Annotated in this window: 47 protein-coding genes and 2 pseudogenes (2 of these 49 cut by a window edge); 26 read left to right on the top strand and 23 right to left on the bottom strand. The window is 64.6% G+C overall.

The features are described 5' to 3' along the window. Positions 1-932, bottom strand: partial view of a caspase family protein gene (locus tag IVA87_RS20585; RefSeq protein ID WP_247334742.1) — the 5' portion only. The gene continues 583 nt to the left of window position 1, outside the view; the window shows 932 of its 1,515 coding nt (coding positions 1-932); it begins with the start codon at positions 930-932; its stop codon lies off the left edge, out of view. A 214-nt stretch (positions 933-1,146) separates the two neighbouring features. Between IVA87_RS20585 and IVA87_RS20580 the strand changes: the two are divergent. The 3 genes and pseudogenes from IVA87_RS20580 to IVA87_RS20570 all read left to right on the top strand — a co-directional run bounded on the left by IVA87_RS20580 (position 1,147) and on the right by IVA87_RS20570 (position 5,184). After that, a pseudogene (locus IVA87_RS20580) lies at positions 1,147-2,123 on the top strand (helix-turn-helix domain-containing protein). 297 nt (positions 2,124-2,420) lie between these two features. Beyond that, positions 2,421-3,950 (top strand): DEAD/DEAH box helicase, encoded by a 1,530-nt coding sequence (locus IVA87_RS20575; RefSeq protein ID WP_247334741.1) that lies wholly within the window; start codon positions 2,421-2,423, stop codon positions 3,948-3,950. A 167-nt stretch (positions 3,951-4,117) separates the two neighbouring features. Beyond that, a pseudogene (locus tag IVA87_RS20570) lies at positions 4,118-5,184 on the top strand (GGDEF domain-containing protein). A 54-nt stretch (positions 5,185-5,238) separates the two neighbouring features. On the opposite strand, the gene IVA87_RS20565 reads toward IVA87_RS20570, so the two are convergent. The 8 genes from IVA87_RS20565 to IVA87_RS20530 form a co-directional block, all read right to left on the bottom strand. After that, entirely contained in the window at positions 5,239-5,688 is a 450-nt protein-coding gene (locus IVA87_RS20565; protein WP_247334740.1) for a TfoX/Sxy family protein, read from the bottom strand. Between the two features lie 137 nt (positions 5,689-5,825). Beyond that, positions 5,826-6,236 carry an iron-sulfur cluster assembly accessory protein gene (locus IVA87_RS20560; protein WP_247334737.1) on the bottom strand — a complete coding sequence of 137 codons (411 nt, stop codon included), beginning with the start codon at positions 6,234-6,236 and terminating at the stop codon, positions 5,826-5,828. A 49-nt stretch (positions 6,237-6,285) separates the two neighbouring features. Beyond that, positions 6,286-6,657, bottom strand: a complete 372-nt coding sequence (locus IVA87_RS20555; RefSeq protein WP_247334735.1) for an SUF system Fe-S cluster assembly protein — start codon at positions 6,655-6,657, stop codon at positions 6,286-6,288. Further along, positions 6,654-7,901 carry a cysteine desulfurase gene (locus IVA87_RS20550; protein ID WP_247334734.1) on the bottom strand — a complete coding sequence of 416 codons (1,248 nt, stop codon included), beginning with the start codon at positions 7,899-7,901 and terminating at the stop codon, positions 6,654-6,656. Before IVA87_RS20550 ends, IVA87_RS20555 begins: the two co-directional genes overlap by 4 nt. After that, positions 7,898-9,202, bottom strand: coding sequence for a Fe-S cluster assembly protein SufD (sufD, locus tag IVA87_RS20545; protein ID WP_247297039.1), 1,305 nt, complete (start codon positions 9,200-9,202; stop codon positions 7,898-7,900). The genes IVA87_RS20550 and sufD overlap by 4 nt, the downstream gene beginning before the upstream one ends. 11 nt (positions 9,203-9,213) lie before the next feature. Further along, a complete protein-coding gene (gene sufC, locus IVA87_RS20540) occupies positions 9,214-9,966 on the bottom strand; it encodes a Fe-S cluster assembly ATPase SufC (RefSeq protein ID WP_247297040.1) in 753 nt (250 codons plus the stop codon). 62 nt (positions 9,967-10,028) lie between these two features. Beyond that, a complete protein-coding gene (gene sufB, locus IVA87_RS20535) occupies positions 10,029-11,525 on the bottom strand; it encodes a Fe-S cluster assembly protein SufB (RefSeq protein WP_247297042.1) in 1,497 nt (498 codons plus the stop codon). Positions 11,526-11,647: 122 nt separating this feature from the next. Next, positions 11,648-12,784 (bottom strand): cysteine desulfurase family protein, encoded by a 1,137-nt coding sequence (locus tag IVA87_RS20530; RefSeq protein WP_247297044.1) that lies wholly within the window; start codon positions 12,782-12,784, stop codon positions 11,648-11,650. Positions 12,785-13,123: 339 nt separating this feature from the next. Between IVA87_RS20530 and IVA87_RS20525 the strand changes: the two genes are divergently transcribed. Beyond that, complete coding sequence (locus tag IVA87_RS20525; protein WP_014495555.1) at positions 13,124-13,771, top strand: alpha/beta hydrolase; 648 nt, start codon at positions 13,124-13,126, stop codon at positions 13,769-13,771. A 64-nt stretch (positions 13,772-13,835) separates the two neighbouring features. Then, positions 13,836-14,126, top strand: coding sequence for a DUF1330 domain-containing protein (locus IVA87_RS20520; RefSeq protein WP_247297046.1), 291 nt, complete (start codon positions 13,836-13,838; stop codon positions 14,124-14,126). Between the two features lie 14 nt (positions 14,127-14,140). Here IVA87_RS20520 and IVA87_RS20515 read toward each other — a convergent pair whose 3' ends face one another. The 3 genes from IVA87_RS20515 to IVA87_RS20505 form a co-directional block, all read right to left on the bottom strand. Next, positions 14,141-14,464, bottom strand: coding sequence for a multidrug efflux SMR transporter (locus IVA87_RS20515; protein WP_247334733.1), 324 nt, complete (start codon positions 14,462-14,464; stop codon positions 14,141-14,143). A 10-nt stretch (positions 14,465-14,474) separates the two neighbouring features. After that, positions 14,475-15,152, bottom strand: a complete 678-nt coding sequence (locus tag IVA87_RS20510) for a glutathione S-transferase family protein (protein ID WP_247297050.1) — start codon at positions 15,150-15,152, stop codon at positions 14,475-14,477. A 97-nt stretch (positions 15,153-15,249) separates the two neighbouring features. Then, entirely contained in the window at positions 15,250-16,353 is a 1,104-nt protein-coding gene (locus IVA87_RS20505; protein ID WP_247297057.1) for an anhydro-N-acetylmuramic acid kinase, read from the bottom strand. A 164-nt stretch (positions 16,354-16,517) separates the two neighbouring features. Here IVA87_RS20505 and tyrS point away from each other — a divergent pair, with 164 nt between their 5' ends. The 4 genes from tyrS (at position 16,518) to IVA87_RS20485 (ending at position 21,783) form a co-directional block, all read left to right on the top strand. Further along, positions 16,518-17,771, top strand: a complete 1,254-nt coding sequence (gene tyrS, locus IVA87_RS20500) for a tyrosine--tRNA ligase (RefSeq protein WP_247297059.1) — start codon at positions 16,518-16,520, stop codon at positions 17,769-17,771. Positions 17,772-17,828: 57 nt separating this feature from the next. Next, a complete protein-coding gene (locus IVA87_RS20495) occupies positions 17,829-19,085 on the top strand; it encodes an MFS transporter (protein ID WP_247334732.1) in 1,257 nt (418 codons plus the stop codon). 218 nt (positions 19,086-19,303) lie between these two features. Further along, the gene (locus tag IVA87_RS20490) at positions 19,304-19,741 is read left to right on the top strand and encodes a DoxX family protein (RefSeq protein WP_247297072.1); all 438 of its coding nucleotides are present in this window, start codon (positions 19,304-19,306) and stop codon (positions 19,739-19,741) included. 347 nt (positions 19,742-20,088) lie between these two features. Continuing rightward, positions 20,089-21,783, top strand: a complete 1,695-nt coding sequence (locus tag IVA87_RS20485; protein WP_247297074.1) for a methyl-accepting chemotaxis protein — start codon at positions 20,089-20,091, stop codon at positions 21,781-21,783. A 67-nt stretch (positions 21,784-21,850) separates the two neighbouring features. Here IVA87_RS20485 and IVA87_RS20480 read toward each other — a convergent pair whose 3' ends face one another. Next, positions 21,851-25,651, bottom strand: a complete 3,801-nt coding sequence (locus tag IVA87_RS20480; RefSeq protein WP_247297076.1) for a DUF3971 domain-containing protein — start codon at positions 25,649-25,651, stop codon at positions 21,851-21,853. Between the two features lie 204 nt (positions 25,652-25,855). Here IVA87_RS20480 and IVA87_RS20475 point away from each other — a divergent pair, with 204 nt between their 5' ends. Continuing rightward, a complete protein-coding gene (locus IVA87_RS20475; RefSeq protein WP_247297078.1) occupies positions 25,856-26,536 on the top strand; it encodes a peroxiredoxin in 681 nt (226 codons plus the stop codon). A gap of 111 nt (positions 26,537-26,647) precedes the next feature. After that, positions 26,648-28,015 (top strand): M23 family metallopeptidase, encoded by a 1,368-nt coding sequence (locus IVA87_RS20470; RefSeq protein ID WP_247297080.1) that lies wholly within the window; start codon positions 26,648-26,650, stop codon positions 28,013-28,015. Between the two features lie 17 nt (positions 28,016-28,032). On the opposite strand, the gene IVA87_RS20465 is transcribed toward IVA87_RS20470, so the two are convergent. The 6 genes from IVA87_RS20465 to IVA87_RS20440 form a co-directional block, all read right to left on the bottom strand. After that, complete coding sequence (locus tag IVA87_RS20465; protein WP_247334731.1) at positions 28,033-29,268, bottom strand: ABC transporter substrate-binding protein; 1,236 nt, start codon at positions 29,266-29,268, stop codon at positions 28,033-28,035. A gap of 110 nt (positions 29,269-29,378) precedes the next feature. Beyond that, the gene (locus IVA87_RS20460; protein ID WP_247297084.1) at positions 29,379-30,290 is read right to left on the bottom strand and encodes a DMT family transporter; all 912 of its coding nucleotides are present in this window, start codon (positions 30,288-30,290) and stop codon (positions 29,379-29,381) included. Between the two features lie 143 nt (positions 30,291-30,433). Then, positions 30,434-31,315 carry an NAD(P)-dependent oxidoreductase gene (locus IVA87_RS20455; protein ID WP_247297086.1) on the bottom strand — a complete coding sequence of 294 codons (882 nt, stop codon included), beginning with the start codon at positions 31,313-31,315 and terminating at the stop codon, positions 30,434-30,436. Positions 31,316-31,317: 2 nt separating this feature from the next. Next, a protein-coding gene (gene prfB, locus IVA87_RS20450) for a peptide chain release factor 2 (protein WP_247334728.1) occupies positions 31,318-32,449 on the bottom strand; the annotation gives its coding sequence in 2 pieces (ribosomal slippage) (positions 31,318-32,379 and positions 32,381-32,449; 1,131 coding nt in all). A 107-nt stretch (positions 32,450-32,556) separates the two neighbouring features. Beyond that, a complete protein-coding gene (locus tag IVA87_RS20445) occupies positions 32,557-35,058 on the bottom strand; it encodes a penicillin-binding protein 1A (RefSeq protein WP_247297098.1) in 2,502 nt (833 codons plus the stop codon). 232 nt (positions 35,059-35,290) lie between these two features. Further along, positions 35,291-36,583, bottom strand: coding sequence for an N-acetylmuramoyl-L-alanine amidase (locus IVA87_RS20440; protein ID WP_247334726.1), 1,293 nt, complete (start codon positions 36,581-36,583; stop codon positions 35,291-35,293). 706 nt (positions 36,584-37,289) lie between these two features. Here IVA87_RS20440 and IVA87_RS20435 point away from each other — a divergent pair. The 3 genes from IVA87_RS20435 (at position 37,290) to IVA87_RS20430 (ending at position 41,928) form a co-directional block, all read left to right on the top strand. Then, on the top strand, positions 37,290-40,397 hold the full coding sequence (locus IVA87_RS20435) for a ribonuclease E/G (RefSeq protein ID WP_247297103.1): 3,108 nt from the start codon (positions 37,290-37,292) through the stop codon (positions 40,395-40,397). 128 nt (positions 40,398-40,525) lie between these two features. Further along, positions 40,526-40,657: a hypothetical protein gene (locus IVA87_RS35165; protein WP_256466493.1), complete on the top strand. Its 132-nt coding sequence runs from the start codon at positions 40,526-40,528 to the stop codon at positions 40,655-40,657. A gap of 38 nt (positions 40,658-40,695) precedes the next feature. Next, positions 40,696-41,928, top strand: a complete 1,233-nt coding sequence (locus tag IVA87_RS20430) for an FAD-binding oxidoreductase (protein WP_247297105.1) — start codon at positions 40,696-40,698, stop codon at positions 41,926-41,928. A gap of 100 nt (positions 41,929-42,028) precedes the next feature. Here IVA87_RS20430 and IVA87_RS20425 read toward each other — a convergent pair whose 3' ends face one another. From IVA87_RS20425 to IVA87_RS20415, 3 genes are all read right to left on the bottom strand, one after another. Continuing rightward, positions 42,029-43,363: a dicarboxylate/amino acid:cation symporter gene (locus tag IVA87_RS20425; RefSeq protein ID WP_247297111.1), complete on the bottom strand. Its 1,335-nt coding sequence runs from the start codon at positions 43,361-43,363 to the stop codon at positions 42,029-42,031. Positions 43,364-43,447: 84 nt separating this feature from the next. Continuing rightward, positions 43,448-44,005 carry a biotin transporter BioY gene (locus IVA87_RS20420; protein WP_247297295.1) on the bottom strand — a complete coding sequence of 186 codons (558 nt, stop codon included), beginning with the start codon at positions 44,003-44,005 and terminating at the stop codon, positions 43,448-43,450. Positions 44,006-44,093: 88 nt separating this feature from the next. Continuing rightward, on the bottom strand, positions 44,094-45,281 hold the full coding sequence (locus tag IVA87_RS20415) for an aminotransferase class I/II-fold pyridoxal phosphate-dependent enzyme (RefSeq protein WP_247334724.1): 1,188 nt from the start codon (positions 45,279-45,281) through the stop codon (positions 44,094-44,096). Between the two features lie 193 nt (positions 45,282-45,474). Between IVA87_RS20415 and IVA87_RS20410 the strand changes: the two genes are divergently transcribed. From IVA87_RS20410 to aat, 10 genes are all read left to right on the top strand, one after another. Further along, complete coding sequence (locus IVA87_RS20410) at positions 45,475-46,875, top strand: M48 family metalloprotease (protein WP_247297121.1); 1,401 nt, start codon at positions 45,475-45,477, stop codon at positions 46,873-46,875. A gap of 99 nt (positions 46,876-46,974) precedes the next feature. Further along, positions 46,975-47,742 carry a DsbA family protein gene (locus IVA87_RS20405; protein WP_247297123.1) on the top strand — a complete coding sequence of 256 codons (768 nt, stop codon included), beginning with the start codon at positions 46,975-46,977 and terminating at the stop codon, positions 47,740-47,742. Between the two features lie 224 nt (positions 47,743-47,966). Beyond that, complete coding sequence (locus tag IVA87_RS20400) at positions 47,967-48,872, top strand: DUF1236 domain-containing protein (RefSeq protein ID WP_247297124.1); 906 nt, start codon at positions 47,967-47,969, stop codon at positions 48,870-48,872. A gap of 225 nt (positions 48,873-49,097) precedes the next feature. Beyond that, a complete protein-coding gene (aroQ, locus tag IVA87_RS20395; RefSeq protein WP_232956704.1) occupies positions 49,098-49,565 on the top strand; it encodes a type II 3-dehydroquinate dehydratase in 468 nt (155 codons plus the stop codon). 36 nt (positions 49,566-49,601) lie between these two features. Continuing rightward, a complete protein-coding gene (accB, locus tag IVA87_RS20390) occupies positions 49,602-50,090 on the top strand; it encodes an acetyl-CoA carboxylase biotin carboxyl carrier protein (protein WP_247297126.1) in 489 nt (162 codons plus the stop codon). Between the two features lie 82 nt (positions 50,091-50,172). Further along, entirely contained in the window at positions 50,173-51,531 is a 1,359-nt protein-coding gene (gene accC, locus IVA87_RS20385) for an acetyl-CoA carboxylase biotin carboxylase subunit (protein ID WP_247277244.1), read from the top strand. Positions 51,532-51,629: 98 nt separating this feature from the next. After that, positions 51,630-53,147 carry an ATP-binding protein gene (locus IVA87_RS20380; protein ID WP_247334872.1) on the top strand — a complete coding sequence of 506 codons (1,518 nt, stop codon included), beginning with the start codon at positions 51,630-51,632 and terminating at the stop codon, positions 53,145-53,147. Next, entirely contained in the window at positions 53,144-53,584 is a 441-nt protein-coding gene (locus IVA87_RS20375; RefSeq protein ID WP_247297127.1) for a response regulator, read from the top strand. The genes IVA87_RS20380 and IVA87_RS20375 overlap by 4 nt, the downstream gene beginning before the upstream one ends. Next, a complete protein-coding gene (locus IVA87_RS20370) occupies positions 53,581-54,684 on the top strand; it encodes a histidine kinase dimerization/phosphoacceptor domain -containing protein (protein WP_247297130.1) in 1,104 nt (367 codons plus the stop codon). Before IVA87_RS20375 ends, IVA87_RS20370 begins: the two co-directional genes overlap by 4 nt. Positions 54,685-54,745: 61 nt before the next feature. After that, positions 54,746-55,426 (top strand): leucyl/phenylalanyl-tRNA--protein transferase, encoded by a 681-nt coding sequence (gene aat, locus IVA87_RS20365; RefSeq protein ID WP_247277247.1) that lies wholly within the window; start codon positions 54,746-54,748, stop codon positions 55,424-55,426. A 9-nt stretch (positions 55,427-55,435) separates the two neighbouring features. Here the strand turns inward: aat and IVA87_RS20360 are convergent, their stop codons facing one another. Further along, positions 55,436-56,455: a DUF2155 domain-containing protein gene (locus tag IVA87_RS20360; RefSeq protein WP_247334721.1), complete on the bottom strand. Its 1,020-nt coding sequence runs from the start codon at positions 56,453-56,455 to the stop codon at positions 55,436-55,438. A gap of 208 nt (positions 56,456-56,663) precedes the next feature. Here IVA87_RS20360 and IVA87_RS20355 point away from each other — a divergent pair, with 208 nt between their 5' ends. After that, positions 56,664-57,611, top strand: a complete 948-nt coding sequence (locus tag IVA87_RS20355; RefSeq protein ID WP_247297134.1) for an alpha/beta hydrolase — start codon at positions 56,664-56,666, stop codon at positions 57,609-57,611. Positions 57,612-57,622: 11 nt separating this feature from the next. Next, on the top strand, positions 57,623-57,671 hold the beginning of the coding sequence (locus tag IVA87_RS20350) for a Na+-dependent transporter (protein WP_247297136.1). Its footprint extends 959 nt past the window's final position; the window shows 49 of its 1,008 coding nt (coding positions 1-49); its start codon is at positions 57,623-57,625; the stop codon falls past the right edge of the window.

The raw sequence follows: 57,671 nt of genomic DNA, 5'->3' as shown, positions 1-57,671 counted from the left end.
TTGTGCCGCGAGAAGCTCGCGATCGGCGCGTTGGTGGTCTCCTCCTTCGGCAGGTGCGGCGCCGATACCGGCGGCAGCGCGGCGAGCTTCTGCGGCGGCGGATCGTCCGCGCGCGCGGCGGCATCCTTGGCGAGGCCGCTAAGGAAGACGTCGTCGACCATCTGATCGAAATAGACCGGCACCTGCTTGTGCTTCACGGTATCGGCCATCTCACTGACGGCACGGCGGGTGCGCTGCGCCACCTGCACGAGGTTCTCGCCGGGCTTGAGCAGCTCCCTGGCGAAGGTGCGCGTGAACACTGAATTGGGGTTGGCGTCGTCGTTGGAGAGGCGATCGAGCGCGGTCTGGCGGGGACCTGCCGAAAACACCGAAAACACGCCTTCCGGCAGTTGCATCATCGGCGCGAGCCCGCCGCCACCGGCGACGGCGCGGGTTCCTTTGCGCTCGAACGGATTGTTGCGGCAGGCGTCGAACACCAAGATGGAGGTCCGCGCCCTCTTGTTCTGAAGGCGCTCGACGATGCGGTCGGCCAGGATGGAGGCGTCGCGCACGAGTTCTTCCTGCCCTTGCGTTGCCGCCGGAACGTCGGTCGGCAGCAAATAGTTCTGGCCCGCGATCTCGAAACCGTGGCCGGCATAGAAGAAGAACGCGGTATCGCCGGGCTCGATCGCCTTGTCAAAGGCGAGCAACGTCTCGGAGAATTGCTGCCGGTTCTGATTCTCGGCGACCATCACCGAGAAGCCGAGTTGCTTCAGCGTATCGCCCATGGTGCGTGCGTCGTTGACGGCCTTGAGCAGCTTCGGCACGTTCCTGTAGTCGTTGTTGCCAATGACGAGCGCGACGCGCTTCTCGGCATGCGCGGGAAGCGCGAATCCGCTGAGGCCCGCCGCGAGGCCGAGTGCCGCCAGAATTCTGAAGAGCCGACGCGTCATTGAAATATTCCCGTTGCAGGACGGCCCTCCGCCGGCCTTCCTCGAAAGATCGTCCATGGGAAGCCAAGCCGTTGATGGGATAGTCGGTCCAGCCATCTCGAGGGTTCAAGGGCCTCGGCCCCAATTCCATCATCGGTCCTATGGCAGATCCCGCTGGAATCTGCTCTTCCTTTGCAGTGTTCCTGGGTAATCCCATTGGAAGCGAGGGGCTATCGTGTATCGCTGGTGCACTGACGAGGTCGAGCCGCATGACCGCTTCGACTATTGGCGCGAGGTGCGCGCCAAGGGTCTGTTCGGCGTCACCGCCGAGCTCGAGCGCGAACGCCGCGCCGATTTCTTAGGCGAATTCTCGCTGCGCCAGCTTGGCGGCGCCAGCCTCGTCGAGCTGAAGGCGTCCGCCTACACGGTCGAGCGTAGCGCATCCGACATCGCCTCCGCACCGGGCGACGCCATCTGCGTCTACCAGCAGCTCGGCAGCGGCGGCTGGTTCGGCGGCATGCGCGGCAGCGACTTTGCGTCGCAAACGGCAGCTTTGCCACCAGCCATACCGACCTGCCTTATCGTACCGCGCCGCTCGGCGCAGGCGGCTTCCATTTGCGGATCCTGAAGATCCCGGTGAGCAACATTCCGGCGCAGGACAAACGCATGCGCGAGCTTGCACCGCGAACGTTTGACGATCCCACCCTGGCGCTCCTGCTCGGCACCTGCTTTGCCGATCTCGACGATGTCGCCGGCAATGACGGCTGCTTCGACGCCGCCCCCCTGATGCAGGCCTCCCTTGTTCAGGCTCTGGCCCACTTGGCGCTGATCGAGCGCGGCATCGTGCGGCCCGGCAGCCGCCGCGGGCAGGCCGCGCTGCGGACCGCCCGTCTGTCGCAGGCCCGGCGCCTGATCGCGCGTCACCTGCAAGACCCCAATCTCGCGCCGACGATGGTGGCCGACTGGCTCGGCATTTCCGTGCGACACCTGCACATGCTGTTCGCGACGGCGGAGAAGAGCTTCTCGCAGACGATGACCGAAGAGCGGCTGAAAGAGAGCCGCCGCCTGATCCGCGAGGCTCCGGAGCGGCTGATTGCCGACATCGCGGCCGCCTGCGGCTTCGAGAGCTTGGCGACCTACTACCGAGTCTTTAACGCTGCCTATGGCATGGCCCCAGGCGACTTCCGGACCCAGGTTCGGGCGCGGCATTAGCCGCCGTTTGCCGGCTCTGGTCGGTCCGCCGCTTGGCCGGAAAACCGCAGCCGCGCCCGCTATTTGGGCAAAAACCTCAGGTTTTTTAGGGTCTTCCCGCGCCCGCTCCATTGACTTTGGCGGATTCCTGCCTATGTTCCGGGGCGACGCGGCTCAAATCGAAGATCGATTCTCGAGCCTGGCGCTTTGTTCGCGTGAGTCAGCACCCCCAGCTTCTTTGAGAGCGCGCCGTTTCGGGGTGGAACGCGACAGCCTTTTTACCCTCGATTCCGAACGGCGGTTTCGACCAGAGGCTCAATGTCCTTCACCAATCTCGGACTATCCGAAAAAGTCCTCGCCGCAGTGGCGGCCACCGGTTACACCACCCCCACTCCCATCCAGGAACAGGCGATCCCCCACGTCCTCGCACGCAAGGACGTGCTCGGCATCGCCCAGACCGGCACCGGCAAGACCGCGGCCTTCGTGCTGCCGATGCTCACCATCCTCGAAAAGGGTCGAGCCCGGGCGCGCATGCCGCGCACGCTGATCCTCGAGCCGACCCGCGAACTGGCGGCGCAAGTGAAGGAAAACTTCGACCGTTACGGCGCGGGCCAGAAACTCAACGTCGCGCTTCTGATCGGCGGCGTCTCGTTCGGCGACCAGGATGCCAAGCTGACGCGCGGCGTCGACGTGCTGATCGCAACGCCGGGCCGCCTGCTCGACCATACCGAGCGCGGTGGCCTCCTGCTCACCGGCGTCGAGCTGCTCGTCATCGACGAGGCCGACCGCATGCTGGACATGGGCTTCATCCCCGACATCGAGCGCATCTGCAAGCTCGTCCCGTTTACGCGGCAGACCCTGTTCTTCACCGCGACCATGCCGCCGGAGATCCGGCGCATCACCGAGGCCTTCCTGCATAATCCGCAGAAGGTCGAGGTCTCCAAACCCGCCACGACGGCCGTGACGGTCACGCAGGCCCAGGTGCCCGCCGGGCGCGAGGCGCACGAGAAGCGCGAGCTGCTCCGCCGCCTGCTGCGCGAGGCCAAGGATCTCAAGAACGCGATCATCTTCTGCAATCGCAAGCGCGAGGTCGCCGTCGTTCACAAATCGCTTCAGAAGCACGGCTTCAGCGTCGGCGCCCTGCACGGCGACATGGACCAATCGGCCCGCACGGCCGCGCTCGAACAGTTCCGCAAGGGTGAGTTGCCGCTCTTGGTCGCCTCCGACGTCGCCGCTCGCGGCCTTGACATTCCCGAGGTCAGCCATGTCTTCAATTTCGACGTCCCCCACCACGCTGACGACTACGTCCATCGCATCGGCCGTACCGGCCGCGCCGGCCGCACCGGCACGGCGATTTCGATCGTGACACCGCTCGACCAGAAGTCGATGGCGGCGATCGAGAAGCTGATCGGCCAGAGCATTCCGCGCGCCGAGGGCGACTTCGAGGTGCACGGGAGCACGACCGAACACAGCGAGCGCCCGCGCGAGTCTCGTGGACGGGACCGCGAGCGCTCCCGTGGCGGGCGGGGCAAGCCGCGTCGCGGCCACGAGCCGCGTGGCGACGCGCCGCAGCCCTCCGAGGGAAGGCCTTCGGTCGATGCAAGCCCCGCGGCCGAAGCCCGGCCCGCTCGCGAGCCAAGGCCTGCACGCCAAGCGCGGCCTCCCCGCGAAGCACGGCCGTCATCTGAGCCGCGTCACGGCGCGCGCCAGCAGGCCAATCCGTCGCATGTGCCCTCGATCGGCCGTCCCGAACCGCGCCGGCAGCGGGAGGCCGACGCCGAGCCGGGCGATCACTCGCATCTGCCGGCATTTCTGCTGCGGCCGGTTCGCTCCCCCGCCGGAGCCTGAAGCACGACGCGCGCTTTTGGTTTCGGTTGAGGAAAAACGCCCACACCTTTTTCGGATGCATTGGCGAACGTATATTTACGGGGCGTTCACGATCGTCCGTTAGCCTACGAACATAATTTAAGCATTGCTGCGGTCGAGAGCGCACCGACCGCTGCGGGGTATGTTCCGTGGTCAAGGTTCTCGACGAACACGAACGCACGATGGCGTTCGCCGAAGTGGCGCTCGGCCAGATTCGATCGCTTCGGCAGACGGCAATTCCGCGCAATTACGAGATCTGGTACGTCTACGCCACCGGCTACAACGCACCGCTCAATAAGATCATCAACGAGACGCTGGCGCGCAACGGCAAGCTGACCGAAGCCGATCTCGAGCAGATCTACGAGACCTATCTATCCCATATCAAGACCACCGACCGCATCGACAAGGTGGGCGCGCGCGTCATCGGCGAGATTGACGACGTGATGAAGGTTCTCGGCGATGCGCTCGGAATGAGCGGCGCCTACGACGCCAGCCTGTCGGGTGCGACCGAGAAACTGTCGTCGGCCAAGGGCCGCGACCAGATCAAGGCGATCGTCGAGACGCTGCTGCGTTCGACCAGCGAGATGCGCGAGGCCAACAAGGCGCTGGAAGGCCGCTGACGCTGTCGAGGAACGAGATCAGCAATCTCCAGCAGAGCTTGGAGGCGATCCGCGCCGAGAGCCTCACCGATCCGCTCACCGGCCTCGGCAACCGCAAATATTTCGATCGCATGATCGGCATGGCGGTGCAGAGCGCGCTCGCCTCCGGGGAGCCGCTGTCGCTGCTGCTGTTCGATATCGATCATTTCAAGTCGTTCAACGATTCCTATGGCCACCTCACCGGCGACCAGGTGCTGCGCCTTGTCGGCTTGTCGCTGAAGCAGACCATCAAGGGCCAGGACATCACCGCGCGCTATGGCGGCGAAGAATTCGCGGTCGTGCTGCCCAACACGGCGCTGCGCCAGGCGCTCACGGTGGCCGATCACATCCGCCGCGCGGTGATGGCGAAGGAACTGAAGAAGAAATCGACCGGCGAGATTCTCGGCCGCGTCACGATCTCCGTGGGCGTCTCCATGCTGAGGGAGGGCGACGACACCGAGGCCCTGATCGAGCGTGCAGATGCCTGCCTCTACGCCGCCAAGCGCAACGGCCGCAATCGCGTGATCTGCGAGGCCGATCCGGAATACGCGCAGGAGACGCACAGCCGGGTGGCGTAGGTCTAACGCCTCTGTCATTCCGGAGCGCATCTCTTGGACGCGCCCCCCCGAGAGTTACGCGTTCCGCTTGGCACGCTTGCGCATCGCAACCTTCTTGAGCGATCTTTTCGACGAAGTTTTCTGGCCGGGCTTTCCGGCGGGCGCCTTGGCAGCTTTGCTGACCTTCTTTGCGTTCGGCCGCTTCTTGACCTTGGCGCGCTGGGCGGCAGCCAGCGCTGCCCTCGCCCATTCTGCCAGCTCCTCGGAATCGTCGAACAAGCGCGCGGGCAACTGCCAGTAGGAGTTCACTGTGACTGTCTTGGCGCGGGTCGAGTATTGGAACGGCTTTGAGCCTTCCGCCTCGAAATTCGGGATCGTCATCTCGTCCGCGCGGAAGAACAGCCCGGCGCGCAAGGACAGCGCGAAGTTGATGCCGTCGGCGGAGATGCCGTAGCCGGAAAACATTTTGCGGATCGTGACCGGGCCGAAATCGGCGAACAGGTCGATCAGGAATTCGCGGTCCATGCCCAAGCTGCCTCCCCAATGTGGTCAACCACAGGATCGCGTTTGGCGAAGGCTGGCAACTGCCAGCGCGCGCGACAACCACTTCCTCTGGGCATGGGTCCCGGGCTTGGCCGGGAGGACAATAGCGAAAGTCGGGCTTATCCGTCGATCTTCGCCGGCCGCAGCTCGACCGACTCGCCGCAGCCGCAGGCGGAGACCTGGTTGGGGTTGTTGAAGACGAACTGGGCCTGCATTTTGTCGGCCTTGTAGTCCATCTCGGTGCCGAGCAGGAACAGCACGGCCTTGGGGTCGACCAGTATCTTGACGCCCTTGTCCTCGACGACCTCGTCAGTCGGCCGGATCTCGTGGGCGTATTCGACCGTGTAGGACTGGCCGGCGCAGCCGCCGTTCTTCACGCCGACGCGTAGGCCGACGATGTCGGAGTCCGCGCGCTGGGTCAGCTCCGTGATCCGCTGCGCCGCGGCATCCGTCAGCCGCATCACCTGCGGGCGCGGCCGCCGGGGCTTTGGTGTCGAAGCTGGTGTCGAGCCTGACGAGATCTGGGTCATGTTAGCTATGTGGTCCGTTGCGAAGCGAATTCAATGCGAGCTGAGACCGTCACCACATATTGAGCACGAGGCGCGCCTCGTCGCTCATGCGCTCGGGCGACCACGGCGGGTCCCAGACGACCTTGACGTCGACCACGCCGACGCCGGGAACGCTGGCGACCGCGTTCTCGACCATGGTCGGCAGCTCGCCGGCAGCCGGGCAGTTCGGTGTCGTCAGCGTCATCTGCACGTCGACCGAACGGTCGTCCTTGATCTCGACCTTGTAGATCAGGCCGAGCTCGTAAATGTCGGCCGGGATTTCCGGATCAAATACGGTCTTGAGGCCCGCGATGATCTCGGTGGTCAGACGCTCGGTCTCCTCCGGCGGCAGCGCCGAATGGGTCTCCATCGGATTGGCTTTGATTTCGGCCGTGTCACTCATGCGAACAAATCCCGCGCCTTCAGAAGCGCTTGTGCCAGATGATCGACTTCTTCCCGCGTATTATACATGCCGAACGACGCCCGGCAGGTGGCGGTGACGTTGAACCGCTCTAAAAGCGGCATCACGCAATGGGTGCCGGCGCGCACTGCGATGCCCTGACGGTCGATCACGGTGGCGACGTCGTGGGCATGCGCGCCCTTGAGCTCGAAGGAGATCACCGGCCCCTTGCCGCGCGCAGTACCGATCAGCCGCAGCGAGTTGATCTCGCGGAGCCGGTCCTGGGCGTAGGTGACGAGATTGCGCTCGTGCGCGGCAATGCGCTCCTTGCCGATCGAATTGACGTAATCGATGGCGGCACCGAGGCCGATCGCTTCGACGATGGGCGGGGTGCCAGCTTCGAACTTGTGCGGCGGGTCGCCATAGGTGACCCAGTCCTTCGCAACCTCGCGGATCATCTCGCCGCCACCGTTGAACGGACGCATCGCTACAAGGTGCTCATGCTTGGCATAGAGCGCCCCGATACCGGTCGGGCCATAAATCTTGTGGCCGGTGAACGCGTAGAAATCGCAGTCGAGATCCTGCACGTCGACGGGCAGATGCACCGCGCCCTGCGCACCGTCGACCAGCACGGCAATGCCCCGATCGTGGGCCAGTCGCACGACCTCTTTTATCGGAACGAAGGTTCCGAGGGCGTTCGACATCTGGGTGATGGCGACGAGCTTAGTCTTCGGCGTCAGCAGCTTCTCGAACTCGTCGATCAGGAAATTGCCTTCGTCATCGACGGGCGCCCATTTGATGACCGCGCCATGGCGCTCCCTGAGGAAATGCCAGGGCACGATGTTGGAATGGTGCTCCATGATCGAGAGGACGATTTCGTCGCCCTGCTTGATGTTCGGCTCGCCCCAGGACGACGCCACGAGGTTGATGGCCTCGGTGACGTTGCGGGTGAAGATGATTTCTTCTGTGCGGCGGGCATTGACGAATTGCGCGACTTTTGCCCGCGCGCCCTCATAGGCCTCCGTCGCCGCATTGGCGAGGTAATGCAGGCCGCGATGCACGTTGGCGTATTCGCTCGTATAAGCCTGCGTCATGCGGTCGAGCACGGCGCCGGGCTTCTGCGCCGAGGCGGCGTTGTCGAGATAGACCAGCGGCTTGCCGTAGATCTGCATGGCGAGCGCGGGAAAATCCTGGCGCACGCGCGCAACGTCGTAGGCGCCGTTCTTGACCGCCGGATGCGTGCTCATGACCGGCGCTCCAGCCAGCGCTCGGCAATGCCGATCACGTGCTCGCGCAAGCCGTCGTCGGCGATCTGCTCGATCGCCTCGCCCACGAAGGCCTGGATCAGCAGCGCCTGGGCCTGCTTCTCCGGCAGGCCGCGCGCCTTCAGATAGAACAAGAGGCTGTCGTCCAGCGCGCCGGCAGTGGCGCCGTGGCCGCAGGAGACGTCATCGGCAAAGATTTCCAGTTCGGGCTTGTTGTCGGCTTCCGCCTCGTCCGAGAGCAGCAGCGCGCGGGTCATCATCTTGCCGTCGGTCTTCTGCGCATCGGGACGAACGATGATGCGTCCCTGGAATACCGAATGAGCGCGATCGTCGATCACGGCGCGAAAAGTCTCGCGGCTGACGCAGTTCGGCACGGCGTGGTCGACGACCAGTGTGGTGTCACCATGCTCGGTCTTCTTCAAAAGATTGACGCCGTTGACGGAGAGCTCGCTACCCTCGCCCGCCAGCGTGATGAAGCCCTGCAAGCGGCTGACCGCCGCGCCGCTGGTCATGTTGAAGAAGTTCAACTTCACATTGGCGCCCACCGTCACGAATTGCGAGGTGACGTTCACCGCGTCAGGCGCATCGTCCATCAGGCGAATGTGTGCAACATCGGCGTCGTCGCCAACCGTCACCAGCACGGCATCGTTGACCTGGTAGGCCTTGCTACCTGCCGCAACGAAGCTTTCGACGATGGTGGCGCGAGCGCCCTTCCCGATCGCAACCTGCGAACGGGTGAAGCTCGAGGCGGAAGCCGCGGTTGCGATGTGGATGATCTGGATCGGCGCGGACAGCCGCGCACCGTCAGCGATCGACAGCACGACGCCGTCGGTTGCCAAGGCGGCGTTCAGCGCGATGACGGCATCGGTGGACGCCGTGTTGAGGATACCGACATCGGTCTCCAGCATCTCCCGCAGGGTCTTGAGGCTCGTCTCGGAGCCGAGCGCCTTCACGTCGGACAGATCGGCCGCGAACACGCCGTCAACCAGCACCAGCTTGCGGGCGCCCGCGATGGCATGCGCCTTCACCGCGTCGGCGGCGCGCTTCAGCGCGGCCGCGTCGGGGCTGGCCGCCAGCGGCAGCACCTCGCCGACCAGCGCGCGCAGATCCGTGTATTTCCATTCCTCGAGCCGGCGGTGCGGCAAGCCGAGCCGCTCATAGCTCTCGAAGGCTTCGCGACGCGCCGCGATCACAGCAGGCGGACCCGGCAAGCGGCCTTCGACGCTGGCGAAGAGATCGCTCACCGCGCGGCCCTTTCCGGTCTTTGCCACAGCAACGTTCATTGCAAAATTCCTTACGCGGCGTCCTCGAACTGGGCATAGCCGGACGCTTCCAGCTCCAGTGCCAGCTCCTTGCCGCCGCTCTTCACGACGCGGCCCTTCGACATCACGTGCACGACGTCGGGCACGATGTAGTTCAGCAGCCGCTGATAGTGGGTGATGACGACCATGGCACGCTTCGGCGAGCGCAGCGCGTTGACGCCGTCGGCCGCGATGCGCAGCGCGTCGATGTCGAGGCCGGAATCCATCTCGTCGAGGATGCACAGGCTGGGCTCGAACAGCGCCATCTGGAGCACCTCGTTGCGCTTCTTCTCGCCGCCGGAGAAGCCGACATTGACGCCGCGCTTAAGCATGTCCTGCGGGATGTTCAGCGCCTTCGAGACCTCGCGGACCTTCTTCAAAAAGTCCGGCACCATCAGTTCGCTCTCGCCGCGAGCCTTGCGCTGGGCATTGAGTGCGGTACGGAGGAAATTCATGGTGGTAACACCGGGAATTTCGACCGGATACTGGAACGCCAGGAACACGCCTTTGGCGGCGCGCTCGTCGGGATCCATCTCCAGGAGATCCTCGCCCCTGAACAGGATCTGGCCGTCGGTGACCTCATAGCCGGGCTTGCCGGCGATGACATGGGAGAGCGTCGACTTGCCGGAGCCGTTCGGCCCCATGATCGCGTGCACCTCGCCCTCGTTCACGGTCAGCGTCAGCCCGTGCAGGATCTCACGCTCCTCGACACGAACCTTCAGGTCTTTCACTTCAAGCAAAGGCATTGTTGGTGTCCAGTCTATTCAAATGAGGCATGGAGCGCCTAAGCGCACCGCGAGGGTCGGTGTTAACCGACCGACCCTTCAAGCGAGATCGAGATCAGCTTCTGCGCTTCCACCGCGAACTCCATCGGCAGTTGCTGAAGCACATCCTTGACGAAGCCGTTGACCACGAGGCCAACCGCCTCTTCCTGCGAGAGACCGCGCTGGATGCAGTAGAACAGCACGTCCTCGGAGATCTTCGACGTCGTCGCCTCGTGCTCGAACGTCGCCGAGGAGTTTTTCGCCTCGATATACGGCACGGTGTGCGCGCCGCATTTGTCGCCGATCAGCAGGGAATCGCAGGCGGTAAAGTTGCGCGCGCCGGTGGCTTTGCGGTGCGCGGTGACGAGCCCACGATAGGTGTTCTGCGATTTGCCGGCGGCGATGCCCTTGGAGATGATGCGGCTCGACGTGTTCTTGCCGAGGTGGATCATCTTGGTGCCCGAATCGACCTGCTGGAAGCCGTTCGAGATCGCGATCGAGTAGAACTCGCCCCGCGAATTGTCGCCGCGCAGGATGCAGCTCGGATATTTCCAGGTGATCGCCGACCCCGTTTCGACCTGGGTCCAGGAGATCTTTGAATTGGCACCGCGACAGTCGCCACGCTTGGTGACGAAATTGTAGATGCCGCCCTTGCCTTCCGAATTGCCCGGATACCAGTTCTGCACCGTCGAGTATTTGATCTCGGCGTCGTCGAGCGCGACGAGCTCGACCACGGCCGCGTGCAGCTGGTTCTCGTCGCGCTGCGGCGCAGTGCAGCCCTCGAGATAGGAGACGTAGGAGCCCTTGTCCGCGATGATCAGCGTGCGCTCGAACTGACCCGTGTTGCGCTCGTTGATGCGGAAATAGGTCGACAGCTCCATCGGGCAGCGCACGCCGGGCGGCACGTAGACGAACGAGCCGTCCGAGAACACCGCCGAGTTCAGCGTCGCGTAGAAATTGTCCGAGGTCGGCACCACGGTGCCGAGATACTTCTGCACCAGCTCGGGATGCTCGCGGATCGCCTCCGAGATCGGCATGAAGATCACGCCGGCCTTCTTCAGCTCCGCCTTGAACGTTGTCGCAACCGACACCGAATCGAAGACCGCGTCGACCGCGATCTTGCGGCGGGCCGGATCTTCCTCGCCCGCCTTCGGCTCGACGCCTTCGAGCATGGCGACTTCCCGCAGGGGAATGCCGAGCTTTTCGTAGGTCTTCAGGATCTCCGGATCGATCTCGTCGAGCGAGCTGACCGTCTTCTTCGGCTTCGGCGCCGCGTAGTAATAGAGGTCCTGGAAGTCGATCTTGGGATAGTCGACCCGCGCCCAGCTCGGCTCGGTCATGGTCAGCCAGCGCCGATAGGCTTCCAGCCGCCACTGGAGCATCCAGGCGGGCTCATTCTTTTTCTGCGAGATGAACTCTACGGTCTCTTCCGATAGCCCTTTTGGGGCTTTCTCGGAGTCGATCAGGGTCTCAAACCCATAACGATATTGGTCGACGTCGATACGCTTCACGCGCTCGACCGTCTCTTGTACGGCTGGCATTCCATCCTCCGCTCGCGGTTTCAAGGACCGCGGTGGATCAAACTCGGACGAGTATTACGTTTATTACGATGTTCTTTGGCGGAAAGCACGCGCCTAGAATCGTTCAAGCTGTGTTTCGTCGCCTAGCTCTTAAGTAGGTTATTACCGAGCTTTCGCCAAGCCTCCAACGCCCTATTGATCTCTTCCAGTTCCGTGGACCAGCCAAGACTGAGGCGCACCGCTCCTTGGGCCACGATGGGATCGTACCCCATGGCCGAGAGCACATGGGAAGGCTGGACCCTTCCCGATGAGCAGGCCGAACCGGACGACACGGCGACGCCTGCAAGGTCGAAGCCGATCACAGCAGTCTCGGCCTTCAGCCCTGGCGCGGTGAAAAGTACGGTATTTGGCAACCGCTCCACATCGTCGGCGAAGATTGTCGCCCCGGCCGCGCGAAGCCCATTTTCCAAATGATCTCTGAGGCTTGCTATTCGCTTCAGATCCTCCGGCAGAGTCTGAAGCGCCCGTTTGACCGCCGCGCCAAAGCCGGCGATCCCCGCGACATTCTCGGTGCCCGCCCGGCGGTTGAGCTCCTGCCCGCCCCCCCGCAGGACCGGCGCCAGACCGGCGAGCCCTTCCGCCATGACCAGCGCGCCAACGCCCTTAGGGCCACCGACCTTGTGCGCAGAGAAGGTTGCAAGGTCTGCACCCACAGCCTTGATATCGAACCGAATTTTACCAAGCGCCTGGATCCCATCGACATGCAGGAGACCGCCGGCCTCATGAACGATCCGCGCAGCCTCAGCGACAGGCTGAAGAGCGCCGGTCTCGTTGTTCGCGGCCATGATGGAGACCAGCGTCGGCGGGCCAGCGTCGAGCCGGGCCCGCAGATCGTCGAGATCGACGACACCGGAGCGCGTTACCCGAAGCTGTCGGGTCCTATCGGCCGGGAACCGGCCGCCCGCAAGCACCGAGGCATGCTCGACCGCGGAGACCAGCAGTCGCTCAACGGGTCCGCCCGCCGGCGCCCGCAGGCCGGGCGACAGCGCCAGCGCATTGGCCTCGGTTCCAGCGGATGTGAAGACGACGTTGCGCGGCTGGGCGCCGATCGCCAAGGCCAGCGCGGCACGCGCCTCCTCGATCAGCCGTCGTGCCTCCCGCCCCTCGGCATGAACCGAGGATGGATTGCCGATCAGATCGTATGCAGCCAGCATCGCTGTCCGAGCCTCAGCGCGGAGCGGCGTCGTCGCGTTCCAATCGAGATAGACGCGGGTCGGCATTAAGTAATATATTACCTCACATCGCAGACGGCGTTTGCGCGATCTCGACATGGGCCGCGGGCACGCCCTTGGCAACCAATGATTTCGAATGTGCGGCCACAGTTGACGCGACCATGACGCGCTAACGTCTTGAACCCGTTGGCTGATGTTCAAGATGCTTGCTTTTTGACCCTCAGCCTATGTTAGAACGCGCACCGTCAAGTCACCGCGCGCCGTCAGCGCATCACCGCTACGCGCGCCTCCTCGCCCTTCATTCGCGCTTTCGTCGGCATCTGCCGGTGAGGCCACAATCGGTTGATTGCCGAGGTCGTCTCCAGGAAATCAATCAAGAGATCATCGATGCCCGAAGTCATATTTACCGGCCCCGCTGGCCGTCTCGAAGGCCGCTACCACCCGGCCAAGCAGAAGAACGCGCCGATCGCGATGATCCTGCATCCGCATCCGCAGTTCCACGGCACGATGAACCATCAGATCGTGTACCAGTGCTACTACGCTTTCGCGCATCGCGGCTTCTCCGTGCTGCGCTTCAATTTCCGCGGCGTCGGCCGCAGTCAGGGCTCGTTCGACCATGGCACCGGCGAATTGTCGGATGCGGCGGCAGCGCTCGATTGGGCGCAGACCATCAATCCCGAGGCGCGCGCCTGCTGGGTCGCGGGCTTCTCCTTCGGCGCCTGGATCGGCATGCAGTTGCTGATGCGCCGCCCGGAGGTCGAAGGCTTCATCTCGATCGCGCCGCCGGCCAACCTCTACGACTTCTCATTCCTTGCGCCCTGCCCGTCCTCGGGCCTGATCGTGCACGGCGAAAAGGATGCCGTAGTGCCTCCTAAGGATGTCAACACCCTGGTCGAGAAGCTGAAGACGCAGAAGGGCATCGTGATCGACCAGCAGGTCATTCCCGGCGCCAATCACTTCTTCGATGCCAAGCTCGAGCCGCTGATGGAAACCATCACCGCCTATCTCGACATGCGCCTCGCCAACGTGCGCTGAGGCCTTCCGGCGTAGACGTGTTCGTGGCATGGCTGCGGACCGTCAACGCTGGGGATTTCGAGCGATGAAGGCGTATCTGGTTCTTGATCTATCAGTGAACGACCACGCCGGCTTCAAGACTTACGTCGCTGAAATCCCGGCATTTATTGCCAAGCTTTCAGGGCGGTACATCGTGCGCGGCGTCGAGCCGACCACGATCGAAGGCGACTGGGCGCCCGAGCGCCTCGTCATCATCGAATTTGCTGAGCGCGAGAAGGCGAAAGCGTTCCTCGACGATCCCGACATTCAGGATCTCTTCAGGGTGCGGCACGCAACGACGACAAGCAGGCTGCTGCTTGCCGACGGTTGCACCTGATCACTATGGGCTGACTACGCCAGCTTGAGGGCAACGATCCCCGTCAGCACGAGTGCGATGCCCGCAAGCTTCACCGCGCTCAAGGTCTCGCCGAACAGCACGACGCCCATCAGGAACGTGCCGGCCGCGCCAATGCCGGTCCACACCGAATAGGCAACGCCGACCTCGAGCACCTTCAAGGCACGCCCGAGCAGGAAGACGAAGGCGACGAGCAGCACGAGCGAGGCGATGCTCCAGCCAGCGCGCGTATATCCTTCCGCATATTTCATCGCGATCGCCCAGCCGACATCAAGCGCGCCGGCGATCACGAGCATGAGCCAGGCCGTGGACTGCGACATCGGCGTAGCCTCAGGCCGCGAGCTTCAAGAGATGCGCGTCGTGGCGCACCAGGAAGGCCCGCAGCAATTGCGGATAATCCGCGCCGACCGCAGAGCGCACGCTCGGACGCTTCGCGAGCTCGGCCCGCCACGCGCGGACCTTGGGCAGATCGTTGAAGATTCCGAGCTCAATCAATTCATCGAACACGTCGAAATAGCGGAAGATCGGGGCAAACACTGCATCCACGAGGCTGAACGCGTCGCCCGCGAAATACGGCCCTGCAACAAGCGCGGCTTCCACGCGCGCGAATTTGGCCGCGAGCGCCTGGCGCTTGCTCTCGAATGTCGCCGGATCGGTCGTCGTCTCCAGCCCCCAGAGGTCGCCGAGGATCGCTGAGCCGAACTCCATCCAAGCGCGATGCTCGGCACGTTTCAGCGCATCCGCCGGATGCAGCTTCGCACCGCGTTGCGTGTCTTCGATGTACTCGCAGATCACGTTGCTCTCAAACAACGCAACCTCGCCCTTGTCTGTCGCAACCATCAGCACCGGCACCTTGCCGAGCGGCGACAATTTCAAGAACCAGTCCGGCTTGTCAGCGAGATCGATATCGATCCGCTCGAACGGCACGCCCTTCTCCTTGAGCGCGATCACGGCGCGCTGCACATAGGGGCACAGCTTATGGCTGATCAGTTTGAGCGGAGCGGTCATAATGGCGATCCCGACAGTTAGATGCAACTGCATCTAGATAGATGCACTTGCATGCACATGTCAAGATCAATGCACCTGCGTCAACTCCCTGTGATCTTCAAGGCTGTGCAATCACCCCACCCGTCATCGGCATCGGCACGCCCGTCGTTGCCGGATAGGATAACGGCAGGCCCTTGAGGCCGCGCGCGGCAAGGAAACCGAAGGCCTGCGCCTCGATGGCGTCGGCGGCCCAGCCGAGCGTCTCCGCGGCCTCGACCGTGGCCGAGCCCACCCGCTCGCGGAGCATCCGCAGCATGGTGAGGTTGCGGGCCCCGCCGCCGCAGACAATCCAGCTGCGCGGCCGTCGCGGCAGCAGCGGGATGATGCGGGCGATCGCCGCCGCAGTGAACGCGGTCAGCGTCGCGGCGCCGTCGGCCGGTGGCATGTCGCCGAGCTTCAGCGCGGCAAAGTCGTTGCGGTCGAGCGACTTTGGCGGCGGCGCTGCGAAGAACGGCAGCGCCAGTGCCCGCGCGATCCAGGCCTCATCAGCCTTGCCAAGCGCGGCGAACTTTCCCTCCGCGTCGAACGCCTGGTTCATGGTGCGGTACATGAAGTCGTCGAGCAGCGCATTGCCGGGGCCAGTGTCGCAGGCGATCAGCGTGTCGCTGCCGTCGATATAGGTGATGTTGGAGACGCCGCCGATATTGATCACCGCGATCGGGCCCTCGCGCTCCAGCGAATGGGCGAGCGCCCGATGATAGACCGGCACGAACGGCGCGCCCTGCCCGCCGGCCTCGACGTCGGCGGCGCGGAAATCATACATGACCGGGATGTGAATCGCCTTGGCCAGCGCCGGCCCGTCGCCGATCTGCACCGTCAGCCGCTTTTCGGGCCGGTGCAGCACGGTCTGGCCGTGGAAGCCGACGATGTCGATGTCCTCCGGCCTCATCCGGTTCTGCGCGACGAAAGCGGCGACCGCCTCGGCATGGGCCTGCGTCACTGCGCGCTCAGCCTCGGTCAGGATCCCAGGCCGGGCATCACGTTGCCGTAGGTGCACGGCCTCGGAGAGCGCTTGGCGCAGCAGGTTGCGCTCGGCCGGACCGTAGGGCCGGTAGCCGGTCGGTCCGAACGCCTTGACCTGCTTTCCGTCGGTTTCGATCAGCGCGACATCCACCCCGTCCAGCGAGGTGCCGCTCATCAGACCGAGTGCCGTCAACATCATGGACCAGCGTCCTCAAAGGCCCGCCCCGGCATGCCGATCTTGTGCCAGAGGGACACATCTTATAATGCCACTGCGCCAAGTGGCGGGTGCCAATCGAGTTCCCACGCAAGACTCTTAAATTGCTCCCAAAACAGTAAACCAAGAATTGTCAGGCACGCCGACAAATGACTGCATTCAAATCGGATTTCCTCAATACCCTGCAGGAACGTGGGTTCATCCACCAGTGCTCCGATTTCGAGGGGCTGGACGCGCTCGCCGCCAGGGGCGAGGCGACCGCCTATGTCGGCTACGATTGCACCGCCCCCTCGCTGCATATCGGCAACTATCTGACCATGATGATGCTGCACTGGCTGCAGCAATCCGGCAACAAGCCGATCACGCTGATGGGCGGCGGCACCACCATGGTCGGCGACCCCTCCGGCAAGGACGAGACGCGCGCGATGCGCACGGTCGCCGAGATCGAGGCCAACAAGGCCTCGATCCGCGGCGTGTTCGCCAGGGTGCTGCGTTATGGCGAGGGCAAGAGCGACGCTGTCATGCTCGACAACGCCGAGTGGTTGACCAAGCTGAACTGGATCGAGATGCTGCGCGACGTCGGCCGGCATTTCTCGGTCAACCGCATGCTGACCATGGACTCCGTGCGCCTGCGCCTCGAGCGCGAGCAGGAGATGAGCTTCATCGAGTTCAACTACATGGTCTGCCAGGCCTACGACTTCGTCGAGCTCGCCAAACGCACCGGTTGCCGCCTCCAGATGGGCGGCTCGGACCAGTGGGGCAACATCATCATGGGCGTCGATCTCGGCCGCCGCATGGGCACGCACCAGTTGTTCGCGCTGACGACGCCGCTGCTGACGACCGCGTCCGGCGCCAAGATGGGCAAGACCGCGCAGGGAGCGGTCTGGCTCAACGCCGACCAGTTCTCGCCGTATGATTTCTGGCAGTACTGGCGCAACACCGAGGATGCCGACGTCGGCAAATTCCTGAAACTGTTCACGACGCTGCCGATGAGCGAGATCAAGAAGCTCGAGGCGCTCGGCGGCGCGGAGATCAACGAGGCCAAGAAGGTGCTCGCCACCGAGGCGACCGCGCTGCTGCACGGCCGCGATGCCGCGAACGAGGCGGCAGAGACCGCGCGCCGCACCTTTGAGGAAGGTGCGCTCGCCGAAAGCCTGCCGACGGTGGAAATTCCGCGTGGCGAGCTCGACGATGGTCTCGGCGTGCTCAACGCCTTCGTTCGGGCGGGCTTGGTTGCCTCAAACGGCGAAGCGCGCCGCCAGATCAAAGGGGGCGGACTGCGCATCAACGACGCCCCCGTCACCGACGAGAAGATGGCACTCTCGGTGGCCAACCTGACGCCGGAAGGCGTGATCAAGCTGTCGTTCGGCAAGAAGAAGCACGTCCTCATCAAGCCTGCATAGGCGTATGAGCTTTTCGCTGCTTGTCAGGGCGCGGCGAAGCGCGCTCCTTGAGCGGCAATGGACCAGAACACGCCCAGGCAGGCCGGGGACCGCGCAGCGGCTGCGCCGAGGGGTGCCGTGCGGACCGCGCTCGTCGTGCTCGCGCTGTGTTTCGCGCTGGCTGTCCTTGGCCGCGGCCTCAGCGAGAGCTTCACCGTCTTCCTCAAGCCCATCTCCGAAAGCTTTGGCTGGGATCGCGCGCAGGTCGTCTCGATCTATTCGCTGACCTGGCTCGTCAGCGGACTGACCGCGCCTCTGGTCGGGCGGCTGTTCGACCATTCCGGTCCCCGCGCCGTCTACGCGCTCGGACTGTTCCTGCTCGGCTCGGCCTTCCTGATTGCGGGCCATGCGAAAGCGCTCTGGCAGTTCCAGCTCTCGATCGGACTGTGTGTCGGGATCGGGGTCGCCTTCATCGGCAATGTGCCGAATTCGATTCTGCTCGGCCGCTGGTTCGGGCCGCGGCTGCCGACCGCGATGGCCGTGGTCTATTCGGCAATGGGCGGCGGCGTGCTGGCGCTGCTGCCGGCCTCGCAGCTCCTGATCGATCACATCGGCTGGCGCGAGACCTATCAGCTGTTCGGCTTCGCTGCGCTGGGCCTGCTGGTGCCGCTCATGCTGCTGCCGTGGCCGCTGTTCGCTGCCGGCTCGCCGCAGGTCACCAAGAAGACCGATCCGGATTTCGTTGACAACGGCTGGACGCTTGTTGGCGCCATGCGCCATCACGCCTTCTGGGCGCTGTTCTCGACCTTCTTCTTCACCGCGGTCGGCATGTACGCGATCGCGGCGCAGATCGTGGCTTATCTGATCGATGCCGGCTTCCCGCCACTCCAGGCCGCGACTGCCTGGGGCTTCTCCGGCGTCGTGCTGGTGTTCGGGATGTTGGGGGTCTCCGCGCTCGACGGGCTGATCGGGCGCCGGCCGTCGGTGCTGCTGAGCTACGCGATCTCGATGCTCGGCATCTTCCTGCTCTGGCTCCTGCAGTATTATCCGAACATCATCCTGCTCACCGGTTTCGTCGTCTGCTTCGGCAGCATGATGGGCTCGCGCGGGCCGCTGATCACCGCAACTGCGATGAAAATCTTCCAGGGAAAACGGGTGGGCACCATCTATGGCACCATCTCGATCGGCAGTGGCCTCGGCTCGGCATTCGGCTCCTGGAGCGGCGGCCTGATCCATGACGCGACCCACGGCTACAACGCGCTGCTCGCCTTCGCACTTGCGAGTGTGGTGCTCGGGATGATTCCGTTCCTAGTCGTGCCTGCCTTGCGACGGTAGGTTTCCCAGGGGTAACTTGAGTTCGTTTGCGTCACCGGAAAATTACGGATGGGCACGACGCCAACACCAGAAAAAATGCGGATCGCGCGCGACTGAGAGCGGAGCCTGCGGTGTTTTGTCCGACATGACGAAAATGTCAGCGCGGAATTGATCCTGATGGCTTGCGAGGCGGAATCGAATACGGTCCAAGTCGCGCATTGGATGGAGGGCACAAACCAATGAACTTTCCCTATCTCACTCGCTTTCAACCGGTTCTCCTGAGCCTGTTTCGCTTCATCACCGGCCTCTTGCTGTTCCAGTACGGCGTTGCGAAGATCTTCAAGTTTCCGGTGCTTCCTTACTTCGCCAACATCCCGCCGCTGATCTGGACGGCAGGCGCGATCGAGCTGGTGCTCGGTGCGCTCCTGATGCTCGGCCTGTTCACCCGCCTCTCGGCTTTCATTCTCTCGGGTGAGATGGCCTTCGCCTACTTCATGGGCCACATGTTCAAGGGCGAAACGCCGGTGTTCCTGCCGCTGCTCAACGGCGGCACCGCCGCGATCCTGTTCTGCTTCGCCTGCCTCTACCTCTCGGCAGCCGGCGGCGGCTCGGTCAGCGTCGATGCGGCGATGGGCAAGGAAAGCGATTCGACCGGCGGCGCCTACGCCCGGCGCTGACGCGCTCGCGGATTCGAAGGAAAGACAGGGTACCGGCGCATTTGCCGGTGCCGGCTCAACGCGCGCCCAGCACGTTCCAGATGAGAACGAGAGCCGCCACGAGCAGCACGGACATGATGATGCGGTGAACGAATCGACTCATCGCTGTCCCGACAAGCCTCGGCCACAACGAAAATCCAGCATCAATTCTTCCCGCGATTAGATGCGCCATGCGCAGGCGCGGCACGTTTGCGCATGGCGACTGCGAACGCCGCATGCATGGCAGCGCGTTGCCCGCGTCCGTTCATGATTGGTAAGAACTTCATGCTACCGACGCGAGCAATAACAACCATTCCGTAGAGACCGTGATGCAACTGCTCAGTCATCTGAAGATCCGCACCAAGCTTGCCAGCATGGTCTGCCTCGCGGCGCTCACGGTCACGGCCATCATCGGGGTATCGGCCGTGCTGAGCAAGAGCCGCATGATGGAGGACCGTGTCCAGCAGATGCGGACGGCGGTGGAGCTCCTCCATAATTACGCGCAATCGCTCCAGGACGAGGTGACAGCCGGCAAGCTCACGCAAGCCGAGGCCAAGAGCTTGTTCCACCAACGCGGCCGCCGCATGAGCTTCAACGGCGGCCAGGGCTACCCGGTGGTCTACAATCAGGACACCTCTCTGGTCGTGAACGGCGCCAATCAGCAGCTCGAAGGCAAGATCACTGGCGCCAAGGATTCCAACGGCGTGTTGATTGCCGACGCCATCATCAGGGCCGGCACCGACACCGCGCAGGGTGGCGTGACCTCCTATCTCTATCCCCGCCCCGGCCAGACCGAGCCGGTCCGCAAGACCGTGTTCGCGCGCAGATTCGCGCCCTGGAACGTGACCATCAGCTACGGACTCTACGTCGACGACATCGACGCCGACGTGCGCGCGCTGACGCTGGAGCTCGCCGCCATCGGCATCGGCCTGATGCTGCTGATGGCGATGCTGTCCTGGCTGATCGCCCGCGACGTGCTCGCCGCGCTGGACCGCCAGAAGACCCGCATGCAGCAGATTTCGGAAGGCACTATCGACAAGGCGGTCGAAGAGACCGGCCGCGGCGACGAGATCGGCCGCATGGCCGAGACGCTCGAAGTGCTCCGGCAAACCGCGCTGACCGCACGTAACCTGGAGGCCGAGCAGGTCGCCACCAAGGCCCGTAGCGAGCAGGAGAAACGCGATGCCTTGATCGCGCTTGCCGACCGCTTCGATGCGTCCGTCGGCCAGCTGGTCGGGCTGATGGCTTCGGGCTCCGGCGAACTCGAGGCGACCGCCAAGTCGATGTCCTCCACCGCCGAAGGCACCAACCGCCGCGCCGCTGTGGTCGGCTCGGCCGCCACCGAGGCCAGCCAGCGCGTCCAGACCGTCGCGGCCGCCGCCGAAGAGCTCTCCACTTCCATCACCGAGATCAGCCGTCAGGTCGCGCAGTCCGCCGAAGTCACCGGACGCGCGGTGGACAGTGCGCGCCGCACCGACACGATCGTGCGCGCGCTGTCCGATGGTGCCCAGCAGATCGAGCACGTCGCCGAGCTGATCTCCAGCATCGCGGCACAGACCAATTTGCTCGCGCTTAACGCCACTATCGAGGCTGCACGCGCAGGCGAAGCCGGTCGTGGCTTTGCCGTGGTCGCCTCCGAGGTAAAGTCGCTCGCGAGCCAGACCGCGGAAGCCACCCGCGAGATCGGCGACAAGATCGCCCAGATCCAGGGCGCGACCAAAGAAGCGGTGGACGCAATCGGCGGCATCACCGCCACCATCGAGGAGGTCAGTCGCATTGCGACCTCGATCGGCGCGGCCATCGAGGAGCAAGGTGCCGCCACCGCCGAGATCGCCCGCAGCGTGTCGCAGACCGCAGAAGCGACCCAGGAGGTCACGACCAATATCAGCGCCGTTAGCACGGCTGCGAACGAGACCGGCAACGCTGCCGGCATGGTGCTCGCGGCCGCCTCGAGCCTCTCCAAGCAGGCCGAACAGCTCTCCGGCGAGGTCGGGACGTTCCTGGCTGGCGTGCGCGCGGCGTAAGTTTCCGACCCCCACATGCGTCATGCCCGGGACAGGCGCGGGCGTGGCGGACTCTTGAGTCCCGCTTCTATCGCCGCGCCAGGCTGCAACCGCTCGACAGCTGCCGCGTCGATCCGGTCGACCCGTCGTTCGATTGCGACTGGAATTCCTCGAATGGCGAGTTCTGCTTGCCGGTGTTGAACTCGAAGATCTTGCGGAACAGGCCCGGCGCCATCGCCGAGATCGGATTGACGCGCATCACGGGCGCGGCCGGGGTGCCGACGACCTCGTAAGTCACGCCGATCAGCCCCTCGTTGTTGCCGCCGCCGAGGAAGATGCCGAACAACGGGATCTGGCCGAAGATGTTGTTGACGCCATACATCGGCACGAAGGTGCCGCTCATGCACACCTGGTTGCCGGGATAGTCGATCGAGCCCTCGATGGTGGCGCCGATCATCGGTCCCTTGACGACGCCGTCACGGATCGTGAGCGCGCCATTCTGACGGGTGAACTCGGCGCGGAGCGCGCTGAAGGAGACGCCGTTGCCGGTGCCGTTGGGCGCGCCGGCAGCAACGCGCTCGAGCTGCGCCTCGCCCTTCACGGTGAAGTCGCGCACGTTGATGAGACCCTCGCGCGAGGTGTTCGGCTCGGATGTCGGCGGCTCCATCGCCACCACCATCTGGCCGCCGACCGCCTTGGTATAGGTGTCGGTGAAGCGCAGCAGCGCGCCGGCATCGTTGGTCTGGAGATAGATCACTTCACGGCTGCCCTGCGCGCGGCCACCGCGCAAATCGGCCGCCACCGGCGTATCACGGCCGATCTTGCCACTCAACGTCAAGGCTTTGACGGCGCCGTTGCGTTTCGACATCTTGGCATCGACGCTGCGCATCGCCTCGCCGTTGAAACCGGCGACGGCGCCGAGCTTCACGTCGATGTCGAAATCGATGTTCTTCAGCTTGTTCTTGGCATCGTCTTTGGAATTGCCTGAGATCGCCGACTTCAGGAAACCGCGGCCGTCGAACACGTCGCCGCGCATGGTGCCGCGCACCACGCCGTCCTGGCTGCGCTCCACCTTCAACGAGGCCTTGTCGCCGTCGGAGGGCGAATAGGTCGGGAAGTTCGCGTTCATCAGGTCGCCATTCGCATCGATCTCGAGCGAGCCCTTGATCGAGGCGCCGCCGCCCTCGATGACGATGTCCTCGAAACGCGTCGATTGCGCCGTCGGCACCACTTTGAAGCTGGCCTTGCCGGACTTGCCCGGCAGCTTGACCCAGCCGGGCAGGATGTTGTCGAGCTTGACTGAGGTCAGGTCGGCCTCGACGGCGAGCTTCGTCGTCTGATCCGCGCCGCTCGCGATCTTGCCCGACAGCTTGATCGGCAACGATCCACTCACGGCAGGGCTGAGATCGAACCCCAGGCGCGCGCGGCTGGCATCGTCCAGCGTCGCCTGCAATCTGACGTCCGCATCGCCCTCGGCCGGCTTGCGATAGTCGAGCGAGGCGGCCTGCCCGTTGATCTTGACGTCGCCCTTGACCTGATAGCCCTGGTTGCTCGCGATGATCTTGAGGTTGTTGGCCTCCAGCTTCTGGTTCATCACCAGCTTGTCGGCGGCAAAGCCGTTGAGCTCGGCTGTCACGGCATAGGTCGTGTCGGCCCTGGTCAGCTCGCCCTTGACCGGCATGCCGAGCTGGATGTTCGCCGAGAACGTCCCCTTGCTGGTATTGGGATCGACGACGGTCGAAGACAGATCGCTCAGGCGATCATTGGAGAGCATTTCGGCCGCCGCGGGCACCGGTCCGTCGACGCGAAATCTCGTGCGCGACGGCGACGGCTTGGGCGCCATATCCGGCACCTCGAACGTGAAGTCGGAGATCGTGATCTTGCGGCCGGCGGGCGTGTCGGCAATGCCCTGCCCGATGTTCACGGTCGCAGTGCGGCCGGTCACGCGCGCCTTCAGATCGGCATCGTGCACCACCGGCATGCCGTCCACCGGACGCACCGCGACACCGCTTGCCACGATGTTGACCGACAGGCCGTCGTCGGGGATGGGAGGCCCCTTGCGCGGAAGGTTCTTCACCGGCGAGTTGACGCCGATCTCGATCCGCTGGAGCGTGCCGCGCTCGATCCGCTCGATCACCCATTCACGCAGCTCGGGAACGATCAATGTGGGCCACATCCGCTTCAGCGCGGAGGCCGACATCGGCGTTCCCGCAAAGCCGAGCGTCAGCCGCGGCTCGCCCGAATAGTCGATGGCACCGGTGCCGGCGACACCGATCTCGCCATTGCTGATATCGGCCTGCGTCAGCAAGAGGCGCTTGTGGTCAGTGTCGAAACGGAAACCGATCGCAATACGGTTGAAGACGAGCGGCGGCTCGTTGTCGATGCCACCAAGCAGGATCGAGCCGCCACTGAAGCCGAGCTGCCAGTCATTGGTGGCGCCGTTCGGTGGCTCGAGATGGCCCAGCAGGGTCAGGCGGTTGGCGCCGGAGAGAATTTTGAACGGAGCGACCAGCACCCGCCGGTTCGCGTCCCACTCGACGTTGATCTCGGCCGAGTCGATCGTCATCGGATAATCGGGCGTGTCGGTGTCGATGATGTTGCCCGCGCCGACCGCGATCTTGCCACGGAAGTAGGTCGGCACGCCGTCGCGGCCGAGTTCGCCCTTCAGCTCGCCCGTCAGCGGCAGGTCCGCGGTATAGGTGAGATCCTTGACCCGCAGCGCCAACAGGATGTTGGAGGTCGAGACCTTGTCGGCGCGGATGTCGACCGAGCGCACGCCGTTCTCGGCCGGCCCGATCGTGGCGCGCAGCATCCACGGGCGCGCGCCCTCCTCGCCGAGGCTGAGCGCGACGCCGCCACTGCTCGGCCGGCGCAGGCTGAGCGTGATGTTCTCGAACGACCATTTGCTGCCGCGCTGCTGGTCGTCGACAATCAGATTGCCGTTCTTCAGACCGATCTCGTTGAGGTTCTGGCCGTCGAGGCCGGTCATGCTCAGACTGTCGAGCCAATCGAGGCCCTGAAGAATTCCGCTCTGTGCGGTCGCCTGGGGAGCAGCCTGGGATGTGTCCGGGCTCGCAGGCGCTGTGGCGAATGGCGGCGGCGGGACGCCGTTGCGTGGGAATGTCGGCGGCAAGCCTGCCTCTTTCTTGGAGGCCACGCCGGTTGCCAGCGGCTTTGCGGTGTCGCCGGCCGAGACCGTGACGGTGCCGTCAGGTGCGATGCGGATCGCGAGCTCGGCATCGACGAGATTGAGGCTTTCTGCGCGCAGGTGCCCCATGAGGAGACCCGCACCCGACAGCTTGACCTCGGCTTTCGGCGCACTGGCGACGATGGCGTGATCGCGGTCGCGGACGACGATGTCACGGATGCGGACTGCGATCCGGACCCGCCCCGCCCGCTCGATCTGGGTGCCGCCCACCTCTACGGTGTTGCCGTGGCCGATATTGTCCTCGATGGCGGCTGCCAGCCATGGCGTTGCAATGTCGAGATTGATGGGCCCGGCGCCGAGCCGCCACCACAGCGTGCCGAAACAGCCGACGAAAATGACGACGAGGACGCCAACGACGACGGCCAGCCGCTTCAGCCAGCGGCCGCTGCCCAGCCGGCGACGTAAAGATCCAAACCCGTCACCGAGGCGATGGAAACCCGAATTGGAACGCGATAGCAGCCGGCGCGCGCGATGGCCCGCCGCCTCCTCCTGATCCGGATCCCAATCGGCGTCGTCCCATTCCTGCGGCTGTGATTGACCGCCGCGCCGATCGAAGTCCCGCGTGTAATCCTGGGGCGACTTATTCCTTGCCATTGCCTCTCGATACAGGCGTCCATCGTCGGATTGAGCGCCGCCGGGACCGCAGCCGCCGACGGGGAGCGAAGGCCCCTGCGCCGGCATTGCCGCCGTACTTCGAATATTCCTGCTGTTCGTCATTTCGCCCCGGCAGCGCGTTCAACGAGCAGTGGGGTGGTGCGTGGAATTCCTTGTAACCATACTCCGGCGTCGTCAGACTTGCCCAGCCGAGGGCGCGATTCCGGCACACCGGACGAGAGCTGCAATACCGCTTTGGTTGACCTGTCGAAAGCGACGAAAGGAAGGCGTATGTCCAAGAAATCCCAAAAGAAATCGTCCAAAACGCCCTCCGGCAGTCCGACGGCTAAAAAGAAGACCCTGAAAACGCGGGCAGCGACTCAAACAAGGTCCGCGAAAACACAGCGGACGCCGGCGAGCAAATCAACCAAGACCATAGCAAAAGCAGGATCACATAAGGCCGCCTCGAAACAGTTAAATTCCTCCAAGTCGCCCGCGGCGGCGAAGGTCGCCTTGACCGAGGGCCAGAAGGCTCCCGCGTTCCGTCTGCCCCGCGACGGCGGCGATGTGGTCACGCTGGCGGACTATGCCGGGCAAAAGCTCGTGCTGTTCTTCTACCCTCGCGCCGACACGCCCGGTTGTACCAGGGAGGCGATCGACTTCACCCGGCTGGCGGACGCCTTCACGGCTGGCGGCACGGCCGTGCTCGGCATCTCCGCGGATCCGTTAAAGGCCCAGGAAAAGTTCCGCGACAAGCACAAGCTCGCCATTCCGCTCATCTCGGACGAGACGCACGAGATGCTGGAGGCCTACGGCGCCTGGGGCGAAAAGTCCATGTATGGCAAAAGCTTCCTCGGAATTCTTCGCACCACGGTGCTGGTCGGCCGCGATGGCAAAGTGGCCCGGATCTGGCGCAATGTCCGGGTCGACGGCCATGCCGATGAGGTCCTGGAAGCGGCAAGAAGTCTTTAATCAGTCCTTTGAATTCGAATGTTCCCGTTTCCGGAAAATTAACCATGACCGGCCCAGATTGCTGCGGCAATTAGGGCCGTACGGACTCATCCGACCGGCGCGGGAGTGCCGATGTCGAAAAGTTCTGCCCAATACTCGCAGTACCCCCAACATCATGCCCACGACCACGGACGGGCCTTCCATCGCCATCCAGCCGCCCCAGCGGCGGCGGTTGCGGTCCCCCTTCCCGCGACCGACGACGCCTACACCATTGTCCATGCCGGCAAGCAAGTCCGCTTCGGACCCGTGGTGTTCTGGATCGTGGTCGGTACGGTCGTGCTGCTCGGACTGTGGTCGGCCGCCACCGCCACCTACTTCGCCTTCCGCGACGACGTCCTGACCCGGCTGATCGCCCGCCAAGCCGAGATGCAGTACGCCTATGAAGACCGTATCGCCGAGCTGCGGGCCAAGGTCGACCGCACCACCAGCCGGCAGCTGCTCGACCAGGAGCAGTTCGACCAAAAGCTCGACCAGATCATGAAGCGCCAGACGGCGCTGGAATCCCGGGCTACGGCGCTCGGCGCCATGCCCGACGTGACCGGGTCGATCCCGCGCTCGACACCGCAGCGTGGCGACGCCGGCCAGAACGCAACCCAGGGCACGCCGAAGCCGTCGCCGATCAGCGACACCGTAATCTTTGTGGCGCCGCCGGATCGCGAAGCGCGGCTCGAGTCGCGCGCGCCGACTGTCGCGGCGCCGCCGACCAGCCAATTCGCCAAGAACCAGGGCTTCGACAACGTCCTGGTCCGGCTCACGGCTTCGCTTGATCAGGTCGAGCGTCGCCAGATGGCGGCGCTTAACGCCGTCGAGGAAGGCATGGATTCACGCATGCGCCGGATGCGCGGCGTCGTCAGCGATCTCGGCCTCAGCCTCGCCAATCTCGAAGCCGCCGTACCGCGCACCGCAATGGGCGGGCCTTTCGTACCCGTCAAATTGACGCCCAACGCCGGGCCGTTCGAGAAGCAGCTTTATCGCATCAACACCACGCGCGCCGAGTTGGACCGGCTCAATCGCACGCTGGCGCTGGTGCCCTATCGCAAGCCCGTCATCGGCGAGGTCGAGTTCACCTCCGGCTTCGGCGTGCGCAGCGATCCTTTCCTCGGCCGGCCCGCAATGCATACCGGGCTCGACTTCCGCGCCGCCACCGGCGATCCCGTTCGCGTCACCGCCAACGGCAAGGTAGTTTCCGCCGGCTGGTCCGGCGGCTATGGCCGCATGGTCGAGGTCGATCACGGAAACGGGCTTTCGACCCGCTATGGCCATCTCTCCGAGATCAACGTCAGGATCGGCGAGGTCGTCAAGATCGGCCAGGTGATTGGTCTCGTCGGTTCGACCGGCCGTTCCACGGGTCCGCATTTGCACTATGAGACCCGCATCGAGGGCGAGGCGGTCGATCCGCAGAAATTTTTGCGCGCCGGCGTGCGGCTCAGCGCGGGCTAACGCAGATACACGGCGGATTACTGGCTGCGCTCGTGGCCGACCTCACCTGTGATGACGTCACCGAACAGCTCCCAAGCCTGCCCGTTGAAGCGCATCAGCTGCATCTGCTCGATTGGGAAATAATCGTCAGGCGAGGTGTTGACCATGATGCCCGGCAGCATCAGGTCAGTGTGGAAGTCCTTCAGGTTCGCAGCCTGCTTCATCACGTTCTCGCGGGTGAGATGGTCGCCGCACTGCTTCAAGACCTGGACCATCGCTTCGGCCTGGACGTAGCCATAGACATTGTTGGCGTTAGTCTTGTCGCCGTCAGGGTAATACTTGTCCATGAACGCGCGCCATTTCACCACAGCCGGATCCTTGTCCCAGGTCGGATCGGTCGGGTCTTTCAGATAGACCGTCGAGATGATGTCCTTGGAATAGTCCAGCCCGGCCGGCTTGAGCACCGAGGCAACCGAGGTCGCAGTGTTGGCCAGGAAGAACTTTGGCTTCCAGCCGAGCTCGCCCACCTTCCGGATCGCCTGCGCCGATCCTTTTGGCGCGGCCCATGAGAAGAAAATGTCCGCACCGGAATCGTGAAGAGCAACGATCTGCGAGTCGATCGAGGGATCGCTGACTTCATAGGATTTGTCCGCGATGATCATACTGGCCTTGTCGCCAAGCCCGTCCTTCAGTCCCTTGAACTGGTCCTTGCCGGCATCGTCGTTCTGCCAGAACACCACGATCTTGCTGTCGGGGAAATGATCGCGGATGTACTTTGCATAGATCCGCCCCTCGCTCTGATAGTTGGGCTGGAAGCCCATGGTCCAAGGGAAATTTTTGGGATCGCCGAACTTGGTGCCACCGGAGGCCACGAAGAGCTGCGGCACTTTCTTGGCGTTCATGTATTTCATGATCGCGGAGTTCGAGGGCGTGCCGAGCGACTGGAAGATCAAGAGAACCTCGTCGCTCTCGACGAGCTTGCGCGCCTGTTCGATCGCTTTCGGGGGCGAATAGGCGTCATCATAGCTGATGAAGTTGATCTTTCGCCCGTTGATGCCGCCTTGATCGTTGATCATCCTGAAAAAGGCGGCCTCCGTCTTGCCGATCACGCCATAGGAAGACGCCGGCCCGCTATAGGGCATGATGTTGCCGATCTTGATTTCGGTGTCGCTGGCGCCGGGGTCGTATTTCTTCTGCGCGAAGGCCGGTGTCGTGGCGAGCACTCCGGCAGCAAGCATGGCGAGGGCAGCAAGGTTGGTGCGACGACCCGGCATCGTTCTCTCCCCTGTATTTTTGTAGTCTTGTTATGCAGGGAGTGTCGCAAGGCGCCCTGCCGCTGGCAAGCGCCGGGATTGTCCGCGAGATGAAACGATGGAGCGGGAACTTACGCGCCGCGACGCAGCAGGCCGGGCACGCGTCCGTCGATCACGAGCAATGCGCTGCCGATGACGATGGCGCCGGCGATCTCGCGCATGGAGATCGCCTCACCAAGCACCAGCCATCCCAGAAAGATCGCGGTGACGGGAATGAGCAGCGTCACCAGCATGACATTGCTCGCGCCCGAGCGTCGCGCGATCTGAAAGAACACGATGTAGGCGAGCGCCGTTGAAAGCGCGGCAAGGCCAAGCACGGCGAGGCAGGTCGTCGGGCTCGGTAGCGGTAGCTGCCATGGCCTCTCCACCGCGCCGGCGACGACCGTCATCATCACGGTGGATGCCATCAGTTGAAATGTCGCCGCTCCAAGCGGGTGCGTGTCCTTCAGCAACCGTCGCGCCGCGAGCGCCGCAAGACCATAGCTGAAGGCGCCGGCGAGGCAGAGCAGGATACCGAGCCCCTGCCCCGGCCTCGTCTCGAAACCCCATCCGCGCAGGATGATCACGCCGGCAAGCCCCAGCGCCACCCCGGCGATACGACGCATCTGCAAGGCCTCCTCACCGGCCGCCGCCATCACCACCACAGTGAACAGCGGCGTGGTCGCGTTCAGGATCGACGCCAGCCCGCTCGGAATGAAAGTCTGGCCGATCACAATGAGCGAGAACGGAATCACGTTGTTGAGCAGCCCGATCGCGACGAACGGCCTCCATCCCATCGTGCCCGAGGGGAAGCCGATCCCCTGCATACGGAGCAACGGTAGGAGAATGGCGGCGCCAAGCGCGACGCGCAGGAACACCAGCGTCAGCGGCGGCAATTCCCGTAAGCCCGCGCTGTTGAAGAAGAACGAGCCACCCCAGAGCACCGAGAGCATGGCGAGCAGCGACCAGTCGCGCGCATCGATGCGGTTGTCGTTCCGGGGCATGGCGTCTCAGCTTGGCGGCCCAGCCCATCCCCTAGAACGGTGCGGTGGACAGTGCCACCCGATTTCCGATGAAGCATCGGTTTACAAAACCGGCGCTTGGAATGAATGGAGCGGCCAAGGCGGCCCCATATTGGTGCACTTGGCTAGGAGGATGTCTTCGGCCGCGACACCAGCTCGATCATCCTGCCTTCATCATCGTCGGGCATCGTCGCTTTCGCCTGCGCGTAAGCCTCCACGGCGGCGCGCGCGACCAGCGGCTTGCTGGCCAGCAGGCTCTCCGCCAAGTTGACGGCATAGGCGGCATCCTTGTGCCGCAGCGCCGATGTGAAGGTCGCACCGCTGAAGTCGCGGGCAACCATGCGCTTGGAGTGGCGCTGCACCTGCGGGCTTGCCGCGACGCCCGACAGAATCGACTCCAGCACCAGATTCATGTCGAGCCCGGCCTGCTCGGCGATCGCAAGGCCCTCGGCGAGGCCGGCGATCTGGATCGCGCCCATCAGATTGTTGATGAGCTTGTAGACCGTGCCGGTGCCGACCGCACCGAAATGGCGGATGGTCGTGCCGATTGGGTCGAGATAAGGCCGCGCGCGAGCGAGATCGGCCGGATCGGCGCCAGCCAAGAGCGTCAACTTCCCGGCTGCGGCCGCATCGGGCAATCCGGTCACGGGGCAGTCGATGTAGATGAGACCGCGCGCATTCAGCTCGCGGCCCATCTCGCGGGCATGGTCATAGGAGACGGTCGAGCATTCGATCGCGATGGTGCCTGCCTTCGCGGTCTTGGCAGCGCCCTTGGGCCCAAGCCAGACCGCACGCGAGGCCTCGTCATCGGCAACCATGGTCACGACGGCGTCGGCATCGATCGCGGCGTCCTCAGGGGACGTCGCCCAATGCGCGCCACGCGCGATCAGGTCTTCGGCCTTGGGCTTGCTACGATTCCACAACGTCACTGTGAAGCCGGCATCGAGATAGCGCCCGGCCATGCCATGGCCCATCCGTCCAAGCCCGATGAAGGCGACGCGGGGCATGATCAGTCCACGTCCTCGATCTCGCCGGTGGTGGTGCCGAAGGCGCGCTGTGCCAGGGTCGCCGCCATGAACTCGTCGAGCTCGCCGTTCAGCACGCCCGAGGTGTCGGAGGTCTGCACACCCGTGCGCAGATCCTTCACCATTTGATAGGGCTGCAGCACGTAGGAGCGGATCTGGTGGCCCCAGCCGATATCGGTCTTGGCGGCCTGGTCGGCGGCCGCCTTCTCCTCGCGCTTCTTCAGTTCCATCTCGTAGAGGCGCGCGCGCAGCATGTCCCAGGCCTGTGCCCGGTTCTTGTGCTGGGAGCGACCGGCCTGGCAGACCACCGCAACACCGGTCGGAATATGCGTCAGGCGCACCGCGGATTCGGTCTTGTTGACGTGCTGACCGCCGGCGCCCCCCGAACGCATCGTGTCGGTGCGGACGTCGGATTCCTTGATGTCGATCTTGATGCTGTCGTCGATGACGGGGAACACCTGCACGCTCGAGAACGAGGTGTGCCGCCGCGCGTTGGAATCGAACGGCGAGATGCGCACCAGGCGATGCACGCCGGCCTCGGTCTTCAGCCAGCCATAGGCGTTGTGGCCGGAGACCTGAATGGTTGCGGACTTGATGCCGGCCTCTTCGCCCTCGGACTCTTCCAGCACCTCGACCTTGAAGCCGTGGGTTTCGGCCCAGCGCGTGTACATGCGCAAGAGCATCTGCGCCCAGTCCTGGCTCTCGGTGCCGCCGGCGCCGGCATGGACTTCGAGATAGGAATCGAAACGGTCGGCCTCGCCCGACAGCAGCGCCTCGAGCTCGCGCCGCGTCACTTCCTTCTTCAGGTTCTTCAGCGCGGCTTCGGCCTCGGCGACCACGCCGTCATCGCCCTCGGCCTCGCCGAGCTCGATCATGCCGATATCGTCTTCGAGTTCCTGCTCGACCTTGCCGATGCCCGACAACGCGTCCTCGAGCGAGGTGCGCTCCTGCATCAGCTTCTGGGCTTTCTGGGGATCGTTCCAGAGGTTGGGATCTTCTGCGAGCTTGTTCAGCTCAGCGAGGCGCGCCGTCGATTTCTCGACGTCAAAGATGCCTCCTCAGCAGCCCGACTGACTGCTTGATCTCTTCTACCAACCGCTCGATTTCGGCGCGCATGTCGCTCTCAGATGTCGCGGAATTGTTCCGCTTACGATTGCAACGGGATGTAACGGCGGCGGCACCAAAGCGCAACCGCCCACTCTCTCAAACGTCGGCGTTATCCGCTAATACAGCCCACCGGTGCCCGGCCGCATGAAAAAGCCGGAATCCGGCTGCTGCTGCTGCGACGCCGGCATGCGCCCATCGGCGTCAGCAACGCCGATGACTGCGTAGTTGTCCGGCGGCGCAGTGCCCGGCTTGAAGGCTTCGAGGATGGTTCCGCCGGTCTCACCCGGGCCAGCGCGCATGCCGGTCTTGGCGACGACGCGCACGAGCTTGATCCCGGCCGGCACCTTGAACGGCACAGCGGGCTTATCTGCGAGCGCCAGCTTGAGGAAATCACGCACGATCGGCGCGGCGAGATGGCCGCCAGTCGCCGCATTGCCTCTGCCGAGCGGACGCGGCTTGTCATAGCCCATATAGACCGCGACCGCGATGTCCGGCGAGTAGCCGACGAACCAGGCATCCTTGGCTTCGTTGGTGGTACCGGTCTTGCCCGCGATCGGCTTGCCCACGTCTTTGAGTACCGTTGCCGTACCGGCCTGGACCACGCCTTCCAACAGCTCGGTGATCTGGTAGGCGGTCATGGAGTCCAACACCTGCTCGCGGCGGTCGATCAGCTGCGGCTCGGGCTGGTTCTTCCAGCCGCCCGGCGCGTCGCAACCGCGGCATTCGCGCTGGTCGTGCTTGAAGATGGTGTGGCCGTAGCGGTCCTGGATGCGGTCGATCAAAGTCGGCTTCACCCGGCGGCCGCCATTGGCGAGCATCGAGTACGCTGTGACCATCCGCATCGCCGTGGTCTCGCCGGCGCCCAGGGAGTATGACAAGTAATTAGGCAACTCGTCATAGACGCCGAAACGCCTAGCATACTCGCCAATTAACGGCATGCCGATATCCTGCGCCAGGCGCACCGTCACCGTGTTACGCGACAGCCGCAGTGCATTACGCAGCGTCATCGGTCCGTTATATTTGCCGGCATCAAAATTCTCCGGCCGCCACACGCCGGCGCCCTGGCCTTGGTCGATTTCGATCGGAGCATCGAGCACCACGGTCGACGGCGTATAACCGTTGTCAAGGGCGGCCGAATAGACAATCGGCTTGAACGACGAACCCGGCTGCCGATAGGCCTGCGTGGCGCGATTGAACTGGCTCTGGTCGAACGAGAAGCCGCCGACCATCGCGAGCACGCGGCCGGTCCAGGGGTCCATCACCGCCATCGCGCCCGACACTTCGGGGATCTGACGCAGCCGGTACTGGCCTTCGATGGGCTGGCCGTCCTTGTAGAGCGGATCGGCATAAATGACATCGCCGGGCTGGAGCACCTGCGACACCGCCGTCGGCGTCTTGCCCTTTGTGCCGCCCTGCACGGCCCGCGCCCAGCGCACGCCGTCGAGTGTGACGAGGCCGGTCTCGCGCTGCTTGCTCACGGCGCCGCCGAGTTCACGGCTCGGCTGAAAGCCGATGCGCGCCGACTGGTCGCTGGTCTCCAGCACCACCGCCATACGCCATGGCGAGATGTCGGAGAGCGACTTGATCTCGGCAAGCTTCACGCCCCAGTCGCCCGAAATATCGAGCTTGCTCATGGCGCCGCGATAGCCCTGCTGCTCGTCATAGTTCACGAGGCCGGCGACCATGGTCTTGCGCGCCATGACCTGAATCTTGGGATCGAGCGTGGTGCGGACAGAAAGACCGCCCTCATACAGCTTCTTCTCGCCATAGCGTTCGAAGATATCGCGGCGGACTTCCTCGGCGAAATATTCGCCGGCGAACGTGTGGGCGCCATTGGAACGGCTGGTGACGGCCAGCGGCTCCTTGCGCGCCTTCTCGGCGTCGGCCTGCTTGATCCAGCCGTTCTCCAGCAGACGATCGACCACGTAATTGCGGCGCTCGATGGCACGGTCGCGGTTGCGCACCGGATGCAGGGTCGCGGGCATCTTCGGCAGTGCCGCCAGATAGGAGGCTTCAGCAACCGTGAGCTCGTTCACCGATTTGTCGAAATAGACGAGCGACGCCGCCGCGATGCCGTAGGCGCCAAGGCCGAGATAAATTTCGTTCAGATACAGTTCGAGGATCTTGTCCTTCGAGTAGGTCTTCTCGATGCGCATCGCCAGCAAGGCTTCCTTGATCTTGCGGGCGAAGGAGACCTCATTGGTCAGAAGGAAGTTCTTGGCGACCTGCTGGGTGATGGTGGAGGCGCCCTGCGGACGCCGGTTCGAGCCGTAGTTCTGGATGTAGACCAGACCTGCGCGCGCCATGCCGGTGTAGTCGATACCGCCATGCTCGTAGAAATTCTTGTCCTCGGCCGCCAGGAACGCGTTGATCACGAGCTTGGGCACCGCCTGGATCGGCAGATACAGCCGTCGCTCCTTGGCGTATTCCCCGAGCAGCGAACCGTCGACCGCGTGCACGCGTGTCATCACCGGCGGCTCGTAATCCTGAAGCTGAGAATAGTCCGGCAAGTCCTTGGAGAAATGCCAGATCAGGCCTGCCACGGCCCCTACACCGACAAGGAACACCACTGTTCCCGCGGCGAACAGGAAGCCCATGAACCGCACCAGCAAGCGCATTATGTGTTTATCCGTTCAAATTCTGGATCAGCCCAGTATCAGTGCCCTTGGCACCCCAAACAGGGGCCAACCTTTACGTCGCGCATTCACCGGCTTACGCAATCACATCAGTGCCGGATTTTAGACGCTTGCCGAGCGGGATTCTCTCCGATTCCGGAACCCCCTGCGGCATTTTTATAAAGCGCCCGCTGTGGCCAAACTAGGGCTTTTGCGGCGAGACGGAAAAACCCTTTCAATTCGAAGAGCCGGCCGTGGCCATCCGCTTCGTCAAAAACCCGTCGATCGCCTGCGCCATGGAGCCCACGGCGCGGGACCGCCAACCCTCGGAGACCAGGTGCTCAAGGTCGCCCTTATTGGAGACATACCCGATCTCGACCAGCACCGAGGGCACGTCGGGCGCCTTCAGCACCCGGAAGCCCGCGGATTTCAGGGGATGCTTGTGCATCCGCACCGTCGACTTCATTTCTCCCATCAGGAGACGGGCAAAGCGGTTTGAAAAGGTGCGGGTTTCGCGCTGGGTGAGGTCGATCAATATGTCGGCGACGTCGGTCGGCTCCTCCGCGAGGTTGAAGCCGGCGATCGCGTCGGCCCGGTTCTCGGCGTCCGCCAGCCGCTGGGCCTCGGCGTCAGATGCCTTGTCTGAGAGCGTGTAGATGGTCGCGCCTTGCGCGTCACCCTCGGCACGAGGCAGCGCATCGGCATGAATGGAGACGAACAAGGCGGCCTTGAGATTGCGGGCGATCTTGGTCCGGTCATTGAGGGGAATGAAGGTGTCGTCGTCCCGCGTCATGACCACGCGATATTTGCCGGCCTTTTCCAGCCGGTCGCGTAGTGCAAGGCCGAACGCGAGCACCAGGTTCTTTTCGCTCTCGCCACTCGACTGCGTGCCATTGTCGATGCCGCCATGGCCGGGATCGATCACGACCACCGGACGGCCATCGGCCTTCTGCTGTGCGGCATCTGGAGTTGCCGTAGCGGGAACCGCGGCAGGCGGCGCCTCGGCGATCGCGGGCCGCAGCTCGGGACGGTGTTCGGGCGCGGGTGACGGCACGAAGGCCGCCCGGTCCACTTCCTCCAGTTCGACCACGAGCCGGGCCGGCTGGCCGTTGGCTGCGTCGACCACATAGGAATTGGCGATCTTCGCCGGTCCGGTCAGGTCGAACACGATTCGCGAGCCGCCCGGCATGACGAGCCCATAGCGGAAGGCCTTGACCAGCCCCCGGCCCCCGCTGCCAGTACCGACGGGCAGTTGAAAATTGACTTGCGGCACATCCACCACCACGCGGTAGGGGTCGGCGAGCGTGACGGCACGGAAGGTAACGGTCTGGTCGATGTCAAGGATGAAGCGGGTCTGCTTCCCGTCGCCGGCCAGACGGGCGGCCGAGGCGATTGGAAAATTCGCCACCGCAACAGAGGGTTGCGGCTGGCTTTCCGCTGCGCTCAGGCGGGAGGAATCAGCACATGGCAATGCCGCGCACAGCAGCACGCATCCCAGCAAAACCCTTTGATTTGTGCGGCTCGCCACCGATTCCGTGCCTCCGAGCAGCCCTTTTAACGCAATAGAACCACAGGGTTAAACGATCCTTAATGACGGATGCGCGAAACTCGCTGACTGTGACCGCCGTGCGACGCTCCCTTGCACGGATGGCTCATTCCTCGTATGTACGGACTGCTGACGGCCGATATTTCCGGTTGTGTCGCATTCAGCCTCCCGGTGCAGCGCCGGAACTCTCAACGTTTGGGAATTCCAGCGTTTTCCGTTCCCCTCTAAGACCAGCGCGGTGCGCGGCAACGAGAGGGAGCGGGTCAAGCTCCGGCGGCGGACGGTCCTGGGTTACCACTCACGTCACCCGGGCGGTTCTGACAGCGACGTAACCCATTACCCGAGCCCTTGATCCCAAGGGAGCGGTTCGTGATCCCAAAAGGCGAGCGCGCTCGCGCCATGCCTGGCCAGCAGCAACTGATTGAGGGGCGGCCTCGCCGCCCAATGTTTCATACGGGCCGACGCTTGATGCGCCAGACTGTGCCGACGAACTCTGAAGGACCATTCGCGACGCTGCGGATTGAAAATCCCGCGCGCCGCATTGGTCCCGAAGCTTCCGGTTCGGCAAGGCGAAAGAGACGGCGTTTCGGCCTTCCCCTCACCCCCGAATCAGGTGGACCGTCGCGTCACCCGGCGGCGCGATACGCGCCCACGGTGAATCGCGCCCGCCGCCGCCAAGAGTTAAGACATGCCCAACAAGATGTTGATCGATGCCACCCACCCGGAAGAGACCCGGGTCGTCGTGGTCCGCGGCAATCGCGTCGAAGAGTTTGACTTCGAGACCGCACAACGCAAGCAACTGCGCGGGAATATCTATCTCGCAAAGGTCACCCGGGTCGAACCCTCGCTTCAGGCCGCTTTCGTCGAATATGGCGGCAACCGCCACGGCTTCCTCGCCTTCAGCGAAATCCATCCCGATTACTACCAGATCCCGGTCGCCGACCGGCAGGCGCTGATCGAGGCCGAGGAACAGGCCCATCGCGAGGCCGAGGAAGAGAGCGAGAACCGCTCCCACGGCCGCCGCCGTTCGCGCCACCGTAACGCCCGCCGCCGAGGTCATGGCGAACGCGTCCGCAGCGACATCGTCGAAGGCCTCGATGCCGGCGCCGATCCCGCGGCCCAGCCGGTCGAGGGCGAGCTCCAGCCGGCGCTGAGCGAGGGCGCGTCGCACGAAGGCGAGCACCTGCACACCGATGCGGAGCATCACGAGCACGACGGCCACGATGATCACGAACACGATCATGGCGATCATGATCACGCCGATCATCATGCCCATGATGACGATCACCATCACGCCCACGATCATGACGACCGTGGTGATCACGGTGAGCACGATCACGACCATGATCATGCCGAGGCGACGCCCGCGCCTGTCGCGGCCGTCGGCGCCGAGCCCGTGGTTGCGGCTGAGACCGGTGCCGAGCCGCAGGAGGCCGTCGCCTCCGAGATGCACGCGGAGGCTCTGGCCGAGACCGTGACCTCTGCTGCCGAGCCGGCCGATGCCGTTTACGCCGCCGGCGAAAGCGTCGAGGCCCCGCACGCCGAGGCCCCAGAAGCAGCCGGCGAAGACGACGAGGACGAGGACGAGGACGAAGAAGCCGAAGAGGAAGTCGTCGAATCCGTCGGCGGCGACGACGTGCTGGAGGAAGTGCCGGAGCGCACCTTCCGCCCGCGCCGCCAGTACAAGATCCAGGAAGTCATCAAGCGCCGCCAGGTGATGCTGGTGCAGGTCGTCAAGGAAGAGCGCGGCAACAAGGGTGCGGCGCTGACGACCTATCTGTCGCTCGCCGGCCGCTATGCCGTCTTGATGCCCAACACCGCGCGCGGGGGCGGCATCAGCCGCAAGATCACCAGCGCGCAGGATCGTTCCCGTCTGAAGGAAGTGGTGCAGGATCTCGATGTGCCCGAGGGCATGGGCATCATCCTGCGCACCGCCGGCGCCGCCCGCACCAAGCCCGAGATCAAGCGCGACTTCGAATATCTGATCCGGATGTGGGAGACGGTGCGCGACCTGACGCTGAAGTCGCAGGCCCCGACCCTCGTCTACGAGGAAGGCTCGCTGATCAAGCGCTCGCTGCGCGACCTCTACAACAAGGAGATCGACGAGATCCAGGTGGCCGGTGAGGCCGGCTACCGGGAAGCGCGCGACTTCATGAAGATGTTGATGCCCGCCAATGTCAGCGCGGTGAAGCAGTATCGCGACGGCCAGCCGCTGTTCTCGCGGATGGGCGTCGAAAGCCAGCTGGATGCGATGTTCTCGCCGACCGTGCAGCTTCGCTCCGGCGGCTACATCGTCATCAACCAGACCGAAGCGCTGGTCTCGATCGACGTCAACTCGGGCCGTTCGACCCGCGAGCACCATATCGAGGACACCGCGCTCAAGACCAATCTGGAAGCGGCCGAAGAGGTCGCCCGCCAGCTCCGCCTGCGCGACCTCGCCGGCCTGATCGTCATCGACTTCATCGACATGGACGAGAAGCGCAACAACCGCGCGGTCGAACGCAAGCTGTCCGATTGCCTGCGGCAGGATCGCGCGCGCATCCAGGTCGGCCGCATCTCGCATTTCGGCTTGCTGGAAATGTCGCGCCAGCGCATTCGCGCCAGCGTGCTGGAGAGTTCGACCGATCCCTGCCCGCATTGCGGCGGCACCGGCCATGTCCGCTCGGTCTCGTCGGTGGCGCTCCAGTTGCTGCGCGGCCTCGAAGAGATCCTGATGAAGGGCGCGACCCACAATCTCGTGGTCCGCACCCGCACCGACGTGGCGCTCTACGTGCTGAACCACAAGCGCGGCCACCTGCGCGACCTCGAGACCGCCTTCAAGGTCACGCTGTCGGTCATCGCCGATCCCAGCGTCAGCGGACCTCAGGCTTATGTGATCGACCGCGGCGAGCAGGTGCATACGCTGGAAGCGGCCAAGGCGCTGCTCGCGGCGCAGGCGGCTGCAAGCCCGCCGCCCATGGTGGAAGAGGCCTATGAGGACGAGGAGTTCGATCCGGAGCTGGAATCCGAGATCGAGACCGAGGAGACCGAAGGTCTCAGCGAGGAACAAGCTGCCGGCGAGACAGCCGTCGAGCAGGACGGTCAGCGCCGCAAGCGCCGCCGCCGCCGCCGCGGCCGCGGTGGCCAGCGCGACGGCGATTTGCGCGAGGATAGCGCGCCCACGCATCCTGAGGCCGCCATGGCAGCCGGCGAAGGCGAAGAGGACTCCGAGTCCGAGCAGGACGGCGAGGAAGGCGAGGAACAGGTGGCCCGCGGCGAGCAGCAGGGTAGCGGCGATCGCCGCCGCCGGCGTGGTCGCCGTGGCGGACGCCGTCGTCGCGGTGGCAACGAGGAAGGTCTCGCCGGGTCCATCGGCGACGAGCTCGCAGCCAACGCTCCGCCGGAAGCAACCGACGCCGTCGCCGATTTCGATGGCTTCAGCAACGAGGCCGCGCCTTCGATCGCAGAGCCCGAACACAGGGCCGAACCGCAGGCGGCGGCGCCTGCATCGCGCGCCGACGCGCAGAGCGAGATACCGGCCGAGCCCGCTCCCGCAGCGGCTCCTGCGGCGACGACCACAGCGCCGGTCGAAGAGCCCGCCGATGACAAGGCCGCGCGACGCCGCTCCACCGTCCGGGAAAAGGTCAGCTTCCTGCTGAACAGCCAGCCCGAGCCCGCAACACCGGTTGCGCAGGCGACCGAATCGGGTGCTGCGCCCGCCCCGGCAGCTGAGCCGGCACCGCAAGCCGCAAACGAAACTCGCCCCGCCCCGCGCCGTGCCGGCTGGTGGTCGCGCCGCTTCGGTGGCGGCGAATAAAGCCGAGCATCCAATGCAAAACGCCCGGCACAGCCGGGCGTTTTTGTTTCGATGCTATGCGCGCTGATCACCTGCCCGGCCGTTTCCGATATGCTAGATCGCTTTCATCATTTTGAATGGGACTGGCGTTGTCAAAGCTTTGCGATTCCAGTGCTCGCGGCGATCAGAGCTTCTTCGAAACAGCCGACGTGACCGATCCGGCGCGGCTCGCCGCGGCGCCGCCGCTGTCGGCCGCACCGGGCTTCCTCGCCTGGGACTGACCGGACCTCGCCCACAACCAGCCTGGAGAAATCTGCCAATGCAAAGCGCGATCGTTCTCGGCGGCGGCATGATCGGCGTCAGCGCGGCGCTGCACCTGCGGCAGCGCGGCTGGTCCGTCACGCTGGTCGACCGCAGGGAGCCGGGCCGCGAGACCAGCTACGGCAATGCGGGAATGATCCAGGCGGAAGCGGTCCGCCCCTATCCGATGCCGCGCGACCTCGCCACGCTGCTGAAGATCGCGACCGGCCGCACCAATGACGTGCGTTACAGCCTGTCGTCGCTTCATCTCCATATTGAGCCCCTGCTCCGCTATTGGTGGCATTCGGCGCCGAAGCGGCATCGCGAGGCGATCGAGGCCTGGGCCCGGCTGATCGCCTATGCGACCGCTGAGCACGACATCCTCATTCGCGAAGCCCACGCCGACAATCTCATCCGCCGCGCCGGCTATCGCATGCTGCATCGCGACCCTGCGTCATTCGATCTCGCGATCAAGACCGCAGAGGAAGACCAGCGCGAGTTCGGCGTGAATTTCCGCGTGCTCTCCGGCAGCGAGCTTGCCAAGGCCGAGCCGATCCTGCGCGACGATCTCCCCGGCGCGATCCATTGGCTCGACACCTGGACCGTGTCCGATCCAGGTGCCCTCGTCACGGCCTATGCCGAGCTGTTCGAGCGGCTCGGCGGCACGGTTGTGCTCGGTGACGCCCAGAGCCTGCGGCAGACCGCAACCGGCTGGTCCGTCGATACGGACCAGGGACGTCTTGACGCTGCCCATGCCGTCGTGACGCTCGGGCCGTGGTCACCCGATCTGTTGCACAAGTTCGGCTATCGCATTCCGCTGGTCCGCAAGCGCGGCTACCACATGCACTACAGCGGCGGCGCCTCACTCGACCTGCCCCTCGTCGACAAGGGCGGCGGCTACGCCATGGGTCCGATGGCCAAGGGCATCCGCATCACCACCGGCGCGGAATTGACCGGTATGGACGCGCTGGCAACGCCGGTGCAACTCGCCAGCGCCGAGGCCTCCGCGCGCGAGCTGATCGATCTCGGCAAGCGGGTCGAGCCGGATCCGTGGTTCGGCACGCGCCCCTGCACACCCGACATGCTCCCGGTGCTTGGGCAAGCTCCACGACATCCGGGCCTCTGGATGAATTTCGGCCACGGCCACCAGGGCTTTACGCTGGGGCCGGCGACGGGACGCCTGCTCGCGGAAATCATGAGCGGCGAGACGCCGGCGATCGATCCCGCGCCCTACCGGCCGGAGCGGTTCTAGCTGTCGACAGGCGCCTTACTCGGATGCGCGCCGAAAGAAAAGGGCTGATCGAGGAGTCTCGACCAGCCCTACGACTTCGAAGCCCGACGCGTCGCGCAGATCAGTCCGTCGTGATCGCGGTCTCCATGTCGGTCGGATCGATCTGCTTGGAGAGGTTGGCGTTGAGCTTGTCGCGGTCGAGCTCACCCTCCCACCAGGCGACGATCACGCAGGCGACGCCGTTGCCGCACAGATTGGTCAGCGCGCGGCACTCGCTCATGAACTTGTCGATGCCGAGCACGATCGCCATGCCCGGGACGAGCCGCGGATCGACCACGGCGAGCGTCGCCGCCAGCGTGATGAAGCCCGCGCCGGTGATGCCGGAGGCGCCCTTCGAGGTCAGCATGGCCACGACGAGGATCGTGAGCTGCTGACTGAAGGAGAGATCGTAACCGAGCGCCTGCGCAATGAAGAGCGTTGCCAGCGTCATGTAGATGTTGGTGCCGTCGAGATTGAACGAGTAGCCGGTGGGCACCACGAGGCCGACCACCGACTTGGAGCAGCCGAGCCGCTCCAGCTTCTCCATCAGCGACGGCAGCGCGCTTTCCGACGACGAGGTGCCGAGCACGATCAGCAGTTCGTCCTTGATGTAGGCCAGGAACTTGAAGATCGAGAACCCCGCCATGCGCGCGATGATGCCGAGCACGACGAACACGAACAGCGCCGCGGTGAGGTAGAACGTGGCGATCAGCCCGACCAGGTTGAGGATGGCGCCAGTGCCGAACTTGCCGATCGTATAGGCCATCGCGCCGAACGCGCCGATCGGTGCTGCACGCATGACGATGGAGATGACGCCGAACACGGCATGCGCGGCATCGTCGATGAAGCTGCGCATGGTGTGGCCGCGCTCGCCAAGGCTCATCAAAGCAAAGCCGAACAGCACCGAGAACAGCAGCACCTGGAGGATCTCGCCTTGCGCGAAGGCGCCGACCACGGTGTCGGGAATGATGTGCAGCACGAAGTCGACCGACTTCTGACCGGCGGCCTGCTTGGCGTAATTTGCGACAGCCGCCTCGTTTGCTGCGCCACTGCCGAAGCCCGCGCCGGGCTTCACCAAGTTGCCGATGAGGAGTCCGATCACCAGCGCGAAGGTCGAGACGATTTCGAAATAGACCAGCGCCTTGACGCCGATGCGCCCGACCTTCTTGGCATCCTGGATGTGGGCGATACCCGAGACGACGGTGCAGAAGATGATCGGAGCGATCACCATCTTGATCAGCTTGATGAAGCCATCGCCGAGCGCCTTGATCCACTCATTGGTGGCGAGCGATGGCCACAACCAACCGACGATGGCGCCGAGCACGATCGCGATCAGCACCTGAACGTACAGAACTTTGTACCACGGCTTGGCCGCGGGCGGCGCGACCGGCGCCTCCGCGATCGTTGTCGTCGTCATCGTTTCACTCCCCCTCAGACTATCGGACCAGCCAAGATCAACTTGGCCGGCCCTGTCAATCGGAACTGGTCGTTGCTGCGCGTATTACCCGCGGCGGTCGACGATCCGGCGCGCTGCCGGCATCAACGCCGCGCCGAGCGCGTTCTTCACCAGCGAAGCCGCAATGAACGGCACAATTCCGACCTGCCAGGCCTTCGCGGCACCGAGGCCGAGGCCAAAGGCCAGCCAGCCGAACCCAGCGGCGAGAATGACGATATGGCCGACGGCCATTGCCGCAAACAGCGGCACCACGCTGCGATCCCAGCCACGCTCGGCGAGCCAGCCGGTCACGAAGGCTGCCGCAACGAAACCGAACAGATAGCCCGCGGTCGGTCCGACCAGCGGAGCGATCCCGCCTACCGGGCCGGCAAATACGGGAAGCCCCAGCGCGCCCTCGGCGAGGTAGGCAATCATGGTTGCGCTGCCAAGGCGCCAGCCATAGGCAGCGCCGATCATCAACACCACCAGCGTCTGCAACGTCATGGGCACGTAAGGCAGCGGCAGGCTGACCTTGGCTGATAGCGCCATCAGGGCGGTGCCAAGCGCAATCAGCACGAAGGCGCGCAAAGCGCCGACGGTTTCACCCGGCCGGATCGGCCACATCAATGCGGCGAGAGGAGAATGCGAGGTGGCAGCGGGCGCGGCAGATTGTTCAGACAAGATGAACTCCGGAAGGCGTCAAAACTGGCGGCTATTTAAGCCAGTGGGCGATCCGGTCAACTGCCTCCTGCATCTCTTCGGACGAACGTGCGTAGGAAAAGCGAAGGAACGAGCGTCCGTGAATGGGATCGAAATCGAGGCCGGGCGTCGCCGCAACATGGGCCTGCTCCAGCATCTGCTTGGCAAACTCGAAACTGTCGGCAGTGAAGTCGGAGACGTCGGCATAGAGATAAAAGGCGCCGTCGGCCGGCAGGAATCTCGTCAGTCCAGCCTTCGGCAATCCATCGATCAGGACGCGCCGGTTTTCCTGATAGCCGTGCTTGATCTCCTCCATCTCGGCCGCGCCGTCGAAGGCGGCCTCCGCCGCGATCTGCGACAGCGACGGCACCGAGATCGAGAGGTTCTGCTGGAGCCGCTCGATCGGCCGCGCCAGAATCTCAGGCACGACCATCCAGCCGACGCGCCAGCCCGTCATGCAAAAATACTTCGAGAACGAGTTGATCACGAGCGTGTGCTCCGACAGCGCCGCCGCCGTCACGGCCGGAAACGCATAATCGAGCCCGTGATAGATCTCGTCGGAAATGAAGCGGATACCTGCATCCTGCGCGGCTGCGATCAGGCCAGCGAGCGCCTCGCGGCGCATCATGGTCCCGGTCGGATTGGCGGGACTGCCGACCAGCACGCCCTTCAGCGGCTCCTTGCGATGGGCGGCAAGCAGCGCCTCGCCGGTGAGCGCGTGGCGCGTCTCGTTCGTGGTCTCGATCAGCACCGGCTCGCAGCCGAGCGCGGTGAGGATATGGCGGTAGGGTGGATAGCCCGGCACGGTCACCGCGACGCGATCGCCGGGCTCGAACATCGACAGGAAGGCCAGGATAAATCCGCCGGAGGAGCCGGTGGTCACCACGATCCGCTCGGGGCTGAGGTCACAGCCATGGACATCGCGATAATGCCGCGCGATGCGCTCGCGCAGTGAGGGGATGCCGAGTGCGGAGGTGTAGTCGATCCGTCCCGCTTCGAGCGCGGCATGGGCGGCCGCGATCGCGGTCCTGGGCGCGCCGGCCGCGGGCTGACCGACCTCCATGTGGATGACACGGCCACCTGCGGCCTCGATTCGGGCCGCCGCGGCCATGACGTCCATCACCATGAACGGGGGAACATCGCTGCGGCGGGAGGGCTCGAGCCACTGCCCCAACCGGTTCCTCAATGTCGCATCGTGCATCGATTTCCGCTATTCGCTGGCAGACCGGTCCGTCCGGTCCGGAAAACGGGGCGCTTGCGCCCCAGACTAGCCGCATTGTACGGCTCATAAGGGGTAACGCTCACAAGGGCATATCGCGTATCCGGTCCGCCGCCAATCGCCAAAAACCAATCACGAAACTGCTTGACCAAGACCGTTTGACCCAGACCGCTTGATGTTGCTCCAGATCGCATTGCGCAAGAAGGCTTCCGCCCTCACCGCTCTCATCACGGCCACGGCGATCGCGCTGACGCCGTTCTCGGCTGCGCGTGCGCAGGCCAAGGGGCCGCCGGTCCTACGCGACACCGAAACCGAGCAGCTCCTGCGCGAATATACCCGCCCGATCCTGCGCGTCGCCGGTCTGGAGAAGCACAACATCCAGATGGTGATCATCAACGACGGCTCGTTCAACGCGTTCGTCGCGGACGGCCGCCGCATCTTCGTCAATTGGGGCGCGATCCTGCAGTCGGAGACACCGAACCAGATCATCGGCGTGCTCGCGCACGAGACCGGGCATCTGGCAGGCGGCCATCTGTCCAAGCTCCGCGAGCAGCTCGCCACGGCCCAGACCCAGATGATCATCGCGATGCTGCTCGGCGCCGGCGCGATCGCAGCCGGCAGCACCCGCAGCTCGAGCGCCGGCAACAACGGCCTTGCCAATGCCGGCGCCGCCGCGATCGCCGGCCCGCAGGAGATGATCCGCCGCACGCTGCTGTCCTATCAGCGCCAGCAGGAGGAGAACGCCGACCGTGCCGGCGTGAAATTCCTCACCGCGACGGGGCAGTCGCCGAAGGGCATGTACGAGACCTTCAAGCGCTTCACCAGCGAGAGCCTGTTCGCCGCGCGCGGCGCCGATCCCTATCTGCAGTCGCATCCGATGCCGGCCGAGCGCGTCGCCTCGCTCCAGGAGTTCGCAAGCTCAAGCCCCTATTGGGACAAGAAGGACGATCCCGCGCTCCAGCTCCGGCATGACATGGTGCGCGCCAAGATCTCGGCGTTCATGGAGCGGCCGGAGACGGTGTACCGCCGCTATCCCCAGACCAACGACAGCATGCCGGCGCGCTATGCCCGTGCCATCAGCACCTATCTGCATGGGGACTTGCGCAGCGCGCTCACCCAGATCGACGCGCTGATCCAGGTCCAGCCGAACAATCCGTATTTCTACGAGGTGCGCGGGCAGGCCTTGCTGGAGAGCGGCAAGCCCGCCGAGGCGATCGCTCCCCTGCGCAAGGCGGTGCAGCTTTCGAACAATGCGCCCCTCATCGAGATGTTACTTGGGCAGGCTCTGGTTGGAACCGATAATAAGGCCTACACCGATGACGCCGTTCGGATTCTCCGCGCCGCGGTGGCACGAGAGCCCGAGGCCGCGCTCGGCTATACCCAGCTCGCGATGGCCTATGGACGAAAGGGAGATTATGCCGAGGCGGATCTCGCGTCGGCACAGGCCGCCTACTTGCGCGGTGATAACAAGACCGCCCGCGAGCTCGCCACGCGCGCGAAAACCCGTTTCGCTGTCGGCACACCCGGCTGGGTCAAGGCCGACGACATCCTGGCGGCCAAGCCGCCGCGCAACTGACGCAACGTAATCGACGCCCGACACCACGACGTCACGACATCGAGCTTTAGTCCGCCGCGACGTTTTACCGAAACCTGCCTTGGATAAGAGGATTTGCCCATGCCTTCGCTGCGCCTGCTAGCTCCCGCGTTGTTTGCGCTCGCCATGTTCGGCGCAGCCGCGCCCGCGTCGGCCGACAGCTTCTCCAATGCCCAGCGCACCGACATCGAGGCGATCATCAAAAATTATCTCGTCAGCCATCCCGAGGTGCTCGAAGAGGCCATGGCCGAGCTCGGCAAGCGCCAGGCCGCGGCCGAAACCCAGAAGCACGAGGCCAGCATCGCGCAGAATGCCGACGCGATCTTCAACTCGCCGCGCCAAGTCGTGCTTGGCAACAAGGACGGCGACGTCACCTTCGTCGAATTCTTCGACTACAATTGCGGCTATTGCAAACGCGCCATGGGCGACATGCTCGACCTCATGAAGAGCGATCCGAAGCTGAAGGTCGTGCTGAAGGAATTTCCCGTGCTGAGCCAGGGCTCGGTCGAGGCGGCCCAGGTCGCCGTCGCCGTGCGCATGCAAGATCCCTCCGGCAAGAAATATCTCGACTTCCACCAGAGGCTGCTCAGCGGCCGCGGCGCGGCGGACAAGGCGCGCGCGATTCAGGCCGCCAAGGAGGCTGGTCTCGACACGGCTAGAATCGAGAAGGACATCGCCAGCCCCGAAGTGCGCGCCACCATCGAGGAGAACTTCAAGCTCGCCGAAGCGATGGGCATGAACGGCACGCCGAGCTACGTGATCGGCAAGCAGATCGTGATTGGCGCCGTCGGCGTCGAAAGCCTCAGGGAAAAGATCGGTATTGCCCGCTGCGGCAAGGCGACTTGTTGATAAAGCGACTTGCCAATCGCGCCCTTCACAACTCGCACACGCAAAAAGGCCGGCTGAAAAGCCGGCCTTTTTCGTGCGCCGAACGGTGGCGCCTTCGTGCAAGGTCATTCATCTGGTTATTCAAGAAACAAATGCCGCGGAACAGGCGAAGTTCCGGAACAACTCAAATCTCCTTTCGTTGTCGGCGCGGGCAATGACGTAAGGAACACGTGAGGAGAATTTCGATGTTGAACCGCTTTATGATCTCGGTTGCCGCACTCGCACTCGTCGCGGGCACCGGTCTGGCGAACGCACAAAACACCACGGGCCGCGATAGCGGCGCTGGTGGCTCGCAGCAGATGCAGCACTCGCAGTCCTCGGGCGGCGCCGCTGAGCGCGGCTCCATGGGCAAGGAGTCCTCTAGCGCCGAGAAGGGAACTGTCGGCCAGGCCGGCGGCTCCAGCATGAAGTCCGATCGAGGCTCCGAGGACAAGTCCTCCGGCGCGATGAAGGACGAGCACTCCGGCGGCGCGATGAACAAGAATGCGGCCGAGGATAAGTCTGGCGCGACCAAGGGCCAGCGCACCGACGAACGCGCGCAGGGCCAGATGGACAAGTCCCAGCAGGACAAGTCCAAGAGCATGACCCAGGACACGACGAAATCCGGCAGCAAGGACCAGAAGGACATGAAGGCTGAGGGCAGCAAGAGCGGCACCTCGACCAACAATGCCCAGAACCGTCCGGGCACCGGCACGAGCACCAATCAGAATGCCCAGGGTCAGACTGGTACCAGCAGCAGCCAGAACGCGCAGGGCCAGGCCGGCACCAGCTCGACCCAGAACGCGCAGGGCCAGAGCTCGACCTCGACCACCGTCGGCCAGGCAGGCGCCGCTGCGAAGCTCTCGACCGAGCAGCGGACTCAGATCACGTCGGTGATCCGCGAGGAGCGTGTCGCCCCCGTGACGAATGTGAACTTCCAGGTGTCGGTCGGCACCCGCATTCCGCGCGAGGGCATCACGCTGCACCCCCTGCCGTCGCGGGTCGTGACGATCTATCCGGAGTGGCGGACCTATAAGTACGTCCTGGTTCGCGATGAGATCGTGATCATCAATCCGGACACCTACGAGATCGTGGCGGTCCTGAACGCCTAAGTCCGGATGACGGCAACCTCAGGGGCGGGCAGCGATGCCCGCCCCTTTGCGTTCGGCCGGCAGCCATGCTTTGGACTGGTTAACAAGCAATTTCCGCAGCTTCCGCACAGGTTTTTGCGCACTGGATGAGGTCCTTGAAGCTACCCGGGAGGCCTTCAACTCTTCCCCTCGCCCGCTTTGTTACCTATAACCCCGCCACGCCGAAGCACCTCTGCCGGGATTGGAATGGCCGAACCTGCAACCGACACGATCCTCGTCCTGAACGGGCCGAACCTCAACATGCTGGGGACGCGCGAGCCCGAAAAGTATGGCCACGCGACGCTGGCTGACGTCGAGGCGCTGTGCCGAGAGACCGCGGCGAGCTTCGGCCTCAAAGCCGACTGCCGGCAGTCCAACCGCGAAGGCGAGTTGATCGATTTCATCCACGAGGCGCATGCGCGCAAGATGAAGGGCATCATCATCAATGCCGGCGGCTACTCCCACACCTCGATCGCGCTCCATGACGCACTGCTCGCGGTGCAGATTCCCACGGTCGAAGTGCACGTGACCAACATCCACGCCCGCGAGAGCTTCCGTCATCACTCCTACACCGCGCGCGCGGCCTTCGCCTCGCTCTGCGGTTTCGGCATCGAAGGCTACCGCCTCGCCATCCAGGGCCTTGCCGCCAAGCTCGGCATCAAGCCCAAAGCCTGACGCCCCCCTTCCAACAGGACATTCGGATCAAACAACATGGCGCGCCAGCCAGACGACAAAGCAGCCGCAAGGTTTTCCAGCGAGGATTCCGCGCTCATCCGCGAGCTTGCCCTGCTGCTCGATGAGACCAGCCTGACCGAGATCGAGATCGAACGTGCGGGCCTGCGCCTGCGCGTCGCACGCAATGTCAGCGTTGCCGCAACCATGCCGATGCCGGTCACCGCCTCTCCCGCCACCCTGCAGCCGGCCGGCGCCGCGCCCGCAACGGCTGCGACCGACCTGTCGAAACATCCGGGCGCCGTGACCTCGCCGATGGTCGGTACCGCCTATTGGGCGCCGGAGCCCGGCGCCAAGCCGTTCATCGAGGTCGGCACCAAGGTCTCGGTCGGCCAGACGCTGCTGATCATCGAAGCCATGAAGACGATGAACCAGATCCCGTCACCGCGCGCCGGCACGGTGACACAGATCCTGGTCGAGGACGGCCAGCCGGTCGAATACGGCGAGCCGCTGGTGATCATTGAGTGACGCGAATGGGGAATAGCGAATAGCGAATGGCGTCAGCCTTCCCTACTCGCCATTCGCCACTCGCCATTCGCTGCAGGACAACATGTTCGACAAGATCCTCATAGCCAATCGCGGCGAGATCGCTCTTCGCATCCTCAGGGCTTGCAAGGAGCTCGGGATTGCGACCGTGGCGGTGCACTCCACCGCCGACGCCGACGCCATGCATGTGCGCCTGTCGGATGAGAGCGTTTGCATCGGGCCGCCACCCTCGAAGGACAGCTATCTCAACGTGCCCGCACTGCTCGCGGCCTGCGAGATCACTGGCGCGGATGCGGTGCATCCCGGCTACGGTTTCCTGTCCGAGAACGCGCGCTTTGCGGAAATCCTCGCAGAGCACAACCTGCATTTCATCGGTCCAAAGGCCGAGCACATCCGCTTGATGGGCGACAAGATCGAGGCCAAGAAGACCGCCAAGCGCCTCGGCATCCCGGTGGTGCCCGGCTCCGACGGCGCCGTCGGTCCCGATGATGATGCGCTTTCGATCGCGAAGAAGATCGGATTTCCCGTGCTGGTGAAGGCTGCGGCCGGTGGTGGCGGCCGTGGCATGAAGGTCGCCCACAGCGAGACCGACCTCCAGGTGGCGCTGTCGACCGCGGCCAACGAAGCCAAGTCCGCCTTTGGTGACGCCTCCGTCTACCTCGAAAAATACCTCCAGAAGCCGCGTCACATCGAGATCCAGATCCTCGGCGACGGCCGCGGCGGCGCCATTCATCTCGGCGAACGCGACTGCTCGCTGCAACGCCGCCACCAGAAGGTCTGGGAAGAGGGCCCCTCGCCGGTACTTGCCGCGGCCGCGCGCGCCAAGATCGGTGAGACCTGCGCGAAAGCGATGCGCGAGATGAAATATCTCGGCGTCGGGACCATCGAATTCCTGTTCGAGGACGGCGAGTTCTACTTCATCGAGATGAACACCCGCATCCAGGTCGAGCATCCCGTCACCGAGAGCATCACCGACATCGACCTCGTGCTGGAGCAGATTCGTATCGCCGCGGGCGGGGATCTGCCGGCGCGGCAGGACGAGGTCCAGGTCATCGGCCACGCGATCGAGTGCCGCATCAACGCCGAAAATCCGCAAACCTTCCGCCCCTCGCCGGGCCGCATCCTGCAATATCATCCCCCCGGCGGGCTCGGCGTCCGCATCGATTCCGCCGTCTACCAAGGCTATACGATCCCGCCCTATTACGATTCCCTGGTCGGCAAGTTGATCGTGCACGGCAAGACCCGCGCCGAATGCCTGATGCGACTGCGCCGGGCGCTGGACGAGATGGTTGTCGAGGGCATCGAGACCACGCTGCCGTTGTTCCGCGCGCTGGTGCGCGAGGACGACATTATCAACGGCGACTATCACATCCACTGGCTGGAACAGTACCTGGCCGGCAAGGCGGAACCTACCCCCAGATAATCCTCCCTGTTTCTGGAACCGTTTGGCCCTGATTGCGTTCTGGACCGCGGGGACAGTTCCAAGGGGGCGCTTTGAATTCTGCTGAACCTAAGACCGTCGTGAAGGCTTGGGCGCAGCGACGGCGCGCATTTTGGCAGATCCTGCTGTTCTCGGCGGGCCTTTTGGTGCTGACCGTGATCAGCGCCGGCTCCGTCTACCTCGTCAACAAGGCCAGGGATGATAGCAAATGGGTCATCCACACCATCGAGGCCGAGAACCAGATTAACGCCCTCCTGCTGGAAATCCGGCGTGCCGAAAGCTCCGCCCGGGCCTACCTGCTGACGCGAGGGGCGGATTTCAAAGCCGACCATGACAAAGCCGTGGCGGCCATCGTACCTGCCCTCGACAGGCTTACGCACCTGATCGGCGACAATCCGGAACAACGCAAAAGCATCGACAAGCTGAGCTCGGCGATCGAGACGCGGCTCGGCCAATTGGCGCAGGAAATCGATTTCATCCGCCAGGATCAGCCGGAAAAGGCCACAGCGCTGGTTCGCGAGTTCGCCTCTACCGACGCCACGGCCGCGATCGCCGAAATCGCGACCGGAATGCTTCAGGAAGAGGAACGGCTGTTCCGCCTCCGCACGGCCAATTCCGACCGCAGCCAGACCCTCGCCGCATCGATGACCGGCATTGGCTCCGGCCTCGTCGTGCTGCTGGCGATGATCTCAATCTGGCTGGTGCGGCGTTCGGCGCGGGCCCGCGACGAGGCCGAGAACCGCCTGCGCGATGCCTATGCCAACCTCGAGACTGTCGTCGATGAGCGCACCGCGGACCTGCGCGAAGCCAATGACGAGATTCAGCGCTTTGCCTACATCGTCAGCCATGATCTGCGCTCGCCACTCGTCAACATCATGGGCTTTACCAGCGAGCTCGAAGAGCTCGGCGGCGACATTTTCCGCCGTATCGGCGGTCTCACCCATGTCGCCGCCGACGGGCCGCCGCCCGCTTCCGGCGAGATCGTGCTCGAAGGCGCCGACAAGCAGCTTTCGGAGGACTTCTCCGAAGCGCTCGGCTTCATCAAGACGTCGATCGCCAAGATGGATCGGCTGATCTCCGCCATCCTCAACCTCACACGCGAAGGCCGCCGCGAATTCCAGCCGGTGAAAATCGACACGGGCGAGCTGATCGGAGCCATCGTGTCGACGCTGGCGCACCAGGCCGCCGAGGCACAGGCCGAGATTCAGGTTGAACCCCTGCCCAACCTCGTCAGCGACCGCCTCGCGCTCGAGCAGATCTTCTCCAACCTGATCGACAACGCCATCAAATACCTGAAGAGCGGCGTGCCCGGCGAGATCAGAATCCGCGGGCGCACCAAGCTCGGCTACGCGATCTTCGAGATCAGCGACAACGGCCGCGGTATCGATCCGAAGGATCACCAGCGGATATTCGACCTGTTCCGCCGCGCGGGAACCCAGGACAAGCCCGGCCAGGGCATCGGTCTTGCACATGTGCGTGCACTTGTGCGTCGCCTCGGCGGCACCATGTCGGTATCATCGGAACTGAACGCTGGCAGCACGTTCACGATCACGCTGCCGATCGCCTGGAACATGAGCAACCGGAACGCAGATCGATGACTCAGCCAGTTACCATCATCATGATCGAGGACGACGAGGGCCACGCCCGCCTGATCGAGCGCAACATCCGAAGGTCCGGCGTCAACAACGAGATCGTCTCCTTTGCCAACGGCACGGACGCGATGAGGCATCTGTTCGGCGCCGACGGCACCGGGCTCGTGCAGAAGGGCAATGCGCTCCTGATCCTGCTCGACCTCAACCTCCCCGACATGACCGGGATCGACATCCTGAAGCAGATCAAGGAGAATAAATATCTGAAGGCTTCGCCCGTGGTGGTGCTGACCACCACCGATGATACCCAGGAGATCAAGCGCTGCTACGAGCTCGGCTGCAACGTCTACGTCACTAAGCCGGTCAACTACGAGAACTTCGCCAATGCTATCCGGCAGCTCGGCCTGTTCTTCTCGGTCATCCAGGTCCCGCCCGCCGCCACATGAATCAGCACACGCCAACACTGCTCTACATCGACGACGACGACGCGCTGGCGCGCCTGGTCGATCGCGGCCTGACGCGGCGCGGCTACAGGGTCGTTCATGCCGCGAGCGGCGAGGAAGGCCTTGAGCGCATCCGCCGCGCGGGCGCCGAGGGCGGCATCGATGTGGTGGCACTCGATCAGTATATGCCGGGCCTCGACGGGCTGGAGACGCTCGAGCAGATCATGGCGATCCCGGACGCGCCCCCGGTCGTGTTCGTCACGGCGTCGCAGGATTCCAGCATCGCGGTCACCGCGCTGAAGGCCGGGGCGGCCGATTATCTGGTCAAGGACGTCCAGGGCGATTTCATCCCGCTCCTCCACGTCGCCGCCGAAGGCGCGCTGCGCCAGGCCGAATTGCAGAGGGCGCGCGAGGAAGCCGAAGCCGAGATCCACGCCTCGCGCGACCGCTACGCGGCGCTCGCCGCCGAACGCGAGCTGCTGCTGCGCGAGGTCAACCACCGCGTCGGCAACTCCCTCCAGATCATCGCCTCGCTTCTGCATCTTCAGGCGAGCTCCGCCGCGCAGGACGAGGTCAAAGCGGCGCTGACCAATGCCATGGGTCGCGTCGCCGCGGTCGCGCAGGTGCACCGCCGCCTCTACACCTCGCAGGACCTGAAGAGCGTGGTTCTGAACCAGTATCTGGACTCGCTGCTCGAGGATCTCAGGCGCTCAGCCGAAGGCAACCGCATGTCCCGCCTGACGCTGAAGGCCGAGCCGATCGAGATCGATCCGGACCGCGCCGTCGCCGTCGGCATCATCGTCAACGAGCTGGTGATGAATGCGGTGAAATATGCCTATCCCGATGGCGCCGGCCCGATCCATGTCGAGCTGGCCTCGCAAAGCGACGATCTCCTGCTGTCGATTACGGACGATGGTGTCGGTGATAATGGCAAGGCGGATCCGCGCTCCACCGGCATGGGCCAGCGCATCGTCGCGGCCATGGCCGCCAAGCTCGACGCCTCCGTGGAGCGTGATCCCGCCCATTCCGGGACCCGCATCGTGCTCAGGTTCCGCCGCGTGCCCACGGCCCCCGGCAAGACCAACCACGCCGCCGCGGGCTGACGGCGCGAGGCGTTGCGTCACCCATCGCAACCGCATCGCGATCCTGCTATTGTCGCGCGCCATGACGTCTCGCGACTCTGCCTCGTCTGAAATCACGCCGGCCGTGCTGTTGCGTGCCTATGCCTGCGGCATCTTTCCGATGGCGGAAAGCGCCGACGATCCGACCCTGTTCTGGGTCGAGCCGGAACTGCGCGGCGTGATCCCGCTGGAGGGATTTCGCGTCGCCTCGCGCCTCGCGCGTACGGTACGCTCGGATACGTTTCGCGTGACCGTCAACACCGCGTTCAAGGCGACCATCGCCGGCTGCGCGGCGCCGCAGGCCGGGCGCGAGGACACCTGGATCAACAAGCGCATCCGCGATCTCTATGGCGGCCTGTACGAGCTCGGCCATTGCCACAGCGTCGAGGCTTGGCAGGGCGACGACCTTGTCGGCGGGCTCTACGGCGTCAGCTTGGGCCGCGCCTTCTTCGGCGAGAGCATGTTCCACACCGCGCGCGACGCCTCGAAGGTCGCGCTGGTGCATCTGGTCGCGCGGCTCATCCATGGCGGCTTCGAGCTGCTCGACACGCAATATGTCACCGAGCACTTGAAGAGCTTCGGTGCGGTCGAGATTTCGCGGCGGCGCTACACCGCGCTGCTCGACAAGGCGCTCGCCGGCGAGCCCGGCGATTTCCTGAGGCTCTCTGCCGGCGAACCGATCCCGGGCGCACGCGCGCTCGATATCATCGCCTCGCGGCAATGATCACTGAGTTTACCGGCTGAAGCCCGGGAAATTGAACAGGCCAGGCTGCTGCGGCGGCGGTGGCGGTGCGGGCTGCTGTTGCGGAGGTGGCGGCAAGGGCTGCGGCGGACGCTGCTGCACGGCCTGCTTCGGCACAGCCTTCTTCTGCGCAGGCGGTGGCGGGGCCGGCTTGGCCGCGGGGTCCGGCGCGGCGGTCGCAATGGTCTGCTGCGGTTCTTTGCAGTCGGTGAGCCAGATGTCGTAGATCGGGTGCTCGACGCCGTGCAGGCCGGGGCTTGCGGCATACATCCAGCCCGAGAAGATGCGCTTCACCTCGCCTTGCAAGGTGATCTCGTCGACCTCGACGAAAGCGTCGGTGTTGGTGGCCTCCGTTGCCGGCCGCGTATAGCAAGCGTCGGTCTTGACCCGCAGCGCGCCGAACTGGACGGTCTCGCCGATCTCCTCGTCGAAATTGATAATGCGTCCGGTGATCTTGTCGAGACCGGAGAAGGTCGCCTTCTTGTTCACGATCTTCTGGGCCGGCGGCTCGGTGACGACCTCGTCGCCCGGCTGGAGGCTCGCCGGCGCCTGCGGGACTTCGCCCTTCTGCTGCGGCTGGCGCTGACCGGGCCCACCCGGGGCGCCTTGCGGACCGGGCGGGGCGATCGCCGCGGATGGCGGCTGGTTCGGCGGAGCCACGGTCGAGCCCGGCGGCGGCGCCAGAGGCTGGGTCTCGACCGGCCCCGGCATCACGTTCCCCTGCCGGCCCGGAGGCGGCGGCATCGGGCGCGACGGGAGCACGCGGCCCTGCGGCGGCAGCTCCGGCACCTCTTCGTCGTCTTCGGGGATCTGCTGCGGCTGCGGCTGGCCGCGCGGAATGTTGCCGGGCGGCCGCAGCGGCGGCGGATCGGAGAAGATCGTGCCGATCTGCGCCTGCGCAGGCGTCGCAACCGTCAACACGGTGGCGGCCAGCAGTGCCGCAAGGCCTGTCAGGGAAAAGGTTTTGAACATCTCGCGCGGCTTCAACAGCGAATCGGGCTCGTTGGACACTTTATAGGGAATACCGCCGCTCGCAGGCCCTCCGGTTAACACGGCGAATACGGCGGGGGAAGGGCGGTATCCCTGCCCCCCCCCCGGCGCCGACTGGCCAGACCGGCCTCCCGATGGGATAGTCGGAGGACAGCCCCTTCCCGGGAGGCGGGCATCGCCGTGCGAAACGACATCCAACCAGAACTGGAAACCCAGAAGGCCGCTGCCCATGCCCGTTGTGCTCGATCCCGATGCTGCTGCCGTCTACAAGGCCTTCCAGGAGGCGGGCCGCCCGGCCTACGAGACCCTGACCGCACCGGAGGCGCGCGCCTATTATTCGCAGGCGCGCTTTGCCACCAACCCCGAGCCGCCGGAGCTCGCCCGCGTCGCAGAGCTCGCGATCCCGGCGCCGCATGGGGTGATCCCGGCGCGCCTCTATGTTCCGAACGAGCCGCGCCGGCACGACGGCCTGTCGCCGGCGCTCGTGTTCTTCCATGGCGGCGGCTGGGTCATCGGCGATCTCGACTCCCACGACGTTGTCTGCCGCCAGCTCGCGGTCGAGGGCGCGCTAATCGTGATCTCGGTCGACTACCGCCTTGCGCCTGAGCACAAGTTTCCCGCCGCACCCGAGGACGCTATCGCCGCGACCGGATGGGTCGCCGCCAATGCGCGCGAGCTCGGTATCGACGCCTCGCGCCTCTCGATCGGCGGCGACAGTGCCGGGGGCAATCTCGCCGCGGTCGTCGCGCTCGCCGCGCGCCACGGCAACGGTCCCGCGCTCGCAGGACAGGTGCTGATCTATCCGGCGACCGATTTCGCCATGACGCACGGCTCCCACAGCGAGCCCGAGACCAGCGTGCTGCTGACCCATTCGGTGATCCGCTGGTTCCGCGACCACTATCTCAACGGCGCCGCCGACATCCATGACTGGCGCGCCTCGCCGGCGCGCGCGACGAGCCTTGCCGGCCTGCCGCCGGCCTACGTACTCACCGCCGGTGCCGATCCCCTGCGCGACGAAGGCGCCGAGTACGCCGAGCGCCTCAAGCAGGCCGGCGTGCCCGTCACTTACAAGCATTATCCCGGCCAATTCCATGGCTTCTTCACCATGGGAAAATTGCTGCGAGAGGCCAATGTCGCCGCGCGCGAGATCGGCGCGTGGTTGAAAGCATTGGGCTGAACGCCGTTTGCATGGCCTCTCTTCTTCGATCATTTTTCGCCCTCCCCCTGCGCGGGCTGA

The organism is Bradyrhizobium sp. 147 (assembly GCF_023073935.1).
In the GTDB taxonomy this organism is placed as follows: Bacteria; Pseudomonadota; Alphaproteobacteria; order Rhizobiales; family Xanthobacteraceae; genus Bradyrhizobium.
Note: the sequence above shows the minus strand (reverse complement) of the source record. Positions and strands in the feature narration are given on the sequence as shown.

What these genes read in the sequence shown, in the direction of transcription:
- IVA87_RS20495 (WP_247334732.1), top strand. Translation starts at nt 17,829, where the DNA reads ATGGACCAGAACACGCCCAGGCAGGCCGGGGACCGCGCAGCGGCTGCG.
- IVA87_RS20415 (WP_247334724.1), bottom strand. Translation starts at nt 45,281, where the DNA reads ATGCACGATGCGACATTGAGGAACCGGTTGGGGCAGTGGCTCGAGCCC.
- IVA87_RS20355 (WP_247297134.1), top strand. Translation starts at nt 56,664, where the DNA reads ATGCCCGTTGTGCTCGATCCCGATGCTGCTGCCGTCTACAAGGCCTTC.
- IVA87_RS20465 (WP_247334731.1), bottom strand. Translation starts at nt 29,268, where the DNA reads ATGCCGGGTCGTCGCACCAACCTTGCTGCCCTCGCCATGCTTGCTGCC.
- IVA87_RS20550 (WP_247334734.1), bottom strand. Translation starts at nt 7,901, where the DNA reads ATGAGCACGCATCCGGCGGTCAAGAACGGCGCCTACGACGTTGCGCGC.
- IVA87_RS20400 (WP_247297124.1), top strand. Translation starts at nt 47,967, where the DNA reads ATGTTGAACCGCTTTATGATCTCGGTTGCCGCACTCGCACTCGTCGCG.
- tyrS (WP_247297059.1), top strand. Translation starts at nt 16,518, where the DNA reads ATGACTGCATTCAAATCGGATTTCCTCAATACCCTGCAGGAACGTGGG.
- IVA87_RS20420 (WP_247297295.1), bottom strand. Translation starts at nt 44,005, where the DNA reads ATGTGGCCGATCCGGCCGGGTGAAACCGTCGGCGCTTTGCGCGCCTTC.
- IVA87_RS20445 (WP_247297098.1), bottom strand. Translation starts at nt 35,058, where the DNA reads ATGCGCTTGCTGGTGCGGTTCATGGGCTTCCTGTTCGCCGCGGGAACA.
- IVA87_RS20480 (WP_247297076.1), bottom strand. Translation starts at nt 25,651, where the DNA reads ATGCCGGCGCAGGGGCCTTCGCTCCCCGTCGGCGGCTGCGGTCCCGGC.
- IVA87_RS20485 (WP_247297074.1), top strand. Translation starts at nt 20,089, where the DNA reads ATGCAACTGCTCAGTCATCTGAAGATCCGCACCAAGCTTGCCAGCATG.
- accC (WP_247277244.1), top strand. Translation starts at nt 50,173, where the DNA reads ATGTTCGACAAGATCCTCATAGCCAATCGCGGCGAGATCGCTCTTCGC.
- IVA87_RS20575 (WP_247334741.1), top strand. Translation starts at nt 2,421, where the DNA reads ATGTCCTTCACCAATCTCGGACTATCCGAAAAAGTCCTCGCCGCAGTG.
- IVA87_RS20525 (WP_014495555.1), top strand. Translation starts at nt 13,124, where the DNA reads ATGCCCGAAGTCATATTTACCGGCCCCGCTGGCCGTCTCGAAGGCCGC.
- IVA87_RS20515 (WP_247334733.1), bottom strand. Translation starts at nt 14,464, where the DNA reads ATGTCGCAGTCCACGGCCTGGCTCATGCTCGTGATCGCCGGCGCGCTT.
- IVA87_RS20405 (WP_247297123.1), top strand. Translation starts at nt 46,975, where the DNA reads ATGCCTTCGCTGCGCCTGCTAGCTCCCGCGTTGTTTGCGCTCGCCATG.
- IVA87_RS20560 (WP_247334737.1), bottom strand. Translation starts at nt 6,236, where the DNA reads ATGACCCAGATCTCGTCAGGCTCGACACCAGCTTCGACACCAAAGCCC.
- IVA87_RS20490 (WP_247297072.1), top strand. Translation starts at nt 19,304, where the DNA reads ATGAACTTTCCCTATCTCACTCGCTTTCAACCGGTTCTCCTGAGCCTG.
- IVA87_RS20425 (WP_247297111.1), bottom strand. Translation starts at nt 43,363, where the DNA reads ATGACGACGACAACGATCGCGGAGGCGCCGGTCGCGCCGCCCGCGGCC.
- IVA87_RS20370 (WP_247297130.1), top strand. Translation starts at nt 53,581, where the DNA reads ATGAATCAGCACACGCCAACACTGCTCTACATCGACGACGACGACGCG.
- aat (WP_247277247.1), top strand. Translation starts at nt 54,746, where the DNA reads ATGACGTCTCGCGACTCTGCCTCGTCTGAAATCACGCCGGCCGTGCTG.
- sufD (WP_247297039.1), bottom strand. Translation starts at nt 9,202, where the DNA reads ATGAACGTTGCTGTGGCAAAGACCGGAAAGGGCCGCGCGGTGAGCGAT.
- IVA87_RS20460 (WP_247297084.1), bottom strand. Translation starts at nt 30,290, where the DNA reads ATGCCCCGGAACGACAACCGCATCGATGCGCGCGACTGGTCGCTGCTC.
- IVA87_RS20375 (WP_247297127.1), top strand. Translation starts at nt 53,144, where the DNA reads ATGACTCAGCCAGTTACCATCATCATGATCGAGGACGACGAGGGCCAC.
- IVA87_RS20530 (WP_247297044.1), bottom strand. Translation starts at nt 12,784, where the DNA reads ATGCCGACCCGCGTCTATCTCGATTGGAACGCGACGACGCCGCTCCGC.
- IVA87_RS20510 (WP_247297050.1), bottom strand. Translation starts at nt 15,152, where the DNA reads ATGACCGCTCCGCTCAAACTGATCAGCCATAAGCTGTGCCCCTATGTG.
- accB (WP_247297126.1), top strand. Translation starts at nt 49,602, where the DNA reads ATGGCGCGCCAGCCAGACGACAAAGCAGCCGCAAGGTTTTCCAGCGAG.
- IVA87_RS20470 (WP_247297080.1), top strand. Translation starts at nt 26,648, where the DNA reads ATGTCGAAAAGTTCTGCCCAATACTCGCAGTACCCCCAACATCATGCC.
- sufB (WP_247297042.1), bottom strand. Translation starts at nt 11,525, where the DNA reads ATGCCAGCCGTACAAGAGACGGTCGAGCGCGTGAAGCGTATCGACGTC.
- IVA87_RS20565 (WP_247334740.1), bottom strand. Translation starts at nt 5,688, where the DNA reads ATGGACCGCGAATTCCTGATCGACCTGTTCGCCGATTTCGGCCCGGTC.
- IVA87_RS20455 (WP_247297086.1), bottom strand. Translation starts at nt 31,315, where the DNA reads ATGCCCCGCGTCGCCTTCATCGGGCTTGGACGGATGGGCCATGGCATG.
- IVA87_RS20435 (WP_247297103.1), top strand. Translation starts at nt 37,290, where the DNA reads ATGCCCAACAAGATGTTGATCGATGCCACCCACCCGGAAGAGACCCGG.
- aroQ (WP_232956704.1), top strand. Translation starts at nt 49,098, where the DNA reads ATGGCCGAACCTGCAACCGACACGATCCTCGTCCTGAACGGGCCGAAC.
- IVA87_RS20430 (WP_247297105.1), top strand. Translation starts at nt 40,696, where the DNA reads ATGCAAAGCGCGATCGTTCTCGGCGGCGGCATGATCGGCGTCAGCGCG.
- IVA87_RS20410 (WP_247297121.1), top strand. Translation starts at nt 45,475, where the DNA reads ATGTTGCTCCAGATCGCATTGCGCAAGAAGGCTTCCGCCCTCACCGCT.
- sufC (WP_247297040.1), bottom strand. Translation starts at nt 9,966, where the DNA reads ATGCCTTTGCTTGAAGTGAAAGACCTGAAGGTTCGTGTCGAGGAGCGT.
- IVA87_RS20555 (WP_247334735.1), bottom strand. Translation starts at nt 6,657, where the DNA reads ATGAGTGACACGGCCGAAATCAAAGCCAATCCGATGGAGACCCATTCG.
- IVA87_RS20520 (WP_247297046.1), top strand. Translation starts at nt 13,836, where the DNA reads ATGAAGGCGTATCTGGTTCTTGATCTATCAGTGAACGACCACGCCGGC.
- IVA87_RS20505 (WP_247297057.1), bottom strand. Translation starts at nt 16,353, where the DNA reads ATGATGTTGACGGCACTCGGTCTGATGAGCGGCACCTCGCTGGACGGG.
- IVA87_RS20475 (WP_247297078.1), top strand. Translation starts at nt 25,856, where the DNA reads ATGTCCAAGAAATCCCAAAAGAAATCGTCCAAAACGCCCTCCGGCAGT.